At 43.3% G+C, this 57,671-nt stretch carries 48 protein-coding genes and 1 tRNA gene (2 of these 49 cut by a window edge); 40 read left to right on the top strand and 9 right to left on the bottom strand.

Features of this window, described 5'->3' with window-relative positions; translation table 11 throughout:
* The 27 genes from V8Q34_RS09560 to V8Q34_RS09430 form a co-directional block, all read left to right on the top strand.
* Nucleotides 1-633, top strand: the 3' portion of a protein-coding gene (locus V8Q34_RS09560; protein ID WP_033141907.1) for an ABC transporter substrate-binding protein. The gene continues 582 nt to the left of window position 1, outside the view; the window shows 633 of its 1,215 coding nt (coding positions 583-1,215); its start codon lies beyond the left edge, outside the window; its stop codon occupies nucleotides 631-633.
* A 185-nt stretch (nucleotides 634-818) separates the two neighbouring features.
* Nucleotides 819-1,046 carry an HPr family phosphocarrier protein gene (locus tag V8Q34_RS09555; protein ID WP_335835315.1) on the top strand — a complete coding sequence of 76 codons (228 nt, stop codon included), beginning with the start codon at nucleotides 819-821 and terminating at the stop codon, nucleotides 1,044-1,046.
* Between the two features lie 156 nt (nucleotides 1,047-1,202).
* Nucleotides 1,203-3,572: a hypothetical protein gene (locus V8Q34_RS09550; protein WP_335835314.1), complete on the top strand. Its 2,370-nt coding sequence runs from the start codon at nucleotides 1,203-1,205 to the stop codon at nucleotides 3,570-3,572.
* Between the two features lie 4 nt (nucleotides 3,573-3,576).
* Nucleotides 3,577-4,443 carry a helix-turn-helix transcriptional regulator gene (locus tag V8Q34_RS09545; protein WP_033141908.1) on the top strand — a complete coding sequence of 289 codons (867 nt, stop codon included), beginning with the start codon at nucleotides 3,577-3,579 and terminating at the stop codon, nucleotides 4,441-4,443.
* A 1-nt stretch (nucleotide 4,444) separates the two neighbouring features.
* Nucleotides 4,445-5,860, top strand: a complete 1,416-nt coding sequence (locus V8Q34_RS09540; RefSeq protein WP_227211198.1) for an MFS transporter — start codon at nucleotides 4,445-4,447, stop codon at nucleotides 5,858-5,860.
* A gap of 150 nt (nucleotides 5,861-6,010) precedes the next feature.
* Complete coding sequence (locus V8Q34_RS09535) at nucleotides 6,011-6,241, top strand: HPr family phosphocarrier protein (protein WP_335835313.1); 231 nt, start codon at nucleotides 6,011-6,013, stop codon at nucleotides 6,239-6,241.
* Nucleotides 6,242-6,727: 486 nt separating this feature from the next.
* Entirely contained in the window at nucleotides 6,728-8,542 is a 1,815-nt protein-coding gene (locus V8Q34_RS09530; protein ID WP_335835312.1) for a beta-L-arabinofuranosidase domain-containing protein, read from the top strand.
* Nucleotides 8,543-8,718: 176 nt separating this feature from the next.
* The gene (locus tag V8Q34_RS09525) at nucleotides 8,719-10,086 is read left to right on the top strand and encodes an ABC transporter substrate-binding protein (protein WP_335835311.1); all 1,368 of its coding nucleotides are present in this window, start codon (nucleotides 8,719-8,721) and stop codon (nucleotides 10,084-10,086) included.
* Nucleotides 10,087-10,154: 68 nt separating this feature from the next.
* On the top strand, nucleotides 10,155-11,042 hold the full coding sequence (locus V8Q34_RS09520; RefSeq protein ID WP_335835310.1) for a carbohydrate ABC transporter permease: 888 nt from the start codon (nucleotides 10,155-10,157) through the stop codon (nucleotides 11,040-11,042).
* Between the two features lie 21 nt (nucleotides 11,043-11,063).
* A complete protein-coding gene (locus V8Q34_RS09515; protein ID WP_335835309.1) occupies nucleotides 11,064-11,906 on the top strand; it encodes a carbohydrate ABC transporter permease in 843 nt (280 codons plus the stop codon).
* A gap of 54 nt (nucleotides 11,907-11,960) precedes the next feature.
* A complete protein-coding gene (locus V8Q34_RS09510; RefSeq protein WP_335835308.1) occupies nucleotides 11,961-13,808 on the top strand; it encodes a sensor histidine kinase in 1,848 nt (615 codons plus the stop codon).
* Nucleotides 13,774-14,784, top strand: coding sequence for a family 43 glycosylhydrolase (locus tag V8Q34_RS09505; RefSeq protein ID WP_335835307.1), 1,011 nt, complete (start codon nucleotides 13,774-13,776; stop codon nucleotides 14,782-14,784). The genes V8Q34_RS09510 and V8Q34_RS09505 overlap by 35 nt, the downstream gene beginning before the upstream one ends.
* A 40-nt stretch (nucleotides 14,785-14,824) precedes the next feature.
* A complete protein-coding gene (locus tag V8Q34_RS09500) occupies nucleotides 14,825-15,769 on the top strand; it encodes a family 43 glycosylhydrolase (protein ID WP_335835306.1) in 945 nt (314 codons plus the stop codon).
* 72 nt (nucleotides 15,770-15,841) lie between these two features.
* A complete protein-coding gene (locus tag V8Q34_RS09495; protein ID WP_335835305.1) occupies nucleotides 15,842-16,648 on the top strand; it encodes a response regulator transcription factor in 807 nt (268 codons plus the stop codon).
* Nucleotides 16,649-16,657: 9 nt separating this feature from the next.
* The gene (locus V8Q34_RS09490; RefSeq protein WP_335835304.1) at nucleotides 16,658-17,683 is read left to right on the top strand and encodes a hypothetical protein; all 1,026 of its coding nucleotides are present in this window, start codon (nucleotides 16,658-16,660) and stop codon (nucleotides 17,681-17,683) included.
* A 12-nt stretch (nucleotides 17,684-17,695) separates the two neighbouring features.
* A complete protein-coding gene (locus tag V8Q34_RS09485) occupies nucleotides 17,696-18,769 on the top strand; it encodes an alcohol dehydrogenase catalytic domain-containing protein (RefSeq protein ID WP_335835303.1) in 1,074 nt (357 codons plus the stop codon).
* A gap of 274 nt (nucleotides 18,770-19,043) precedes the next feature.
* On the top strand, nucleotides 19,044-20,315 hold the full coding sequence (locus tag V8Q34_RS09480; RefSeq protein ID WP_335835302.1) for a sugar ABC transporter substrate-binding protein: 1,272 nt from the start codon (nucleotides 19,044-19,046) through the stop codon (nucleotides 20,313-20,315).
* 73 nt (nucleotides 20,316-20,388) lie between these two features.
* Entirely contained in the window at nucleotides 20,389-21,294 is a 906-nt protein-coding gene (locus tag V8Q34_RS09475) for a carbohydrate ABC transporter permease (protein ID WP_033141910.1), read from the top strand.
* Nucleotide 21,295: 1 nt separating this feature from the next.
* Entirely contained in the window at nucleotides 21,296-22,126 is an 831-nt protein-coding gene (locus V8Q34_RS09470; protein ID WP_033141911.1) for a carbohydrate ABC transporter permease, read from the top strand.
* A 31-nt stretch (nucleotides 22,127-22,157) separates the two neighbouring features.
* Entirely contained in the window at nucleotides 22,158-24,095 is a 1,938-nt protein-coding gene (locus V8Q34_RS09465) for a glycoside hydrolase family 127 protein (RefSeq protein ID WP_033141912.1), read from the top strand.
* A gap of 35 nt (nucleotides 24,096-24,130) precedes the next feature.
* Nucleotides 24,131-29,278 (top strand): DUF5695 domain-containing protein, encoded by a 5,148-nt coding sequence (locus tag V8Q34_RS09460; protein ID WP_335835301.1) that lies wholly within the window; start codon nucleotides 24,131-24,133, stop codon nucleotides 29,276-29,278.
* 52 nt (nucleotides 29,279-29,330) lie between these two features.
* The gene (locus tag V8Q34_RS09455) at nucleotides 29,331-30,029 is read left to right on the top strand and encodes a hypothetical protein (RefSeq protein ID WP_335835300.1); all 699 of its coding nucleotides are present in this window, start codon (nucleotides 29,331-29,333) and stop codon (nucleotides 30,027-30,029) included.
* Nucleotides 30,030-30,035: 6 nt separating this feature from the next.
* Nucleotides 30,036-31,082, top strand: coding sequence for a LacI family DNA-binding transcriptional regulator (locus V8Q34_RS09450; protein ID WP_103731625.1), 1,047 nt, complete (start codon nucleotides 30,036-30,038; stop codon nucleotides 31,080-31,082).
* A 59-nt stretch (nucleotides 31,083-31,141) separates the two neighbouring features.
* Nucleotides 31,142-32,560: a Na+/H+ antiporter NhaC family protein gene (locus V8Q34_RS09445; protein ID WP_158587263.1), complete on the top strand. Its 1,419-nt coding sequence runs from the start codon at nucleotides 31,142-31,144 to the stop codon at nucleotides 32,558-32,560.
* Between the two features lie 99 nt (nucleotides 32,561-32,659).
* Nucleotides 32,660-33,493: a helix-turn-helix transcriptional regulator gene (locus V8Q34_RS09440; protein ID WP_054352765.1), complete on the top strand. Its 834-nt coding sequence runs from the start codon at nucleotides 32,660-32,662 to the stop codon at nucleotides 33,491-33,493.
* A 41-nt stretch (nucleotides 33,494-33,534) separates the two neighbouring features.
* Nucleotides 33,535-33,987 (top strand): VOC family protein, encoded by a 453-nt coding sequence (locus V8Q34_RS09435; RefSeq protein WP_033141918.1) that lies wholly within the window; start codon nucleotides 33,535-33,537, stop codon nucleotides 33,985-33,987.
* Nucleotides 33,988-34,218: 231 nt separating this feature from the next.
* Nucleotides 34,219-35,922, top strand: a complete 1,704-nt coding sequence (locus V8Q34_RS09430; RefSeq protein WP_335835299.1) for a methyl-accepting chemotaxis protein — start codon at nucleotides 34,219-34,221, stop codon at nucleotides 35,920-35,922.
* A gap of 364 nt (nucleotides 35,923-36,286) precedes the next feature.
* On the opposite strand, the gene V8Q34_RS09425 is transcribed toward V8Q34_RS09430, so the two are convergent.
* From V8Q34_RS09425 to V8Q34_RS09415, 3 genes are all read right to left on the bottom strand, one after another.
* Nucleotides 36,287-36,706: a GNAT family N-acetyltransferase gene (locus V8Q34_RS09425; protein ID WP_227244368.1), complete on the bottom strand. Its 420-nt coding sequence runs from the start codon at nucleotides 36,704-36,706 to the stop codon at nucleotides 36,287-36,289.
* Between the two features lie 197 nt (nucleotides 36,707-36,903).
* Nucleotides 36,904-37,242 (bottom strand): hypothetical protein, encoded by a 339-nt coding sequence (locus V8Q34_RS09420; RefSeq protein WP_054352766.1) that lies wholly within the window; start codon nucleotides 37,240-37,242, stop codon nucleotides 36,904-36,906.
* Entirely contained in the window at nucleotides 37,239-37,436 is a 198-nt protein-coding gene (locus tag V8Q34_RS09415) for a DUF4177 domain-containing protein (RefSeq protein WP_335835298.1), read from the bottom strand. The genes V8Q34_RS09420 and V8Q34_RS09415 overlap by 4 nt, the downstream gene beginning before the upstream one ends.
* Before the next feature lie 167 nt (nucleotides 37,437-37,603).
* Between V8Q34_RS09415 and V8Q34_RS09410 the strand changes: the two genes are divergently transcribed.
* Both V8Q34_RS09410 and V8Q34_RS09405 read left to right on the top strand, forming a co-directional pair.
* Entirely contained in the window at nucleotides 37,604-38,578 is a 975-nt protein-coding gene (locus tag V8Q34_RS09410) for an ABC transporter ATP-binding protein (RefSeq protein ID WP_335835297.1), read from the top strand.
* Complete coding sequence (locus V8Q34_RS09405; RefSeq protein WP_335835296.1) at nucleotides 38,575-39,222, top strand: ABC-2 transporter permease; 648 nt, start codon at nucleotides 38,575-38,577, stop codon at nucleotides 39,220-39,222. Before V8Q34_RS09410 ends, V8Q34_RS09405 begins: the two co-directional genes overlap by 4 nt.
* A gap of 220 nt (nucleotides 39,223-39,442) precedes the next feature.
* On the opposite strand, the gene V8Q34_RS09400 is transcribed toward V8Q34_RS09405, so the two are convergent.
* The 3 genes from V8Q34_RS09400 to V8Q34_RS09390 all read right to left on the bottom strand — a co-directional run bounded on the left by V8Q34_RS09400 (nucleotide 39,443) and on the right by V8Q34_RS09390 (nucleotide 44,017).
* Nucleotides 39,443-39,577 carry a hypothetical protein gene (locus V8Q34_RS09400; RefSeq protein WP_255611272.1) on the bottom strand — a complete coding sequence of 45 codons (135 nt, stop codon included), beginning with the start codon at nucleotides 39,575-39,577 and terminating at the stop codon, nucleotides 39,443-39,445.
* Between the two features lie 2,419 nt (nucleotides 39,578-41,996).
* Nucleotides 41,997-43,301, bottom strand: coding sequence for a GHKL domain-containing protein (locus tag V8Q34_RS09395; protein ID WP_052099529.1), 1,305 nt, complete (start codon nucleotides 43,299-43,301; stop codon nucleotides 41,997-41,999).
* Entirely contained in the window at nucleotides 43,298-44,017 is a 720-nt protein-coding gene (locus tag V8Q34_RS09390; protein ID WP_033141924.1) for a LytR/AlgR family response regulator transcription factor, read from the bottom strand. The genes V8Q34_RS09395 and V8Q34_RS09390 overlap by 4 nt, the downstream gene beginning before the upstream one ends.
* A 614-nt stretch (nucleotides 44,018-44,631) precedes the next feature.
* Here V8Q34_RS09390 and V8Q34_RS09385 point away from each other — a divergent pair.
* The 10 genes from V8Q34_RS09385 (at nucleotide 44,632) to V8Q34_RS09340 (ending at nucleotide 54,035) form a co-directional block, all read left to right on the top strand.
* On the top strand, nucleotides 44,632-45,609 hold the full coding sequence (locus tag V8Q34_RS09385; protein WP_033141925.1) for an NAD(P)-dependent oxidoreductase: 978 nt from the start codon (nucleotides 44,632-44,634) through the stop codon (nucleotides 45,607-45,609).
* A 57-nt stretch (nucleotides 45,610-45,666) separates the two neighbouring features.
* A complete protein-coding gene (locus V8Q34_RS09380) occupies nucleotides 45,667-46,155 on the top strand; it encodes a TRAP transporter small permease subunit (protein ID WP_033141926.1) in 489 nt (162 codons plus the stop codon).
* Entirely contained in the window at nucleotides 46,152-47,444 is a 1,293-nt protein-coding gene (locus V8Q34_RS09375) for a TRAP transporter large permease subunit (RefSeq protein WP_033141927.1), read from the top strand. The genes V8Q34_RS09380 and V8Q34_RS09375 overlap by 4 nt, the downstream gene beginning before the upstream one ends.
* A gap of 47 nt (nucleotides 47,445-47,491) precedes the next feature.
* On the top strand, nucleotides 47,492-48,559 hold the full coding sequence (locus tag V8Q34_RS09370) for a TRAP transporter substrate-binding protein DctP (protein ID WP_033141928.1): 1,068 nt from the start codon (nucleotides 47,492-47,494) through the stop codon (nucleotides 48,557-48,559).
* 144 nt (nucleotides 48,560-48,703) lie between these two features.
* The gene (locus V8Q34_RS09365) at nucleotides 48,704-49,387 is read left to right on the top strand and encodes a GntR family transcriptional regulator (protein WP_052099530.1); all 684 of its coding nucleotides are present in this window, start codon (nucleotides 48,704-48,706) and stop codon (nucleotides 49,385-49,387) included.
* A gap of 29 nt (nucleotides 49,388-49,416) precedes the next feature.
* Nucleotides 49,417-50,802, top strand: coding sequence for an FGGY family carbohydrate kinase (locus V8Q34_RS09360; RefSeq protein WP_033141929.1), 1,386 nt, complete (start codon nucleotides 49,417-49,419; stop codon nucleotides 50,800-50,802).
* A complete protein-coding gene (locus tag V8Q34_RS09355; protein WP_244806129.1) occupies nucleotides 50,803-51,567 on the top strand; it encodes an HpcH/HpaI aldolase family protein in 765 nt (254 codons plus the stop codon).
* Between the two features lie 24 nt (nucleotides 51,568-51,591).
* A complete protein-coding gene (locus V8Q34_RS09350) occupies nucleotides 51,592-52,044 on the top strand; it encodes a YhcH/YjgK/YiaL family protein (RefSeq protein ID WP_244806128.1) in 453 nt (150 codons plus the stop codon).
* Nucleotides 52,045-52,101: 57 nt separating this feature from the next.
* Complete coding sequence (locus tag V8Q34_RS09345) at nucleotides 52,102-52,998, top strand: sugar phosphate isomerase/epimerase family protein (protein WP_033141931.1); 897 nt, start codon at nucleotides 52,102-52,104, stop codon at nucleotides 52,996-52,998.
* A gap of 62 nt (nucleotides 52,999-53,060) precedes the next feature.
* Nucleotides 53,061-54,035 (top strand): D-2-hydroxyacid dehydrogenase, encoded by a 975-nt coding sequence (locus V8Q34_RS09340; protein ID WP_335835295.1) that lies wholly within the window; start codon nucleotides 53,061-53,063, stop codon nucleotides 54,033-54,035.
* 69 nt (nucleotides 54,036-54,104) lie between these two features.
* On the opposite strand, the gene V8Q34_RS09335 is transcribed toward V8Q34_RS09340, so the two are convergent.
* The 3 genes from V8Q34_RS09335 to V8Q34_RS09325 all read right to left on the bottom strand — a co-directional run bounded on the left by V8Q34_RS09335 (nucleotide 54,105) and on the right by V8Q34_RS09325 (nucleotide 56,597).
* A tRNA-Leu gene (locus tag V8Q34_RS09335) sits at nucleotides 54,105-54,186 on the bottom strand.
* A gap of 151 nt (nucleotides 54,187-54,337) precedes the next feature.
* Nucleotides 54,338-55,333 (bottom strand): uroporphyrinogen decarboxylase family protein, encoded by a 996-nt coding sequence (locus V8Q34_RS09330; RefSeq protein WP_227244404.1) that lies wholly within the window; start codon nucleotides 55,331-55,333, stop codon nucleotides 54,338-54,340.
* Nucleotides 55,334-55,370: 37 nt separating this feature from the next.
* Nucleotides 55,371-56,597 (bottom strand): MFS transporter, encoded by a 1,227-nt coding sequence (locus tag V8Q34_RS09325; protein ID WP_033141934.1) that lies wholly within the window; start codon nucleotides 56,595-56,597, stop codon nucleotides 55,371-55,373.
* Nucleotides 56,598-56,878: 281 nt separating this feature from the next.
* Here V8Q34_RS09325 and V8Q34_RS09320 point away from each other — a divergent pair, with 281 nt between their 5' ends.
* Nucleotides 56,879-57,671, top strand: partial view of a helix-turn-helix domain-containing protein gene (locus tag V8Q34_RS09320; RefSeq protein ID WP_335835294.1) — the 5' portion only. 776 nt of this gene lie beyond the right edge of the window; the window shows 793 of its 1,569 coding nt (coding positions 1-793); its start codon is at nucleotides 56,879-56,881; its stop codon lies off the right edge, out of view.

Genomic DNA, 57,671 nt, shown 5'->3' with positions numbered 1-57,671 from the left:
GTCAGCGGGGAGCAGAGTGCTTTCCAGTTTGCTTCTTTTATGCTGTCAGCCGGTGATGAGCTGGACCAGGCAGGCGGGGAAGGGACAAAAAGGGCATTTCAGTTCATACAGAATATGGTGGAACAGGGCATGATGTCCAGGGAATGTGTAAACTGGTCACAGAATGACGTGGCAAGGACCTTTATTGCAGGAGAATGTGCCATGATGGAAAACGGGCCATGGGTATTTCCTGCTCTGGATGATGCTGGCATCAACTACGGCGTTGCAGCATTTCCCGGGGACCAACGATATATGGGTGTCCGTGGAGGAGAGAACATAGCAGTGCTGAAAGGGAAAAACAAAGAGGGAAGCGTTGCGTTTTTAAAATATTACAGCCAGATTGACACAATGCTGAATGCAAATCTGAGAGCGAACTCTCTGCCTCCCAGAAAAGATGTGGCAAAATTGTTTTTAAAAGCTAAGCCGGAATACGGGATCATACTGGAGCAGATGGAAAACTGCATCTCAAGGACCAGTTTTGAAAACTGGTCAGTTCTGTCAGAGCAGTTATCAGAAGGACAGTATGAGATCATTACGGGAGTGAGCACACCGGAGGATGTGTGCAGCAGAATACAGGAAGCGCTGAAACAATAAAGAAATAGATGCAGAACATGGACAGGGTGGAAATTCAGTTGAAGAATTTCCACCCTGTTTAATCTTTTATACTGTAAGACAGAAAGGTTTTTAGTTATATTTTAGATAACAAATAAAGTTGCAGATACAAAAGAATGAAAAAACAAGAACAGAAAACATGCAGATAGTTAAAGGAGAAAATACAAATGATTTTAGAGGTTATGTTAAACTCAGAAAAAGATGCAGTTGACTTTGTTTCAAAAATAACTGCATTTCCGGAACATGTAGACTTAAGCTATGGTCATTATTCAGTTGACGCAAAATCTATACTTGGCGTTCTGGGAATAGGCGTTGGAAAGAAGGTAAGGTTATCTGTTTATTCAGATGATACAAAGACATTGGTAGAAAGTATTAGGGGATATATCGCATCGTGACAGAAGATCAATTATGAGACCTCTCGGGGGAAAGGATTCCTCAGAGAGGTTTTATGCGTAGTGATTCGTGTGAAATTTCTTAAGTTTTGGCTGGATATCCATATTGTTTATGGAAAAAGAAGGTGATAAATTTACATTAAGAAAAGGAGGCGTTCCATGAAACATGATATAAAAATAGAAAATAAAAGTTTGGAAATGATGATATCAGAAAAGGGATACATTTCAAAATTAACCATGAAAGATGACCCGTATAAAATGAACTGGGTCATTGAAGAAGCATATTTATCGCAGGCCGGATATCAGGATGCAGATAAGTTATTTGGATATTTTGATATTACGGCAGATGGTAAACAGCGTAACAGCCGTGAGTTCTCTCCTGTGATTGAAAAGGAAGGTGCAGAAATCACAGTTACATATGATTTTGGAAACATGAAGATCATGATGATTTACGACATGGGAAAGAATGACGGGGAGCTTCACTGGACCATCCATTTAGTAAACCAGGAGAAAAAAGATATCTGGATCTCAGATTTTGGGGTGTGGATCTCATTTGCCTATGTGATGTTCAGGGACAAAGAGGTACTCAGAAATATACATAATTCCGCAGCGGTATTCTCCTCCATATCTGACAATTATACGAAATTAAATGCAGTGCGCCGGGACAACCGGGGAGGAAATCTGGGATTCTATCAGGTTGAAGGCGAAGCCTTATCCATCGGTACTTACTGTGATTATGAAAATTTGTTTTTTGAAAACGTTTCCCCTTCTCTGGATGGAATGTTGTTCCATAAACTATATTTCGCAGGCGGATATCCGGAAGGTTTCCAAAACAAGGATTGGATATATAAAAAAGATGGCTTTATGCTGAAAGCAGAAGAAGACAGGACGTGGAAATATGTCGTAAGTATCAACAGAAATCAGGAAGAGTTTCTGGAAAAGGGCTTGAAACTGAATCATCCTAAAGTGGATTATACGCCGCTTAATATAATCGGTGAGACTGCAAGATTGACCGTTGAAGTTTCGGAATCTCTGAAAATCCTCTCAGCTGAGGCACTTTTTAAAGAAAATGACACAGTAAAGAGTTTGTCCATTGAAGTAAAGTATGAAGGAGAAATGTATCATCTCTCATACAAACCAACAGCATTGGGAGAGCATAAAGCAGTCATTAAGTTTTCAGATGGCACAAAAGATTTTGTGGTAATGAATGTCATGGATAAGCTGGATAGGGTCATAGACGAACGCGTGGCATATATTTGTGATGAACTTTATGAGGGAAAAGAGGGGAATCCGCCCTTTGCTTTTAAGCCGGTATCCAACCAAGGGGAATCTCTTGGAAAACTGAATCTCGTACTGAAGAAAAATCTTTTAGGTTCCCTGGATGTGGATCAGGTCAGGAAGGTAGAAAAAAGCGCAGTGGAATATGTGCGGCCAAAATGGTTTAAGGACGGAGATTTAAAAAAACCCCGTAAATTATACGGAGACTTCTATCGGTGCATGGATTTTGAATACATAGGACATTTGTTCTATCTGCTGTCAGAATTTGATGATCAGATTCTGGAGCTGTATACAGCAGACACGTATCTGGAGTGGGCAGCGGATGTCTTTGAGTTAAGGGTGAATCCGGATTTGCATGAAGATGAACGGGGAAAAGAGGAATCACAGATGCTGGGTGTCTATTTCCTGTATTTTGAGGATCTGCTCATAAAACTCAAAGAAAAAGAGCTGACAGAAAAACTGCAGACAATACAATCCCTGTGGGATAAGATGATGGACAGGGTCCACCGGGGGGCAGATTCTTATGCAGCGGCAATTACAGAGCATTTTTATGATAACGCGGGATTCGGACCTGCTGCCGGCGCTCTGAGCGTAAGCAAAAAGCGGGAGAGTGCGGAAAAATACGGTGAGCTTCTGCTGGCAAATATAGGATACTCCAATGATTTTCGGGCACAGAATCCGGATCGCTGGTGGGAAGCCCTGTCTTATATGACCCACTCCCTGTGGGGTGGCCTGACGGCAGCCGCAGCATATAAAGTCTTCTCCTATTTACAAAATACAGAATTCCTGGAAGGAAGCTACCGGGCCACTGCAGGTGTACTATACTGTTATGATACGCATGCAACGGCTGTAACCCCCTTAAAAAAGGGGATGGCTGTTTCCACCTATGCTGTTGCCGGGCCGCACATCAATCGTCCGGACTTATCCAGAGACCGTTTTGGACAGGCTGCTTTCTATAGGGACGGCGGTATTTTTGCCAGGTTATTCGACAGTGATGACCAGACACCTGACTGGGATATGGGCGAAGAGATGACAGCATATCTTGACAGCTTTGGACAGAAGACATTCATCATAAATAACAAAGGAACCTTACGTGTGATAAATGGCAGTTATGAAGAGACAGAGACAGGATATAAAATTACCAGCTTCGCACCATATAGCAGGGACTTTTATTATATATCAGAAGATGGTATGACTTTGTTAGAGCGCCAGGGAGACGGGAGAAGTGTTGTATTACAGATAAGAAGGTAACTATATGTCAGATGATATTATCTCTATTTCGGTTCCGCCATTTCCCGATTTTATAGAGGGAAACTATCGGATGATGAAAAAAGGCCAGAATCATATAAACAGAAGGAATCTAGGATACTTTGACCTGATTGCGGTGAAGAAGGGGAAGTTATTTCTCTCTGAAGATGACTCTCAATATGTGGTAAAGGAAAATGAACTGTTTATCTTATTACCTGACAGACATCATTTTTCATGGAGACCGTGTCAGGAGGATACGGAATTCTATTGGCTGCATTTTTATACAACGGCGCAGTGGAGGCAGAGCAGAAGAGCGAGCCGGTTTATTTCCAATCTGCCTATACCGGAATTACACTACCATCAATGTTCTTACACGCTTCATCTGCCGAAGCATGCGTTGATCAAAGAGCCGGCCATGCTGTTTGGACTGTTTCATAACCTGCTGGACAGTACAACTTCCGGTAAAGAATATATATGGAAGACGGAAGAGCTGTTTTTGAGATTTTTGAAATTCATTGAAAGTCTGGGTATGTATAAGGATAGAAGTACGGTGCTGGCAGAACAGATCTATATGTATTTAGAGAATAATTTAGGACAGCCTGTATCAAATCAACTTTTATCAGAGGTCTTCCATCTGCACAGTAATTACCTGGCAAAAGTGATGAAGGCGGCTTATGGGAAAACACCAATGGAGGTTTTGATGGAAATGCGGATGGAATATGCGAAACAATATCTGCTTCGTTCCGAATATGGGATAGGGACAATCGCCAAGATGGTTGGTTTCAATTCAGAGATATATTTTTCCAACTGTTTCAAGAAACGTATGGGTATTTCTCCGCAGAATTACAGAAAAAAGTATGAGGAGCACATTTAAAATGAGTAATACAAAAACAAACAGCAACGGCCTGTCTTTAAAAAACAGAATCGCGTACGCGGGTACAGATGCGGCAGGAAACCTATTGTACTGTACTCTGACCAGCTTTATTAATTTTTACCACACAGATGTATTCGGGCTTTCTATCGGAACAGCAGCCATAATCGCTCTGTTTGTCCGGATTCTCAATACCGCTACTGTTCCGCTGTGGGGGCTGGCAATTGATAAAACAAGATCAGTATACGGCAAGAGCCGTCCATGGTTTGCAAGGCTGGCAATACCTTTTGGGGTGTTTATGTGTCTTACTTTCTTTACACCGCATTTGTCGGGAAACTCCAGAGTTGCTTACGCGGCATTCACTTATCTGACCGCAAGCATCCTCTATACCGGTATTTCTACACCTATAACGGCCATTCTGCCCAATTTAAGTAATGAGTCCTATGAGAGGACAAAGCTGAATTCTTTTAGAATGATTGGAGGAAACATAGGATATTTTGTAACGGCGACATTTACCCTGACACTGGTATCCGTGCTGGGCAGAGGCAACAGACAGCAGGGATTCTCACTGACCGTGCTGCTATACACAGCTATTTCGGTATGTATGTTTTTCTATGCATTCAGGAATACGAGAGAAGTAAATGCAAAGACTGCTAAAAGTCTTCCAATCAGAGACAGCTTCAAGGCGCTCAGGTCAAACTGGCCGTGGGTTATCGTGGTGTTGGGAAGTGCTTTTTATTGGCTGGGCAACTCAACCAGAACCTCTTCCCTGATCTATTATTCCCGTTATTATCTGGAAAATGAGAATTATGTTTCTATTCTGAACGCATTGGTGTTGACACAGATGATCGGAGTTGCGGCCATTCCATTTCTGGCACGAAGATTATCAAAAACCTGTATTATGATTCTTGGATTCTTTATCGCTGCTGTAGGTCAGATATCCTTAGGTATTGCAGGAAGAAATTTTACAGTGATCGTGATTGCCTGGGTGATCACAAGTATCGGAACCGGGATTGCGGTGTCCATGCCCTTTGCCATGCTGTCTGACACCGTGGATTACGGTGAATATAAAAACGGAGTGAGAGCCAGCGGCTTTTTGACCGCAGTGGGAAGTGCAGTGGGACTTCAGGTAGGTACCGGATTGGGAGATTTTGTACCGCTGAAGCTGATGCAGCATTTTGGGTATGTTGCAAATCAGAAGCAGTCGGCGACTGCACTGGCAGCGATGAAGACCGGTTTCTCTTACCTGCCGGCTGCATTTTTCATCATAGGTGCGGTCATTATGATATTTTATTACAGATTCGAGAAAAACGAGAGCGTTGTTTTGGAAGAATTGGCTAACAGGAGAGAAAAAATCACAGATACGGATAACAGGCACCGTAATACAGTTCATAAAAATAGACTTGTGCAAGAAGTATGATCTGGTATGGTACTTTTGCTGAGCAGCCAACACAAGAAGCTGGAAGGAAGTGGAATCAACAGAATCTGAGAATCTGATCTACTTGGAGATGGCAGCAAATCTTTTGGAAGATTAGCATGCCGTACAATATACAAAAAGAGGAAAAAACGAATGAAAATTTTAGAAGTTGTATTAAATACAGAAAAGGATGCAGTAGATTTTGTTTCTGAGATGACCAGATGTTCCGAAGATATTGACTTAAGTTATGGTCACTTTGTGGTTGACGCAAAATCAATACTTGGTGTTTTGGGATTGGGGGTCGGAAAGAAGGTGAGATTATCCGTTTATTCAGATGATACAAAAGTATTAGAGGAAAATATTAAGAGATATATAGTATCATGAATAGCGTTAAATTCTATAGGATAATGTTTTAGTGTCTATTTTATTATCCTAATATTCTATACTGCTTTATGAAGAGCAGAAAATGTCACATCTCTGAAATTCTTTCACATGATAAAAGATAACAAGAAAAAAGGTACAGCATAACGTAAAGTTCTGTTGTGCCTTTTTAATTATTTAAACACTTAAAAAATTTTTATGTAATAATCAATACGGCAAAGGATTTTACAATCTACAGGCAATTCTTTGGTTTTTTATGGCTTGAAAACTAAATGCATTGACTCATATGGATTATATTTATTTGTTAAAGAATGAAAATAAAATAAAAAATATAGTAATAAAATAGACAGTTATGTAACAAAATGCAAATTGAGTTGACATATCTTAAACTTGCAGGTTAGAGTGAATACAAGGTTAGCGTTTGAATGAAAATAATAGTTTCTGCCTTTTAGAGTTTGTGAATTATTAAAAAACAGGAGGGTTTTAGTTATGAAACAGAGTGTATTACAACGGTATGAAAATGTAAAGTTATTATCCGCAACTCCTTTTTACACAAAAAGCCAGTTGGATATGGAGTATCTGTTGAGCTTAAAAGTAGAATATCTGTTACAGAACCATTTGCATGAAGCAGGGATACTAGGTGAAGAGGACACTGATATTCCGTACATGTGGGGGCTGTGGGACAAAACGGATTACCATAAAGGCTGGGAGGACCCTACCAGTCAGCTAAGGGGACATTTTCTGGGGCATTGGTTGTCAGCAGCGGCTTATATGTACAAGTTAAAAGAGGAGCCGAGACTGAAAGGGAAAATTGAATATATCATAGGAAAATTGGCTGAATGTCAGGAACGTAATGGGAACGGGTGGGCAGCGGGGATTCCGGAAAAATACCTGCAATGGGTTGCAGAAGGAAAAACGGTTTGGGCACCCCATTATAACATTCACAAGACTTTCATGGGTCTTATTGACGTTGCGCGAATAATGGATAATAAACAGGCGTATGAGATTGCTGCAAATTTTGCCGAATGGTTCTATAAGTGGAGCGGGCAGTTTAGCGAAGAAAAAATGCAGGACATATTAGAATGCGAAACCGGAGGCATGATGGAGGCTTTTGCAGACCTTTATAGTTTAAGCAAAGATCCAAAACACTTAGAACTTATGAAACGTTATGAAAGAAGCCGTTTGTTCGATCGCATGATGGCCGATGAGGATATTTTGACTAATACTCACGCAAATACAACAATTCCTGAAATACACGGTCTTTGCAGAGCCTTTGAGGTGACTGGTGACAAGCGTTATTATGACCGGATGGAAAAATATTGGATGCTGGCAGTAGAAAAGCGTGGTGTATTAGCAACTGGCGGACAGACTCTGGGAGAAATCTGGATGCCTGAGAACATGGGAGCTCGGTATGGATACAAAAACCAGGAGCATTGCACTGTTTATAACATGATAAGACTTGCAGATTATTTGTATCGGGCTACAGGAGATGTGAAATATCAGGATTATATTGAAGTTAATCTCTATAATGGGACAATGGCCCAGTGCTTTTACAAAGGTTATAATAGCGATTACGGGCATCATTTAAGTTATGGAGCAGGATATAAAAAGACGGTTGTGACATATTTTCTTCCTCTTGGACCAGGTGCTAAGAAGCCGTGGGCTTCCGAGAAAAATGATTTCTTTTGTTGTCATGGCTCCGCAGTACAGGCATGTGCAACTTTTCAAAATTATATTTTTTATAAAAGGGATAAAGGGATTATTATCAACCAGTATATAGATGCTATTTGGGAAGAAAATGAAAAGACAGTGATTTTAAAACGTGACCATTTGGAAGAAGAAATACATAGGCCAAAATTTTGGCGTTTCCATATAACAGCAGATGGAGGCTGTTATCCAATCACATTACGAGTGCCATATTGGGCGAAAGGAATGAAGTGTTCAATAGATGGTAGAAAAGTAGAGAATAGGGCAGAAAATGGGTATGTGACACTGATTGAGGAATGGCACGGCCAGAAGATTACTTTTGATATCAGTTTTGCAATAGAGGCAGTGAGATTGAAGGGCAGCGAATTATATGCCTTTCGGGAAGGACCGATTCTTTTAGCGGGGTTAACGGACAAGGAAGTAACAATTCATAGCGGGCAGATTCGGCCAGATGAATTATTAGTACCTTTTGCTGAAAGGGAGTGGGGGTTCTGGAGAAATAGTTTTATTACAAAAGGCCAGAAGGAGAATATCGTGTTTAAGTATCTTTATGAAATATGCGAAGAACAGTATACAGTTTATTTTCCTGTCATATGAGAATTGTGTGCATTATATTTGCATGTTTTCCTGGTTTTTACTATTTATTACCCTGGGATTGCCTTATATAATAAATATAACAAACAAATTATTAGACAGAATAAATGTTCAAAGCGGCCGCAGCGCAAACCTTGGTTCCCGTTGATTATGTATTGTGATTGTAGGAGGAAATGAATTTGAAAAAAAGAATCATTAAAAAGTCCTTGGTGATACAAACAGCTATAGTTATATCATTGACTATATTTGGGTGTAGCGGTAATGATAGTTTATCAAAAAACAGCGATTCTGTAAAGAATACTGATGATAAAGTAACGGTACGGATGATTACACAGCATACCAGAAGTGATTCCGGAAAAGCAGGAGTTTATGAGGCGATAGAAAATTATGCAGCTTCCGTATCAGACAAATATATCTTAGAACATGAAGCAATTCAGGGAGACGATATAAAAGCTAAGATAAAGATAGATTTAGCTGCTGGCAATCTACCGGATATTTTCTATTACTGGAATGGAGCTTCTGATTTAAGCTCCATGATTGAAGCGGATGTGCTGCTACCTATGAGTGAACTATTGTCGCATCCTAATTGCAAACTCTCTTGGGACCAATTTGTTGATACATCTATTTTTGAAGTAAAAGGAGAGCGGTATGGATTCGCAATGGAGAATTGGGCTGGCGGCTGGCTGGCCAATAAAGAACTCTTTGAACAATATAATCTGGAGTATCCGAAGACCTATGATGATTTGGTTGAATTGGCAGGAGTTTTCAAAGAACATGGTATTGCCACAGTGGCCACAGGGTCAAAAGGGGGAAATCCAGGGCACTGGCTGATTGATGATATGTATTATCAGCTTGAAGGGGCAGAAGAGGAAATGGAAGAAATTCCCGAAACAGGTAAAATTTCAACAGATACCTATTTACAGGCATTAAAGTATTTTGAAAAACTTAGAGAGGCGGGGTGTTTTCCGGCAGACATGATTTCCAATGGTGACTGGGCGCCGAATTTCTCTCTTTATAATGAAGGCAAAGCGGCGCTTATTCCGGTATATGGCTGGCAGTTATCTGCTATGAGCGATGAATGTTATGAGAGAACAGAGATTATCATGCCATTAAAGATGACCGGAGAAAATGTCAGGGATACGACCGGACACCTTTTATATCAGAATGGTCATGGTTCTATGTTTATCAGCAAGGCAAGCTGGAATGAGAGTGAGGAAAAAAGGGCAGCGATTGTAGATGCATATAACTTTTACTTCAGTGATGACATGTTTCAAACCCGTTATCTGGAAGCTGGACATGGACCAACCAAAAAGATAGAAAATTTTGATTATTCTGTTGGACTTCCAATTGTAGCGGATCTTATGAAATTTAACGAAGAACACGGTCTGACAAAAGGAAATCAAATGCATATGTTTACCATACCTAATTCTACTGTGTGGGCAGATTTTGAAAGCACCATGGATGAATTCTTTTCAGGAGCGATTTCCGCAGAGCAGTATTTGGAAAAGATACAGGAGTCAATGGACAACAATTATATAAGTCAATAGTCTTAGTCGAGCAGGCTGGGAGCAGGCATTGATACGTCTCCCAGCCTTCAGAACAGGAAGGTGAGAAATTGAATCAAAGAAAAAAGAAAAAGATGTCAGATGTGAGGTTTTCTATCCTGTTTTCTTTGCCATCAACTGTAATTTATACTTGCTTTATGATTGTTCCTCTAATTGGTGTTGTTTATTACAGTCTGACACAATGGTCGGGGGCAGGCGAACCTAAATATATAGGATTCAATAATTTTTTGTTTCTTTTTCACAGCAGTGATTTCTGGATCATTATAAAAAATACCGGAATCCTGATTTTCCTGCATATGCTGATTCAGATTCCAGCGGCAATATTTTTGGCATATGTGCTTTTAAGAACTAAAAGGGGGTTTCGATTTTACCGGGGTATTTTCTTTTTGCCAACGATTATTTCTGCAACGGTTATTGGGTTAATGTTTTCATTGATTCTTAATGCGGATGTGGGTTCTCTCAATGCTATATTACGGGGCATTGGCCTTGAGTCTCTTGCAAAAAACTGGTTGTCGGATCCAAAGATCGTTGTGTTTGCTGTATCATTGACATTGGTGTGGCAATATATTGGCTATCACATGTCAGTTATATTGGCAGGTATGCAGTCTCTTTCAGAAGAGATAGTGGAGAGTGCGGTTATAGATGGGGCAAATAATTTCAAACTTTGCACCTGTATTATTCTGCCGCAGATAAAGGGGGTAATACAGGTTAGTGTAATGTTCTGCTTTACAGGCTGCTTAAAGGCATTTGAGCATTCATTTATTATGACCTGGGGAGGACCGGGGGTGCGGTCGACATTTTTGGCAGTGCATATGTATAAATTGGCATATTTTAGCTCAGAATTAGGTAAAGGGTGTGCAGTGGCCGTAATCATAGTAATATCAGCCTTGCTGTTAACTAAGATTTCAAATCTTGTTTTTGATGAAGAGGAGAATTAGCACCAGGAAAGGATGAAAAATATGCATACTAAACGTAACGCATTTTATAAGAAAAAAGTCGGTTTGACGGTAAAACATATCTTACTGTTGATTTTTGCACTGTCTACCTTGTTTCCGTTTTTCTGGGTTGCTATATCGTCATTTAAGTCAACTGCCGAAATATATGGCAAGCCATTAGCATGGCCGGACAGATTATCGCTGGATAACTATAAACAGGCATGGTATGGGGCGTTCATAGGTGATTCTCTGATCAACAGCGTTCTTTATACAGTTACGGCTGTTGTAATTATATTAGTTATTGCATCCATGGTTTCTTACATAATAGCACGTTCTAAAAATGGTAAATATCTCTACAGATATTTCTCTTTCGGAATTATGGTGCCGTTACATACAGTAATTATCCCTTTAAATATCCTGTATAAGAAATTAGGGATAGGGAATACACAGTTTGGTCTGGTATTGGCATTTGTGGTGGCAAATCTCTCATTTTGCATTTTTATTATTGCGGCGTTTATGCGGCAGATGCCAAAGGATATAGAAGAGGCTGCAGTTATTGATGGCTGTAACAGAGTGCAAGTGTTTGCAAAAGTAGTGTTGCCTATTTGCCGCTCTGCTTTAGCTACAGCTGCGACATTAGTGTTCATTAACTGCTGGAATGACCTTCTTCTGAGCATGACGATTATATCAAAGCCAACCTTGAATACTTTAAACTATTCGGTATATAACCTTAAAGGGCAGTATGTTACGGACTATGGTATAATTACAGCCGGTGTGGTAATCTTGGTTATACCTGCGTTAATTGCATATCTTTTGTTTCAGGAACAGATTATAAAAGGAATGACAAGCGGATCGGTTAAAGGTTAGTTAAAGGATTAAAAAAAGATGACGGTGTGTTCTTTTTGAAAGGGGACCTGGGCTATGAAACTTTGTAAGCGTAGATTGAGTGTATGCAGGGCATCTTCATTTCAGCGGCAGTTGTTATTAGCTTTTATGGGATTTCTGACGGCAATGATATTGATAATACTGATTACAGTTGTTAATTTTTATTATTTTCTTAATAACCATATTATGAAATATGGGGAAGAAATTGTTAAGCAGGCAGGCGTACAGATTGATAATACGCTGCATAAGCTGGAGGTTTCACAAAATCAGGCATTTGGTAATATGATTGAATCTCCCCTTTATAGTAATCCAAAACAGAGCAGTGCTACAGTCTATGCAACAAAGGATTTAATTGATTCTTTAAACACGGTATACCGCAATAATGATGATATAGAGAACATTTATGCCTATTTTTTATTTCATGATATGTTTTATTCAGCAATATCTACGGCAGAGCGCGCTTCCATTAGAGAAAAGATGTTCAGGGAAGTATCACAAGACGACAGTGATAATCATTATGAAGTAATAATAGATGATAATACTGATATGATCAATAGTATTGAATTCTATAAGATTGGGCATCTTGTTACAAAAAAGCGTGAAAAGGCAGTATGTATGGATATAATTTTGAAAGGCACACCCATTAATACAGCCCTTTCCTCTATTGAATTGGGCAAAGGGCAGGCAATTTATTTGGTGAATGCTGAAAACCAAATTGTTTATGATCGTCAGGGTAAATATATTGGAAAATCATTGGATGTAATCAAGGAATTTGAGAATATTAGTTATAATGCCCGGAAAACCAGCATGCAAATAAATAGAAATAAGCTGGTCATGAGTTATTGTATTGATACATTAAACTGGAATTTACTGGTCACAGTAGATTATCTGCCTCTTTTTTTACAGACAGCAGGAGACGCTTTTGTAAGTATGGCTCTGATTTCAATTACAATAATTTTATTATTTACATACTTGGCAGTCAGAAAGTCAAATAGACTTGCAGCTCCAATTAATAAGTTTGTTGAGCATATTCAGAGATATCCAAATGACATAAGCTTTATCCCGGAAATTAAAAATGTAAACAGCGATATAAAATTAGTAGTGAATAGTTACAACCATCTCATTGCAAAAATTGAAGCGCTGCATGAACAGAATCTAAAAGAAGAGAAAGAATGGCTGGATGCTGAACATAAAGCCTTATTGGCTCAAATTAACTCACATTTTCTTTTCAATTCTTTGGAAAGTTTGCGTGGGGCTGCCTTACGGGCTAAAGTACCTGAGTTGTCTAAGACCATTAACGCACTTTCTCTGATGCTGAGATACAGCTTGGATGAACCTGGAAAAAAGGTAACATTGAAAAAAGAAATACAGAATTTAGAACAGTATCTGATTGTGATACAAAGCCGGAAATCATTTGCAATTACAGTAAATTATGATGTATCGGAAGAAGCTTTAGAGTGTAGTGTAATCCGTTATATGATTCAGCCTATAATAGAGAATTCTATTCATTATGGTTTTGAAAATAGAGATAGTGAGGCAGATAATATTATCTGGGTTAAAGCAGAAAAAATAGGGGATGAACTGCGTATCCGAATTCAAGATAATGGTGTTGGCTGTAACAGCGAAATTACGAGTGAACTTAATAAAACGCTGCAAAAAGGTGAAGAGTATAATAATTCTTCATTTATTAAAGGGACAGGTATAGGTCTTTCTAATATTATAAAACGGTTACGCTATAGATTTGGAGATGAGGCACAGTTAGTCATTTCTAGTAATCAGGGTGAAGGAATGCTTGTTCAGATCGTTGTGCCTATAAAAAATTACGACTACGATTTACGGAGGTATAAGAATGAAGAAACAAAGAAAACGAAGAATGTGGATTGATCAGGCACCACTGGCATCGGTTACTGAGCCGTCCGAAAATTACAGTCCATATAAAGTGGGATGTTATGAAGGGTGGGAACGTCATACGGATAATCCTATTCTGCATCAGAATTATGAGAATGGTCAGGATCCCTGTGTAATAAAAAAAGACGGTATATATTATTTATATTTTACATGGAGCACAATGAATCGTATATCACTGATGCAGAGTACAGATTTAAAGTTATGGAGAGGACCATTAATTAATTTTCTGCCACAGTTAGATATTCCCTGGGAGGAAAAGGTATCCGAGCCTTGTATTATTTATAAAGATGGAAGGTTTGAAATGTGGTATACAGCACGTACAATTGAACGTGATACTTTCCAGCCGGGAGAAGGCCGGATTGCTCATGCAGTCAGTGAAGATGGTATCAACTGGCTCAGAGAAATGGAACCTGTTTTTAAACCTGAGTTATTGTGGGAGGAATATTGCGTTTCAAACCCTAGTGTCTTATATGATCAAAAGGAAGAAAAATATCGTATGTGGTATGCGGCCGGTTCCTATCGGCTGCCCCATTTGATTGGTTACGCGGAAAGTAAAGATGGACTGAACTGGAGGAGAATATCAGATTTACCGGTACTGAAAAGTAGTCCGGGGAATCAGTGGGAGCGGATTGCAGTATCTAAGCCTTCCGTTGTCAGGGAAGGAGAATACTTTCATATGATATATTGTGGTTTTGAACATTTGACAAATTCCCGCCTATGTTATGCTCGTTCTAAGGACGGAATCAATTGGCAGAGGCATCCAAATAATCCAATCATAACAGGGGGAAAACAGAGTTGGTGGGATAGTGATTATACGGGCAGTGCTTCGATAATATGCGAGGACGATGGAACCTGGAGGCTGTTTTACACAGGAGGTTTTCATAATATGACCAATATCGGTATAATGACAAATGAGAATAAGATGCCATTTCGTTATGAACAGGGCATATAGCTATGGGATTAAGGACGAAGGTAAACCAGGAGGAAGGAACATGTTTAAAATTGATAAAACCAGGACAGGGGTAAACGGCGGTTGGGAACGTTACGAGAGTAATCCGGTACTTCCCATGGAGCTGGGTGAAACTTTTGATGCAGTTGTAATGATTCATGATAATAAATACCGGATGTATTTCGGTTGGCGGACAGTACGAGCCATCGCTATGTCCGAAAGCAGGGATGGTATACATTGGACACGCCCTGTGGTCTGCTTAGCTCCAAACCCGTCTGTGGAATGGCTGCAGGAAGTAAACCGCCCTATTGTATTATACCATGAAGGAAAGTTTCATATGTGGTTTAACGGGCAGAAACTGGGGGATTTGATCGGGGGTACTTCAGGGAAAACCTATCTATGCTATGCTGTCAGCGAGGATGGAATTAAATGGAATATTCATCCGGAGACAATTATGGAAGCTGATCGGTCTTGGGAAGGCTATACAATTATGTGCCCTCATGTCATATGGGATGAAATGTCAGGTGATTATAAGATGTGGTATTCAGCAGGAGAGTTTATAGAGCCTTATGCCATCGGGTATGCAACAAGTAAAGATGGAATCCATTGGAACAAATATCCAGGAAATCCCATTTTTGAAGCAGATAATACACAGCTCTGCGAACGAGAACGAGTAGGAGCCTGTACTGTGTTTAAACAGGAAGGTTGGTATTATATGATATATATTGGTTATGAAGACGTACATAAGGCAAAGACCTGCATGGCACGTTCGAAAGATGGTATTACAAATTGGCAGAGGCATCCGGAAAATCCAATACTTTCAACCGGATATTCAGGCGAATGGGATTGTGAAGCTGTTTATAAAGGCTGTATGGTCTACGATGAAGTGAATGATAGATGGATGATGTATTATAATGCAGGAACAAGAAGTGTCGAGTTTGTCGGCCTGGCGATAAAGAGCGGAAAAGATTTAGGGTTTGAAAAGTGAAAATTGGGTCCTCTATAGGAAAGCGTCTGTAGTAAAGATGCGGAACAAGATATGACTGGAGTTGAGGTGTGAATGGGAAATAGTGCAAAAACCAGTATTCTGATTGCAGATGATGAGCCAATGATTCGTTATTTGATAAGAGATATCCTGCAGGGACTTAACCTGCCGGTTAAGATTGTCGATGAAGCGATTGATGGTGCAGAATGCCTGGAATCTTTTAAGAAGTATAAACCAGAGATTATAATTACAGATATTGTAATGCCAAACACAAATGGGCTGGATTTGCTAAAAGAAATCAAACAACGCGCCCCGGATACTATTATTATTATGTTGAGTGCTTATCAGAATTTTGAATATGCACAGAAAGCGCTTCGTGATTGCGCATTCGATTATCTTCTGAAGCCTGTACAAGAAGAGGATATGGGAAATGTATTGAAAAGAGCTTTAGAAAAGATTAAGCAGGAGAAAAGCAAGAAGGCACAAATAGCAGATATTCGGAAAAAAGTGTTGAAATTTACTTCTGCACCGGCAGATGAAGAAGAGCAATATATAGATCCAGTAGAAAAAGCAGTATATTATGTGAATCAAAATTATAATCAGGATATATCATTAAAAAGTGTTTCCGCTGATTCATACTTCTCTCCTGCATATTTTTCGGATTTATTTAAGGATAAGACGGGGAAGGGGTTTAATGATTATCTTAATGACTTAAGAATAGACAAAGCAAAAAATTTATTGACCAGACCAGAGCTTAAGGTTACAGAAATTTCAGAGTTAGTCGGATATAGCAACTGCAGTTATTTTATAAGGCTTTTTAAACAAAAGACAGGGATGACACCAAACGAATTCAGGAAGCACAAAAATATAAAAAACATGTGAGGAAAAGAAATGGAAAATGATAAATTTACAGAACTTTCAACAAAGGTAATGACACCGCATAAATATGGGAAATTAGTGCTTAGTGCTAGTAAACGGGATAACGATTGGGAGTGCGAAGTTGACTGTCCTTTTGTATTTGCGTATGAAGGAAAATACGGTATGACATATGTTGGTTTTGACGGTATTGGATATCAAACAGGTCTTGCTTTTTCTGATGATCTTATTCATTGGAGAAAGAAAGGGGTAGTAATCAATAGGATATTAGATATGCCTTATTTAGAAAATAGCATAGCGCTTACTTGGATCCTACGGGAAAATGATTTATATTCTAAAGGAGAATTAAAAAAAGTTAATGGAAAGTATATTGGTGTTTATTTTGCTATGCCGGAAAAAGGTTATGAGGCAGGGCCAGGAGTGATAGGAGTTTGCAGAAGCAGTGATTTATTACATTGGGATATAGAAGCACCTTTTCTGTACCCGGAAGAAGGGAAAGAGTGGGAACAGGGTGGCCTTTATAAAGCTTGCCTGATAGAAGAAGAGGGAACATATTATTTATTTTACAATGCTAAAAATAAAACGGAAAGTGAATCGGCAGAGACAACAGCGCAAGCATTTCAAAAAGTGTTTACCTGGAAAGAACAAATAGGTATTGTTTTTTCAAAGGATCTTAAAAACTGGAAGCGGTATGAAGGAAATCCTATTTTGAAAAATGGAGGAGACTGGTCAGCTGACGAAAGGGTTATAGGCGATGCCTGTGTTTTGAAAGATGATGAACGGTGGTATCTTTTTAATTATTGCATTGACAGAGCGGGAGGAACTTGTGACAGAGTAGCCGTAGGGGAAGATTTGTTTCATTTTCATAAATGCCCGGAACAGTTGATTTCACAAGGAAAATCAGGTGAATTTGATGATGTGATGGCCTGTAAGCCATCGGTTATCAGTAAGGAGGGTGTGCTGTATCATTTCTATACGGCAACAAGTTCAAATGGCGGAAATGGGATTACTTTTGCAACATCTAAAAGGATTGATGATTAAGGGGGATTTACAATGGGGATACCAAAAACAATGAAAGCTTTAGTAGCATATGGTAAAGATGACTATAAATTAGAACTGGAATATCCGACTCCACAGTGTGGACAAAATGATATCATTATTAAAACAGAAGGGTGCGGTATTTGTGCAGGAGACTTGAAATGTATGCATGGGGCATCTATGTTTTGGGGGGATGAAATGCAACCGGCCTGGGTAAAAACTCCTTTTATTCCGGGACATGAATTTTTGGGCGAAATTGTTGAGATGGGAAGCAATGTCAAAAAGTTTGCACTGGGAGACCGTGTGGTGCCGGAACAGATTGTACCTTGCGGAGAATGCCGCTTTTGTAAAAGCGGAAGATATTGGATGTGTGAAGTACATAATATTTTCGGTTTCCAAAGTGAAAATAATGGTGGAATGGCGGAATATGTCCGTCTACCTGATACAGCTGTTATACATAGTATACCAAAGGCGATGAAATTAGAGGAAGCTCTTCTTGTAGAACCATATGGATGTTCTAAACATGCGGTTGACCGTGGTAATATTCAATGTGATGATATACTTGTAATATCCGGTGCAGGGACACTTGGATTAGGGATGGTTACATACGCAAAAATGAAGAATCCGGCAAAGTTGATTGTATTGGATTTGATGGATGAACGTTTAAAACGCGCCCAGGAATTCGGAGCAGATATTATTTTGAACCCTAATAAGGAAGATATTGTTGCTAAGATAATGGAAATCACAGATGGGTATGGATGCGATGTTTATATAGAGGCAACAGGAGCCCCCGCATCAGTAGTACAAGGAATGAAAATAATCCGAAAACTTGGGCGCTTTGTTGAGTTCTCAGTATTTGGAAAAGAAACTACTCTGGATTGGTCCGTTATTGGTGACAGAAAAGAATTGGATATTTTAGGATCACATCTGTCACCATATGCTTTCCCATTTGTAATAGAGAATATAAGGAATGGTAATCTTAAAACAGAGGATATTGTCTCCAGAACATTTCCGATTGAAGAGTGGGAGAAAGCTTTTGAGTATGCTGCCGGTAAATATGGTGATTTTAAGGTTGCTATCACATTGTAAAGAAATAGTCAATAAAAAGATAAGAGTTGATATACTTAATTAAATGTATCAACTGTATATTTTGAAATAAATATCTGTCAGAGTATCATCGGGTTGTTAAGAAAGGTGTTTAGAAAATGGAAGGTATTGAGGTAATGTAAAATTAAACAGGGTGGAAATTCAGTTGAAGAATTTCCACCCTGTTTAATTTTTTAGACTATAAGACAGGTCGGTATTCTCTTATACTTTAGATATCAAATAAATCACCAGAAACGAACGAAAGGGAGGAAACAAAATGAGGAAAAAAGTAGTGAGCGCTATGCTCTGTATGGCTATGGCAGCTACAATGTTGGCAGGATGCGGAGGAAACGCAGGAACAGCTTCCGCGGGAACGGACAGCAGCAAGAAGACTGCCGGAGGAAAGGAAGAGGTGGTCATCTGGGATTACTTCGAGACGGATGCTCAGAAGAATATGATGCAGGACATCATTGACGGCTTCAATGAATCACAGGAGGAATACGAGGCATCCCATGTGTATGTACCCTTTGCAGACTATGAAAAACAGCTGACACTGGGCATGGCATCCGGGGAACTCCCGGACCTGGTCATCCTGGACGGCTGCAGCATGGCATCCTTCATTCAGATGGACCTGTTCGGGGATGTATCAGATGCGGATATCAAATGGGATGAATACCTGGAAGGCCCTATGGAATCCACTATGGCGGACGGAAAACATTACGGTATTCCCTTTGCCACCAACTGTACGGCATTGTTCTACAACAAGGATATCTTCGATGCGGCAGGTATGGAGTATCCCAATGAAAACACCACATGGGAAGATTTCCATGAGATGGCAAAAGCGCTGACGAAAGACGGTGTGGTTGGCTTCGGCAATGCTGCTACAGGAACAGATGAGGGAACCTTCCAGTGTCTGCAGTGGTTATACACAGCAGGCGGGGACTACCAGAATGTGAAAGGCGGTACGGATGCCTACAATCTTATGCAGGAGATGGTAGCTGACGGTTCCTGGTCAAGGGACTGCGTGAACTGGACACAGTCAGACGTAAATAACAACTTCGTGGCAGGTAACCTGGCTATGCAGCAGAACGGACCATGGCAGATCCCGGGAATCGAGAAGGACGCTCCTGATCTGAACTACGGTGTGACGGTACTCCCCAAAAAAGACGCGGATTCTGACCAGGCAACCTCCATTCTGGGCGGTGAGAATATGGGAGCTGTAAAACAGGATGACATGGGCGGAGCCACTGCATTCATGGAATACTATGACAAGACAGAGGTGATGGTAGACGCTATGAAACAGTACGGTTCCTTCCCGCCGAAAACAGAGGCGGCTCAGGACTCCTACTGGACAGATGACCCGATCCAGAAAGAATTTATCACACAGCTTCAGACATCCATCCCAAGAGGCCCAAGTGCTTCCTGGCCGGAATATTCCGATGCACTGCAGACAGGATTCCAGGAGGTTATGACCTCAGCAAAGACTCCTGAAAAAGCAGCAGAAGATACACAGGCAGCCGTGGATAAGGTGAAGGCATCAGAAAAATAAACAGCCGGAAAGGGACAGGACCCTCCTGTCCCTTTTTAACCCCATAACTGCTCATAGGAAAGGATGAAAGATAATGAAAAAAGGGAAAACTCTCGGACCAAAGGTTGGTTTTTTGTTTGCACTTCCAGCCGCCATCTACATGCTGATATTTGTGGGATACCCCATGATACAGAACTTTATCCTCAGTTTCAAGAATGTGGATGTATATTCCTTTGCAGATGCATCCAAGCAGGCGTTTGTAGGATTTGAGAACTATAAGGAACTGTTTTCAGGCGGTGAGGCGATACTGACCACAGCTATTAAAAATACACTGATCTTTACGGTGGCATCAATTTTCTTCCAGTTTTTTATCGGATTCGGCCTTGCGCTTCTGTTCAGCAAAAAATTCAAGGGAAGCTCCTTCTTCCGAGGTGTGACCATGATCTCCTGGCTGCTTCCGGTCACGGTTGCGGGTCTGCTGTTCAAATTCATGTTTGCCAGCAAAGGCGGTATCATCAACCAGCTTTTCATGTCCCTGCATCTGATCAACGCACCGCTGGAATGGCTGCTGGACCCCAAACTGGCTATGATAGCCATTGTAGTGGCAAATATCTGGATTGGTATCCCCTTTAACATGATGCTTCTGATCACAGGACTCACCACCATTCCGGAGGAGATCTATGAAAGCTCACGTCTGGACGGGGCAAATAAATTCCAGACACTGTTCCAGATCACGATCCCCATGATAAAGCCGGCTATCATGTCTGTGCTGACGCTGGGGTTTGTATATACATTCAAAGTGTTCGACCTGGTATGGGTCATGACAAAGGGCGGGCCGGTCAATGCCACAGAGCTGGTTTCAACTTATGCTTACAAGCTGTCCTTTGACCAGTTCCAGTTCAGTAAGGGCGCGGCGGCAGCCAATATTCTGTTCCTGATACTGTTCGTGGTTGGTATTTTCTATATTAAACTGATCAATGATGAAGACGAGGTGATGTGAGATGAAGAACGAGAAAGGAAACCTGAAATTTTTTATCATCGGAGCCATAGTATTTGTGATCTTCATTTTCCCGTTATACTGGATGGTGGTCACAGCGCTGAAAACACAGGTAGAGATTTTTCAGATTCCCACGCCTCTCTGGCCGAAGAATCTGACTCTGGACGCATTCGCGGATCAGCTCTCTGCATCCAGTGATACTTTGAGGGGCTTTAAAAACAGTATGATCATTGCAGCGGGCGCCACAGTGATCTCCACTATCTTGTCCATTCCCGCCGCATACGGGCTGGCCAGGTTTAAATTCAGCGGCAGAAAAGTCCTGATCTTATATTTCCTTATGACACAGATGCTTCCGTCAACCCTGATCCTGACATCCCTGTATATTATGTTCTCCAAGATGGGCCTGCTGAATTCTTATCTGGCTCCCATCCTGGCAGACGCTACCCTTGGAATCCCGTTCAGTATTATTATCCTGAGGACCTATTTCCTCTCCATACCGAAGGAACTGGATGAGGCGGCAAAAATCGACGGCTGCAACAGCATCACATCCTTTACGAAGATCATGCTCCCCATAGCAAAACCGGGCGTTATTGTAGCTGCCGTATTCTCTTTTGTATATGCATGGGGCGATCTGATCTATGGAATCACTTTTATGACAGACCCTATGAGAAGGCCCATTACCTCCAGCATTTACAACTATGTGCAGCAGTATCAGACATTGTGGAACGCCACCATGGCCTTTGGTATTATCGCGATCCTGCCGGTGGTTCTTATCTTCATTTTCATGCAGAAATATATTGTCAGCGGTCTGACCAACGGTGCAGTCAAGGCATAGGCCGGATATAAGGCAAATCAGGAGGAATAAAATGAGATTACAACCTATTGATCTTCAAAAAATAAAAATACAGGATCCTTTTTGGACAAAGCACGTGAAGCTGGTGGGAGAAGCAATCATCCCCTACCAGTGGGATGCCATGAATGACCGTATCCCGGATGCGGAGCCGTCCCACTGCCTGGAGAATTTCGCTGTTGCGGCAGGAAGAAAAAAAGGAGAATTTTACGGCGCGGTATTCCAGGATACCGATATAGCCAAATGGCTGGAGGCAGTGGGATTCTCTCTGGCAGCAGAGAAAAATCCTGAGCTGGAGAAGACCGCAGATGAGGTCATAGATCTCATTGCGGAGGCACAGCAGGAGGATGGGTATCTGGATACCTATTTTATTATAAAAGAGCCGGATAAAAGGTGGAAGAACCTGCGGGAAGGCCATGAACTATATACTGCAGGGCATATGATGGAGGCAGCCACAGCCTATTACCAGGGAACTGGAAAGAAAAAATTCCTGGGCGTGGTGGAGAAACTGGCGGATCTGCTCTGTGATACATTCGGCAGTGAGGATGGGAAAATCCATGGGTATCCGGGACATCAGGAAGTGGAAATCGGTTTGATCAAACTATTCCAGGTGACCGGAAAACGGAAATATCTGGATCTGGCAAAGTATTTTATTGATGCGCGTGGAACAGGAGAGAACTATTTTCTTCAGGAAATCAGCAGAGGCGACAGCGGAAATATCTTTCCGGAGCTTTCCGATTACCGTCCCGAGTATTCCCAGTCTGACAGACCGGTACGGGAGCAGGAAGCAGCAGAGGGGCACGCTGTAAGGGCAGTCTATATGTACAGCGCTATGGCGGACCTGGCATATGAATATCAGGACGAGGAGCTGATGGCAGCCTGTAAAAGACTCTGGAATAACATAGTACAGAGACAGATGTATATCACGGGAGGTATTGGCGCATCCGGAATTCTGGAGCGTTTCACAGTGGATTATGATTTGCCCAATGACTGTAACTATGCGGAGTCCTGCGCCTCCATCGGACTGGCTATGTTCGGCATCAGGATGGCGAATATAACAAAAGACGCTTCCTACATAGATACTGTGGAGCGGGCTCTGTATAATACGGTTCTGGCGGGGATCGCTCTGGATGGAAAAAGCTTCTTCTATGTAAATCCTCTGGAGGTGTGGCCTGATAATTGTATGGAACGCACCTCAAAAGAACATGTAAAGCCCACCCGTCAGAAATGGTTCGGTGTTGCCTGCTGTCCACCTAATATAGCCAGAACCCTGGCTTCCATGGGGCAGTACATATATTCTGTTGGTGAGACCGCTCTGTATGTCCATCTCTTTATTTCAAATGAGGTATGCATAGAAATGGAGACAGGGGAAGTCAAGGTTTCCCTGGAGACGAAATTTCCTTTTGAGAATCTGGTGAGGATAAAAGTCAGCCATGTGCCGGACGGAGGAATGACACTGGCAGTAAGGATTCCGGAATACGCCGGAATGTACCAAATGACCGCAAAAGGACAGCTTCTGGAATATAAAGAAGAAAAAGGATATGCATATCTTGCACTTGCGCAAGATGCAGATATCAGTATTTCTTTTGAAGCGCCGGCAAAATTTGTCCGTGCCAATCCCAAGGTACGTGCTGACTGCGGCAAAACGGCAGTGGTAAAAGGCCCCCTTGTATATTGTCTGGAGGAAATTGACAACGGGAAAAATCTGGCAGAGCTGTATGTGGATACAGAGAAGGAAATACAGGAGGTACCGTCTGAGCTGTTCGGGGGTATCACGGAGCTGGTGCTGCAGGGTAAAAGGATGGAAGAAAGTGCCTGGGATGAAAAAGTGCTGTATGGAGAACATCCGGTGAAGTTATCAGATGTAACATTGAAAGCGATCCCCTACGCCTATTGGAACAACAGAGGTATGGGAGAGATGGCTGTGTGGGTGAAGGAACTGATCTCAGGGTGAAAGAATGAACGGGAAAGGAAAAGGTTAAAGACTATATGAAGAAAAGAGGATGGAAGTTATGTTCTTTGGTGCTGAGTACAGCAATGGCTGCCACCTGTCTGCCGGCAGGAACCATCAAGGTAAGAGCCGCTGAAGAGGAGGGGGCCGCAGCCGGTGAGGAGAATGGAATCGTGAAGACAACAGAGGCTGTGATCCAGGATGATTTTACAGGGGATCTTGATCCTGCCTGGTTTGATATGGCAGGAAACGTGGAGTATACGGAGGGGGCACTGACCCTGAATAACGACGGCGGACCTGTGTCTTCTATAAAAAGAAATGTGGGAAACGGCGATTTTACCGTTGAGACTAAATGGAGCAGCTATTCTGCCGATACCCAGGGAAACAATTCCGTAGTCATCTTCCGTGTCTCCGATGGAACAGAGAATAATCTGGTGGAGATCCAGCGTTTCAGCAACGGGGAGCTGAAGCTGCTTTTGATCAACGATAAGGTGCAGACCTCTTATACCACGAAAACGGATTTCGCAGACACAGAAGGCTGGTTCCAGATTGGATATAACAGTGATGACGGGACAGTGATCGCTGTGTACAGGACAGGGGATGAGGATGAGTACATTCCCCTGGAGGGAAATGGTGAGGCCATGTCCAATTTCGGAGGAAAGCATGTAGCTGAACTCAGAGCACAGAAATGGGGCGGTTCAGCTCCTGTATCTGTTGATTTCTTACAGTTCAACAGCACTTTTGTGAAGGAGGCCCAGTATAGCACAGCAGAAAACACAGATTTTACCGGGCCTGTTCTGACAGATGACTGGTATGGGCAGGACGGTGATGTTAGATATGAAGACGGACATCTGGCTCTTGTAAATGCAGGGGACGGAATCAGTACGGTAAAGAGGAATGCAGGCGACCAGGATTATTCCATAGAAGCCAAATGGAGCGGTTTTTCATCAGATGAGACAGGAGGGGCCATACTGCGGACATCTCTGGATTCATCTGAGGAGAATTTTGCCCAGATGATGCGCATGGGAGACGGGACACTCCGTTTTACTGTGGTAAATCAGGGGGAGACAACGGAGAAGATCATCCCCTATGAAGAGTCACAGGGCTGGTTCCGTATTGACTATGACAGCCAGGCACAGACCATAGATGCCTACTATAAAGTAAATGATGAGGACATGTATGTGCTGGCACCGGGCAGCGGTATGCCGGTGAGTGATTTTACGGGTATCCACACAGCAGAACTGATCGCGGATGACTGGGATGCCCAGGGAGAGACCAGTATCGTTTTTGACGAAGTGGATTTTGCGTATAATGAAGAGGTGAATCTGAAGCTGCAGTCAGATTACTTTACCGTAGATATTGACGAGAAGACCGGCGGTATTTTTAAGCTTTCAAATCCGGGGGATGAGTACGGGACCAATTATGTGATGAACCCCACCATAAAGCCGGAGTTTGACGTGGATGATTCCCGCTGGACAGGCGATGTGAAATTAACTGTAAAAAAAGGTGATTCTGATTATTATCCGGCGCTTACCTCTTGGTCTGATGATACCAGAAAGGTGTCCAGAAGAGATGACGCGGTCACAGTTTCCTATGAATCGCCATCTGCCGGGAAATACGGCATCAAGGATTTTGCGCTGCGTGAGACTTACCGGTTAAATGAGGAGGGGAACCAGCTCAACTGGTCCATCAATATACAGAATACAGCAGATGAAACGATTGAGATTGCGGATCTGGGCCTGCCTCTTCTTATGAATTCCTGGTGGAATACCAGCCAGGAGGGAATCTATGAACAGAATGTGGCCCGTCATTCTTATGTGGCAGAGGACGGTTCTTACATTTACTGGCAGCGGCCAAACGGGGATGGTTCCTTTTTAGTTATGGTGCCTGATGACGGGACTTCGCTGGAGTTTAAAGATAAGGCCAGATTTAAGGAAGGGCCGTTTGCGGAAAAGGATCCGAGCTGGGAAGGTCTGGTTGAGTATTATATCCATTCCAAAGAGATATCCAAAGACCGTCCGGGAGGCTATCTGCCGGTAACATCCCTGAGCCTTGAGCCGGAAGCGGAACAGACGTATGGATTTACATTTTACTGGGCATCAGATTATTCGGACCTCCGGGACATCCTCTATGAAGCCGGGATCGTGGATGCGGTTTCCCTTCCGGGAATGGTGATCCCCCAGGATATGAAGGCAACGCTGGCAGTGAGATGCAAGGAACAGATCAACAGTGTGACTGCTGATTCAGACAGCACAGAGATAACAAAAAAGGAAGACAGAAATGGCTATGAGATCTATGAGATCGCTTTCTCTGACCTGGGAGAGAACTATGTGACAGTAAATTATGGGGAAGATAAGAAAAGTGTGCTGCAGTATTATGCTACGGAACCCATAGAGACTTTGATCCAGAGCAACACGGATTTTCTTGTGGACAAGCAGCAGGCAAAGACGGAAAAAGGGTACAACGGAGCATACCTGCAGTGGGATATGTCCACCGGAAAACAGATATCCTGGGATGATTATCCGGGAGGAGGATGGAAAGAATGGATGGCAGGGGGTTCTGATGACCTTGGATTATCCCCGGCAGTCTATCTTTCTGAAAAGAATATCACTGCCCCCCAGCAGGACCAGATCGATTCCCTGGAGTATTATATGGAAAACTTTATCTGGGGATATATGCAGCAGCATGATACCTATAAGGTCTACCGCTGGTATGACGGCAAGGATGGCACGCCAAAGGACCAGGGCACCTGGAGATCCTATAATTATGTGCATGTGGCCAATACCTATTACAATATGTACCAGATCGCACAGCGCTACCCTGATATGACTCATTATCTCAGTGCAGATGATTATCTGCTGAGATGCTATAACACACTGAAGGCATACTTTACATATGGAATGTTTGACGGACATAATTACGAAAACGGAGGAAGAGGCGCCTATATTTTCGGAAATATGGGAGAGATGAACCTGCCTAACATACTGAATGCCCTGGAACAGAACGGACATAGTGAGGAGCAGGCGTGGCTGGCCGGCAAAGTGGAGGAAAAAGCAGATATCTTATTTGCTGAGGCATATCCCTTTGCTTCGGAGATGAGCATTGACACCACAGGATTCGAGGCATGCTATACGCTTGCGAAGATGTACGGCAATGGGGCGCTGACAGACAAAGTCACACTTGCCTCTCTGGCATGCCGCGGCATGCAGCCGCTCTGGTATTATTACGGATCCGACAACAGGCATATGGGGGAATCCTGGTGGAATCTGGGATATGAGACCCAGCTTGGGGCATGGCAGCAGCAGGACTATCTGTATACCTATGCGGATACATCGGATCAGGAATTTGACGATATTATGAGGGGCACCTATGGCGCTTATCTGGCAGGGTGGGCCAACATCAACTCGGGTCAGATCAGTGACAGTGATGTAAACTATGGTGCAGCGTCCTGGCAGTATCAGAGTGAAAAAGGAACTAACGGATACAATTATATCCCGAGTCTTGACGGCTGGTGGGCATGGTCAGGCGAGGCATCCCTGGGATTCTGGGGCGGTTTGAAGACAGCATCTGCCAATATTGTGGATGATGACATTGTAGGACTGTACGGATATGGCTGTGACCTGGATTACGCGGACGGAATATATTCCATTGTTCCAAAAGACGGTGTGCGCACGCGTCTGACTCTGTATAACAAAGACAAGTTCGCTGTACAGCTTGATAAGACAAGATATACAAAAGCCGGTATTGCAGATGATCTGAGCAGTATTGCACTCACACTTGAGAATGTAACAGAGAAGGAATATGCCCCTGAGATAACCATCAGCAGGCTGCCGGCCGGAGAGTATGAGGTTGTGGCAGATAAAAAAGTGATACAGAGTTTTTCCAGTGATGGCACAGAAGCCGTATTTACACTGGAGCTGTCAGCGGATAAAGAGCAGGATATCCTCATTCAGACAAAACAGTCCGCAGAACCTGCCGATAAGACAAACCTGGAGACAGCAGTGAATCTTGCAAAAGAGACGGCTGCCCAGACAGAAAAGTATACAGAGAAGAGTCTGGCTGATCTTAACAACGCGATCCGGGAGGCAGAGGCTGTACTCAGTGCAGACAGTGCCGATCAAAAGGAAGTGGACCAGGCAGCCCAGAAACTGGCAGCAGCCATGGATGCCCTGGTAAATGTTGAGATTCTGAGAAATTGTGTAACCAGGATGGAGAATCTGTCAGAGGAGGATTACACCAAAGAGAGCTTTAAAACATTCTCCGAAGCAAGAAAAGCGGCAGCGGATGTCCTGGAAAAAGCCGACGCTTCCCAGGAGGAAGTGGATCAGTCCTACGAAGCGCTTGTAAAAGCGTGGGGAAAACTGGAGCATGGTGTGAATACGGCTGCTGCGAAGGTAGCTGCCAGAGAAGCACAGGCTATTTTGGACCAGGATGTATCTGTCTACCGCCCGGCAGGGATAAAGAAACTGAAAGAAGCACTCAGGCTTTTAAATGGGGTGCTGTCTGATGAGACATCCACCCAGGAGGATGTGAACCGGGCCACAGAGACCCTGATCACAGCCCTCACAGAACTGAAAGACATGGTGGATGCCTCAAGGCTTCAGAATATAACGGACCTTGCCAGGGAACTGATGCAGGAGGCAGACAAATATACAGAAGCTTCACAGACAGCACTTCAGACAGCTATTGACACAGCAGCGGCAGTGCTGGAAAATGAAGACCGTACCAAGGCTCAGGTCTCCCAGGCTTATGAGGCTGTGGCAGAGGCTATCGGAAACATGCAGGTGCGCGGAAACAAAGCAGCACTGGAATCGGCTGTCCAGATGGCAGAAGATATCCTGAAAAACGCAGGCAGCTATACAGATACTTCCCTTGCAGGCCTGCAGGAAGCACTGGACAGCGCAAGGCAGGTGCTTGATAATGGGGATGCACTGCAGCAGGAGATCAATGACGCTGCGGCTATGCTCACGGAAAGTCTGACAAAGGTGCGGCTGTTGGGTGATGTGAACCATGATGGCAAGATCAATACCAGTGATGCAGCCTCTGTACTGAGAGCAAGTGCGGAACTGACAGAGATAGCAGAGGAAGACTTAAAAGCAGCAGATGTCAATAAAGACCAGGCCGTTAATACGGCAGATGCCGCACTGATCGAAAAATATGCGGCAGAACTGATCACGTCATTTTAAAGAATGCAGGGAGGGGCTTCAGGTCCCTCCCTGAGAAAGGATACAGAAGCCTATGAAGAGAATAATGAAATGGAGTCTTTTGTCATTGATGCTATCCATGTTTCTGTGTGTGTCAGTTAGGGCCGCATCCAAAGGGATCGTAGACATTGAGGTGCCGGAAATAGAGACAGAGGATAAAGAGATAACAGCAGAATGTAAAATAAGCGGTGCAGGTGAAGTGACCAACGGAAAAATCCGTATTACTTATGACCGGGAAAAACTGAAATTAAAGGAATCCGGCCAGGGGGACAGTCTGGCAGATACCATGGTGGAGATCAATGACCCGATTACGGGAAATAAAAATGAGGGTGAGATCGTATTTGTCTTCGCTTCTGCCCGCCCGGTGTCTATAGACGGGACTCTTCTGCAGATGAAATTCGACAATGCGGGACTGAAGTCAGGAGAAAAAACAGAGATCAAAGTTGCAGTTGAGGAACTTGCCGCAGAATCAGAGGAGCTGACAGAGACGGCAGAGTGTAAAAACGGCACGGTCTTTATAGGTAAAGCGGCTGATAACACTGACGATACACCAAAAAAGACCGGCAAAACCACAGCCGGGAAGAATTCCGCGGCCGGCAGCACGTCAAAATCGGGAAAAGTCAAGACAGGTGACACACTGAAGATGAAAGAAGCACTGGCAGCAGCAGGGATTTCTCTGGCGGTTGTCATATCAGGAGCCGTGTCATTGAGGAAAAAGAAAAGGAAACAGTGATGAGACATGACAACAATTCGTGAGATCGCAGCAGCCTGTAATGTATCCATAGCCACAGTCTCCAATATTTTAAATGGAAACGGAAAGCGGAAAGCCAGTGAGAGGACACAGAAGCTGGTTCTGGAAAAGGCCAGGGAATTAAACTACACTCCCAATCTGGTTGCCAAGAATTTAAGACTCCAACGGACCAAAACATTGGGGATCCTGATAGAGGATATGACTGTTTTTCATGTGCCGTATGTGGTCGACGGAATAACAGAATACTGTGAAAATACAGGATACGGCCAGACGCATGTGGATTTGAGGCTGTGCAGTAAACTGGGAAACGATTATTTCCGCAAGAAGGAGTTTGCACAGTCCGTACAGAATGCGATTTCAGAACTTGCCGCTAAACAGGTAGACGGCCTGCTCTATATCACTTCCCATGAGCGGGTTCTGAAATGCATTCCGGAGGATTTGGGGATTCCGGCGGTGATGGTTTACGGCTACACGCATTCCAGCAGATATCCCTCCTTTGTGATCAATGACAGAAAAGGGGCCTGTGATGCAGTGACGGCTGCCATCAAAAAAGGGCACAGGAAGATTGGTGTTATCACAGGAGAGAAGGACAGCATCCACACCAGGCTCCGCCTGGAAGGATACCGTGAAGCGCTGGAGGATGCGGCAATTTCTGTCCGTGAGGAATATATTGTTTACGGCAGCTGGTCCAGAGAGGCAGGGTGCCGTTGTGCGGAAATCCTTTGCGGACAGGGCGTGACAGCGATCTTCTGCATGAGTGATGTCATTGCAGGGGGTGTCTATGATTATTTCCACAGCCATGATATCTGTCCGGGAAAAGATATTTCCATAGTGGGATACGATGACAGAGAATTTGCCTCTTATCTTTATCCTGCTCTGACAAGCATCAGAATGCCTCTGCGGGAGCTGGGAATGAAAGCCTGTCAGATTCTCATAAATGAAATCCGGGAGCGAAAGGAAGAAAAAATGGTCAGGGTTTATGAAGCAAACCCTCTTTTGATTGAGAGAGATTCCGTGGAAACTGTGTCGGAATAAGTGAATAAAGCTGCATGGAACGTTGGATACTATACCTTAAAGTAAAAATGAGGTGCAGTATGAAAAACAACGGGAAAAATCCACGCAGGCCAACCAAAACAGAAGCCCTTTCCTGTCTTGCCGTGATGATTGCAGTGATGCTCACCGGCACAGTGAAGGGCTTTGATATATCTATCTCTCTTTTTATCACAGCTGCGTATGTGGGAGTGATCGGGCTTCGCTGCGGGTTTACGCTCCATGAGCTTCTGGAGGCAATGTATCAGAAGGCGGGAGAGCTTACAGATTTGTTTTTCCTGCTGTGCGGGATCGGTTTTTTGACCGCCTCATTCATATTTGCAGGCACTATACCTGCGCTGATCACGTATCTGCTTGCATTTGTGACGCCGGGTCTGTGTATATTGTTTGGATTTCTGTTTACGGCGGTGACTGCCTTTTTCATCGGAACCAGCTTCGGTACCTGCGGTACCATTGGGGTTGCCATGATGGGCCTTGCCATTGTCATGGATGTGAATCTTGCGGCAATGGCCGGTGCTGTGGTGTCCGGGTCCCATGTGGGTCTGTTTTTTTCTCCCATGGCAGATAATTTTAATCTGGTGGTATCAGTTACAAAAACAGATTCTTTAACTGTAATGAAACGGGCGGCTTATATTGGCATTCCCACTTTTGCTGCCTGTATTATTTTTTATAGTGTTCTGGGGGTTCTCTCCGGGTCAGCTAATTCTGCCTTTGATCACAGTATGCTTTCAGAGGGGCTGGCTTCCGTTTTTCATATCAGTCCTATTGCCCTGATCCCCATAATCGTGGTGGTTGCAGGCAGTTTCTTACACCTGCCCTCTGTGGTCTCTTTATTCGGAGGAGGTTTGATCGGAATCCTGATCGGCACACTGCTGAATGGATTTTCCATCTGGAAAGGGCTGGCTGCCGGGTATCATGGGTTTGACCTTACTGCAGTGACAGGAATCTCTGCAGATGCAGTTCTGCCGGAGATTGTCACTCTGTGCAACCGGGGCGGAATGCTCTCCATGTCTTCTCTTTTTGTGATCCTTTTTGCAGCGGTGGGGGCTGCCGGTATTATGATCAGGATAAAAGCTGTTGAAGTCATTGTGGAGACACTGTTTGGGAGAATACGCTCTGTCTTCGGCCTGGCTGTCAGCAGTTGGTGTATCGGCACCATAACAGGGGGAATCACCAACAGCTCCGCGCTTTCCATTCTTATGCCTGTGGAAATGCTGGAAGAGAAATACAGGGAATTCGGATACTCCTCCCTGGACTGCGCAGTGGTAGCGAACACTGCGGCAAGTCCCATGCTCAGTATCATCCCCTGGACAGATGTGGCTCTTTACATGTCCGGTGTGGTGGGCGTCCAGGCCGCGGTCTATGCGCCTTACAGTATGTGGAGCTGGGGGCTGGGGGTGATGAGTATCATCTGCAGTATTTTGAAAGCCGGTTATCACAAGGACAGGGCGCATGAGGTTTGACATTTCTGCAGGCAGACCTTAGAATAAAAGAAAAACCATTTGCACACCCTGCAAACGGGACGGCGGAGGCTGTGCGAAAAAGAAAGTGGAAAACAGACTATGATAACGAAAGATGAGATACTGTTATACCACGGGTCAGGCCGCATTCTGCTTTCCGGTGAGGATTTTATTTATCTTCTGCCTCATCCGGCGCTGCGTGCGTGGATCTCCAATTATACGATCACGTTTCCGTGTGAGAATGCAATGCCGGATCATTATACTGTGATACCTCACGGGAGTGCCACCCTTACCTTTTGTGCGGATGAAAAGGGCATCTGCAGTAATCTGTTCGGCCCGGCATCCCTGTCCTGTAGGGTGGGAGAGCAGGCAAACCGGTTTGGTATGCTGTTCATTATTGAATTTCAGCCGGCCGGTTTGTCTGCGCTTACAGGGGGAGGACAGAAGGAGCTTTTGGATAAGACCTTTTCCTTTGCACTGATGGATCAGGGGTTAAACAAATCCATGACGGAAATATTGGAAAGTTCTGTCAGCATACAGGAATTGGCTGACCGCGCTGACAGACTGTTTTTGTCAAAGCTGATTCATGTGTGTCCGCCCCAGATCCACGCGGCTGTGCGGTCCATTATTGAAAATGCGGGGAATATTACTTTAAAGGAACTGTCTGCTTCTGTATTTTACAGTGAACGGCATTTGAACCGGGTGTTTGACCGGTATCTGGGCATGGGCGTTAAAACATTTTCCCGCCTGGTCCGTATCAACAGAGCGGTTCGGCTGCTGCAGAACCCCGGAAATCATGTGATTGATGTCTGTACTTTATCGGGCTTTTACGATCTTCCCCATTTCATACATGATTTCAAATCCGTGTGCGGACTTACGCCCGGGGAGTACCGGATGAGGATGTCCGATTTTTACAATGAAATTGCGAAATTTTAAGATACAATAGAGAAAATCATACCAATAAGGAGACTGTAAATATGAAATATGGCGGTACTTTGATTTCTGTATCTGATATGGAACGGGCGAAGGATTTTTATGAAAGGGTAATGGAGCAGAAGGTGGAAATGGACCTGGGCACGCATGTGTCTTTTGAAGGCGGCATTTCCCTGCAGTCCGATTATGAGGCGCTTGTGGGCGTAAAACTGGAGGCACGGGAGAGGCCGAATAATTTCCAGCTTTATTTTGAGGTGGAGGATTTGGAACACTGGGAGAAGAAGCTGAAATCCACGGAGGGGATAGAATTTATCCATGGAAGCAAGGAATACCCCTGGGGACAGCGTGTCATGCGTTTTTATGATCCCGATAAGTATATTGTAGAAGTTTCGGAGAGTATGGAGAGTGTGGCAAAACGTTTTCTGGCACAGGGACTTTCCGTGGAGGAGACCGCGGAACGGATCATGTATCCCGTAGAATTTGTAAAACAGCTATAAGAATCAATCCTGTCATTGCAGGCCGCTCATGTGTTGGGCGGCCTGTAGTCGTATAATGGCTGTGAAGCGGCAGGCCCGATTCATTTCCTGCCGGTATTGCGGTTGAAATCTGTAAAATCTTTCAGTTTCCATATCTTTATTACCGGTTTTATGCTATAATTTCCAATAAGTCAACACTGCTCATGTATATTTTAGGGCAAAAGGAAAAGAATGTAGCGGAGGCAGCAGAAAATGAAAAATTTAAAGTTATCACGAAAACTATTTATCTCCTACGCTTTGATACTCACAATGCTCATTTTGGGATGCGCCGTGAGTGTGGTGGATTTACTAAATATGGGAGAACAGACAGAGACTTTCTATGAAGGTCCGTTTATGGTCAATGGAAGTGCCAATATTATCAATTCCAATTTTGAGAGAATGCAGAAGGCTGTTTACAGGTCCATATCCAATTCCGATCCGGTGATCATAAAGGATGCTATTGCCGATGCGGGGGAATCCGCCGCGATTATCCAGGAACAGCTTCCTGTGATTCGGGAACATTTTCTGGGAGACCCGCAGATCATTGAACGATTGGAGGATGCACTTACCAGGCTGGCACCCATGAGAGAAAAGGTCCTCCAGCTTGCCGGAGAAAATAAGAATGCCGAAGCTGCTGCGTATATGGAGAACAACAATATATTTGTGATTCAGGAAGCACAGGAAGAACTGGAGAGTCTTGTGGAGAACGGAAACAGGAAAGGCGAAGAACTGGTTGCGGGGCTGAAAGAGAAACAGGAGAAGGCAATCGTGACGCTGCTGATGCTGGGCAGTATCAGTGTAGTCATCAGCATTGTTTTTGGGGTCTATATCACCCGCGGGATCACCAGGCCGGTAGACGAGCTGGAGAAGGCAGCCCGCAGCATGGCAAAAGGAGAACTCTCGGATGTGAAGATCCGCTATGAGTCCAGGGATGAGATGGGGAATCTTGCAGAAAATATACGCACAATGACTGCAAATTTAGTCTGTGTCATTCAGGATGAAACAAAGCTTTTAAACCAGATGGCAGAGGGTAACTTTAATGTGCAGTGTGAGAACGAGGATTGTTATGTGGGGGAATTCCGACAGCTTCTGGAGTCCATGAAGGATATCAATACCAGTCTGAGTGATACCCTGCTTCAGATCAGTCAGTCGGCAGACGAAGTTGCCTCCGGTTCGGAACAGGTATCCTCCGGTGCACAGGTTCTGGCACGGGGAGCCACAGAGCAGGCATCCTCCATAGAGGAACTGACAGGCACGATCGGTGAGATATCTGATCAGGTCAGCCAAAATGCGGAAAGTGCACAGGAGGCCAGTGCCAGAGCTGAAAAAGTCATGGGCCAGGCAAAGAAAAGCAGCCGTTGTATGCAGGAGATGCTGGGGGCAATGTCAGAGATCAGCAAGGGTTCCCATGAGATCAGCACGATCATGAAAACCATTGAGGATATTGCCTTTCAGACCAATATTCTTGCTCTGAATGCGGCCGTGGAAGCAGCGCGCGCGGGGGAACATGGAAAAGGCTTTTCCGTGGTGGCCAAAGAGGTGCGCAACCTGGCAAATAAATCGGCATCCGCGTCCAAAAGTACAGCCGCGCTGATAGAAAAGTCCCTCCGCACCGTTGAACATGGAAAAAGGACAGCCAATGAGACTGACCAGGTGCTCAGGGAAGTGGTAGAGGGGGTTGACAGTGTGGCGGAGGCTCTGAACCATATTACGGAAGCATCCGTAAAACAGTCCGATGCGATCCGCCATATCACAGACAGCCTTACCATGATATCCGGCGTAGTGCAGACAAATTCAGCCACAGCGGAAGAAAGCGCTGCGGCCAGTGAAGAACTGTCTTCCCAGGCCCAGCTATTAAGCCGTTTGGTAGAGAATTTTATATTGAAAGATTTTGGTGAAAGTTATACGAAATGCTGAATGTGCATTGATGCAGGAGAGGGGGCCGAAGGGATTTCGGAAGGATGGCCGCAGGTTATGTGCCTGCGGCCATTATTTTGTCGGATTAAGTGGGCATATATTTCCTCAAGTCCCAGATTGGCCAGCCCTATATATTGATAGCCGCATTTTTATTTCCTCATATGTCGGTTTTTCATAGCACTACTTTTCAACAGATGGTTTTGTACTGTCGGGCACCATTTGGGCACCACAAGCCTTTCTTTCCAGCTGGTAAAAGGACACATATGCGGAATGTTAGAAATCTGTTTTTTGAGGGTACAGGTACGTTACTTGCACATCTTATATCAAGAAGGCGCATTTAATCAGCCCGACAAACCGGAAGTTGTCAAATTGCTTTGATTAAAAACATCTCCATTGGCTGCTCATATTTTGGAATATCTACAACAAAGCCACCACAATCTTTATAGCCCAATTTTCTATAAAAATGTTGTGCTTCTTCATCAACCTGTGTAGAAGTCAATAGCATACCATATCCTTGAGATTTCATATCAGACTCCCAATATTCCATAAGTTTTTTTCCAAAACCTTTTCCTTGATAATTCCAATCAACGAATAACATTGTGCAAAATGGTGTGTTATCCCAAAAAAGATTAAATCTTAATAGTCCTATTGGCTTGTTATCTTCCAATAAAATATATCCTTGCTTGTCACGCACTTTTTTTTCAAATTCTTTATTTGATAAATGCTTATCAAGTCCATACCAAAATTCTTTGTCCTCTAATTGTACATATCTAATTTCAGTCATTTTATCTCATCACCTAATTCTTATTTGTTAAGTACGCCTTATCCGCCTAATGCTTACAAACCCATAACAACCCTTTTTTAATATGACCGCATGGAAATGTCAAACAGCTCATATTTACTATTTTTTATATAACCGGGCAGCCGGAAGATTTTCCTCATAGGTGTCCAGACGGATCGCCTGAATGCTCTGTTTTTTTATCAGTCACTTTTTCTTCTTAAGAACTCAACAAACGCAAAAATGATAGAAATAACAGTAAGAACAGATACGATTAATTCTGCCATATTGTTGGCGTAATCGGTCTGCTCCGGGATCATTGCGCCCAGAACCAGGAAATACACACACCAGACAAGTCCAATGATAAGAAGCAAAAATGTAAAATATTTTAATACGGCGGAAAACCTGTTGATCATCCTCCGGGCATGAGCTTTTTCTTCTTCTGTATAATTTTTTCTGAATATCTGTTTCAATCCGGCACATACAAAGCCTGCGATAAGGCCGGTTGTCAATCCGATACAAATTTCAAAGAACAGTTTCATAATGATTCATCTTTCACAAAAATCAGGTCCATTTTTCTAATGCAGCCGTTTGCACTGATTTCTGTTGGTATCATGCCGACATAGGTATATCCCTGATTGGCGTAGCGGTCAATGATTCCCCGGTGTTCGGAAACAGATGCCATTACCATATCTTTCATTTTGTATTCTACATTTACATATTCGTATTTTTTCATTTGCCTGCTCCTTTTTCAATTGATGATGATATTATACCGTTATTTTCGGGCATTAGCAATGAAATAACGGTAATTCTTCTGCGGCGGTTTGGCGGAGTATTACGGTGCAAATATCATCTGAAGTGTTTGTTTCATCGACAGTGAAACGTTATGGGGAAGTGCCGGGGATGAGCAGAAATGAAGGACGGATGATGGACATTGAGGTGCAGATTGCGGACATTTTGTGTACTATGCATATTTCTGCGGTAAACTTCTGTTATCAGAAAGAAACGGAGGAATGGATTATGACAGACGCTTTGCATGTGGAAGGGCTGACCAAAAGATTTCCGGATTTTACTTTAGAGAATATCAGCTTTTCCGTTCCGACAGGTTCCATAATGGGGCTGATCGGGCCGAATGGTTCCGGAAAAACAACTACGATCAAGCTGATACTGAATCTGCTGAAGAAGCAGTCCGGTTCGATCACGGTATTGGGATTTGACCATATAAAGGAAGAGCAGATATTTAAAGAAAGAATCGGGGTAGTGTTCGACTCACATTTTTTTGTGGATGAATGGAAAATGCCGGACGTGGAGAAGGCTATGGGCATGTTTTATGAAAATTGGGACACAGAAGTTTATTACAGGTATCTGGAGAAGTTTCAGATAAACAGAGAGAAACGTGTCAAGGAGCTTTCAAAGGGCATGCAGATGAAGCTGATGCTGGCCTGTTCTTTTTCACACAGAGCAGAACTGTTGATTCTTGATGAGCCTACCAGCGGATTGGACCCTGTATCCAGGGATGAGCTGCTGGATATTCTTTTAGAATATACGAAGGACAAGAGGCATAGTGTCCTTTTTTCTACACATATTACACCGGATCTGAATAAAATTGCCGACAGCATCACCTTTATCAATCGCGGAAAGCTGCTTTATTCCGGGGAAAAGGAGAAGCTTACAGAGAGTTATTGTATCGTTTCCGGAAGCAGCAGACAATTGACACCGGAACGTAAGGCGGCAATGCCTAATATTAAGATATATCCGGATTCTTTTGAGGCGCTGGTCAGCAGGGAAGAGCTGTCCGGTCTTGCCGGTCTGCAGACCAGGCCGGCGGTTATGGATGATATTATTGTATTTGTCAGTAAAGGAGATGTTTTGTTATGAAAATATGGAAGGCTGCCAAGCTGGATTTTAATCTTTTGAAGTATTATTATAAGTCCATTTGTTTTACGCTTCTTATTCCCCTGGCTTTTATTCTGCTTTACCGTACGCTTGCAGTGGGAATTTCCTTTGCAATGTTTATGATGGCAATGTCGTCTATCTATACATTTTCAGTGGCAGATAAAAATGATATGCAGAGGCTTTACCGCATTCTGCCTGTTTCAGTGAAGGCACTGGTCTGCGGGAAATATCTGCATGCGTTTTTGATGGGAATTTTGGCTGTGTCAGTGTCTGGTATTTTGCAGCCCATGATTCTGGGGATGCTTGGGGTCAATGTTTCAGGTAAGGAAGTTATGACGGCAGTATTGGCTGGTATGGTACTTTATATTACATATGTCTGCTTTCAGATTCCGGCGTATTATAAATTTGGGCCGATCAAAGGGAGAGTTTTTATGTATGTGCCGGTGGTGGGGATCTTGCTGACCATGTTTGTGGTGGAAAAAGCGGATATCCGTACCGGTGTTCTGTTCCGGATGATCAGTGAAAACAGATATCTGGGGCCGTGTCTGCTTGTGCTTTATCTTGCGGCTGTTGTATGTATTTCGATTGGTATATCTGTACGGATTTCAAAGAATAAAGAATGGTAGGCTGATAGGATAGGAACCTTTATTTTGATTGGGGCATTTATCCTATTTGCTGCAATTTCCAGTCGGAGGAGGTACAGGAAAAGAAGAGAGGACAGAGATAAATATATAGATAAACAGAATATATAGCTGCAGGGGCTGACATGTTGTTTTGCACGTGTCAGCCCCGTCTTTTTATAGGTACAGTGAAATGGTTGGGTCGTTTCGAGGAAAGTGGCTGTTGTTAGTCGTACAAATCCAGTGAGTTGATGGTGATATGGGCATTTACCGCACTTTCGGTCGTATTGGTAAACAATGTGACCGGATTGGAGCTGCTGATTCCCAGAAAAATGGTATCTCCAGCTGAATAAGTGCTCATGAACGTGCCGTTTACTTCCCGGTTGCCGGTCAGCAGAGGGCGTATGGAGGCAGCGGCAGCAGGAGCCGGTGTACCGTGTTTGGATTCATATATGCCTATTGAGGCATCAGGTCCTGCAGCGGATGTGGCGATAATACCGTAGCTGATGTGGTATAAACCGGTGCGCAGAAATGTGATGGTGATTCCGTCTTCCTCGAGGCGTATATCGTTTAAAATGTCGGAGGTTATGGAAACGGGGGCGGCGTTAGGCGCGGCCGCAGGAATCGTTTGGGACTGGGTGCTGTGAAAGGCAGCATAAGCCGGTCTGGGGGCAGGTTTTCCGGCAGGACCAGCGGGACCGGCAGGGCCGTTTAAACCGGTTGGTCCGGTAGGGCCGGTTAAGCCGGTTGGTCCAGTAGGGCCGGCAGGGCCGGTTAAGCCAGTTGGTCCAGTGGGGCCGGCAGGGCCGGTTAAGCCGGTTGGTCCAGTGGGGCCGGCAGGGCCGATTAAGCCGGTTGGTCCAGTGGGGCCGGCAGGGCCGGTTAAGCCGGTTGGTCCAGTGGGGCCGGCAGGGCCGGTTAAGCCGGCCGGTCTGGTTGAGTCGGCTATACTGCAATAATTCTTATTGGCCTCCGTAGACGTTTCCTGTAAATTTTGATCGTATTCCATACAGTCATCGTGACTGCGTTTACTACGAAAATTAGAAAAAATCATAATATCTCCTTTAACTCGTTGAGGGTTTAAAGACCCTGATTTTAAATGAATACAGAAAATGCATGATGAGTGTGAAAATCCGATATAGTGATGCGAAACGGTATTATAAGTGAAATGATATAACGGACAACGGGGATTTGAAGTTGTTTTTTAAATTGAGAAAAAAATGAAAGTATGAATCTGCATTCAGGAATTCCGCCTTAATTTTACAATAGTCAGGGATATTTCTCCTTCAATGACAGATACAGGGCTGTTAAAAGTGAAATTTAATCTTGTCTGCGCAGGGGTGTAAAGAATGAAATAAGTTGAACCTGTAGCGCTTGAAGAGTCAGAACCAGTTTTGAAATAAATTCCTTGATCAAGGTGCGCAGCGCTGTTGTAAAAAGGTGTAATCTGCATATATCCTTCGGTCCGCAGGATTGCTGAAACACCGTAAGATATTAAGTAATAACCTGGTCCTAGGATAACAGTGGCCGGGCTTTCATAGGAAATTTGACCGGTGGAATCGGAAATCTGAGGGAGGAGGGGAATCAGCGTGCCGTCAATAAGCTGCAGTGCATAGTTGGAAAAGGAGGCAAACGTATCATCCGGGATTATACCGGTGGGTCCGGTAGGTCCGGTGGCACCTGTGCTTCCGGTGGGGCCGTCGGGCCCGGTAGGTCCGGTGGCGCCTGTATTTCCAATGGGTCCGTCGGGCCCGGTAGGTCCGGTGGCGCCTGTGTTTCCGATGGGTCCGTCGGGCCCGGTAGGTCCGGTGACGCCTGTGTTTCCGGTGGGTCCGTCGGGCCCCGTAGGTCCGGTGGCACCTGTACTTCCGGTGGGCCCGGTGGGACCAATAGATCCAGCTAAACCGGTAGGTCCGATTGGACCAATAGAACCAGTAGGTCCAATGGAACCCGTTGGGCCAGTAGGACCAGTGGAACCCGTTAAGCCCGTAGGCCCGATGGGGCCGATTAAGCCAGTAGGCCCGGCAGGTCCAGTGGAACCGGTTAAGCCCGTAGGCCCGGTAGGACCAGTGGAACCGGTTAAGCCCGTAGGCCCGGTAGGACCAGTGGAACCCGTTAAGCCAGTAGGCCCGATGGGGCCAGATAAACCAGTAGGTCCAGTGGCTCCAGTAGAACCGGTTAAGCCAGTAGGACCGGTAGGTCCAATGGAGCCAGTTATACCAGCAGGTCCGGTGGGGCCCATAGGTCCAGTCATACCGGTGGGGCCGGTAGGCCCGATTGAGCCAGTTATACCGGCGGGACCGGTCGGTCCAGTAGAGCCGGTTATGCCAGTGGGACCGGTCGGTCCAATCGAGCCGGTCATGCCGGCAGGACCATCAGGTCCCATTGGCCCCGTGGGTCCCGGAGGACCGGCAGGCCCGGTAGGACCGCGTTTGCAGCAGCAATTCGGACAGCAGCAGGTGTTTTTTCTGCAGCAGGGAGGTATGTATTCCATGGATTCTTTCTGTATATCATGTTCTGACTCAGATGAATTCCTTTGAACTGAGTCATCATGGCAGTTTGAATGCATACGATTATCGCCTCTTTTCCGGCACAAAAGTCAGTCTTTACTATTATATGTAAGTTATAGTGGGATTGTGAGAAATGAGTTATGAACTATGGATACCGGCGCCAGAAGCCGTACACGGGAAGACGCCTTATAAGTCGGATGGGGAAAGGAGCCCGCAAGGATTCCGTGAGGCTCCGGACAGCACGGGAGGGCGTCACAGCCCTCCGGAAATTCAGGATTCGGGAGAGTCCATTTCTATGCCTTCAAAGCACATAGTAATGGTGGTCTGAAAGATATGGTCAGCATAGGCAGTCTGGAGAATACCATCATATTTTTGTACGGCTGCTTCAATATTTTTCATACCCCAGCCGTGCAGCATCGGTTCATTTTCCTTTTTTACGGTGACGAGTTCTCCGTCAGATGTATACTTCGGTTCCGGGCTGCTGTTTTCCAGTTTGATGACAAGAATATTCTGAATGCGCCGAATCGTAAGGTTTATGCTGCATGTGTCAGGGGATGTTTTCCTGCTTTGTATAGCTGCGGCTTCCAGCGCATTGTCCAGAAGGTTTGAGAGAATCGTACACAGATCATTGGATTTAATATTGGTATTATAAGGATATTCTATGTTCATTTCCATACGGATACCGGCATTTTTTGCTTTTTCGTATCTGCTGTTGATGATATAATCAACTGTCTGGCTGCCGGTCCATACCATGGAAGAAATGTTCTGTACAGGACTTATAATGGAATCAATATATTGAGAGAGCTCCGGAGCATGATATCTGTCCGCCATTTGGTGTATGACCTCTAAATGCCGATGGAAGTCATGAAACAGTTTGGCATTTTGAGAGTAGGCCTTGTTGACTGCAGCGTAATTCTGTTCCAGCAGCTCTTTTTGCATTTCAATCGTGTCCAGCAGTTCTTTCTCACGCTGGTATTTTATGTGGCTGTATGCAAGAACGATTCGGAGAAAAAGAGCAGAGAGCATAACTATAGTGACTATGGTCAATGTGTCTAAAGGCCGTCCCGCAAAAGCCATATGCAGCAAAATGGATATTCCGCAAAATGCCACTGCAGGAGTTCCGTATATGGATGTATAGTAATTACTGAAATTACTGATGCATTCCTGAAAGCGGTGTGATGCGAACAGAGCGAAATAAAATGGTACCCGGCAGAGAAGCAAAAATACAAGCCAATAAACCAAAGGTACGGAAAAATATCTGCATAGTATCAGATAAGAAAGAACATCCGTTAACAGGAGTACGCTCAGATAAGAACAGCCACAGCATAAAAGCAGTTTCCAGTCCAAATGATACAGAAACTTAGAAATCACAAGGATCACAGCCAGAAGAGCAGCCGCAGTGACAGCCGCACTTTTGCCGCTGTTGTTAAAAAAGCAGAGCAGTCCTGCAAACCCGGCAGCAGCAGCCCAGGCCGCACATTTTTCACTGCTTTCATCCTGCAGTCTGCCGATACTGAGAACGCCGCAGCATATCCCGGAAAATAAAAGCAAAAACTCAAGTACATAAATCATCATATATGTTTCCCCCAATAAGTATTGACTGCCATTTTTACACTCTGGAGATGGGAGCGGCTGATTGGCAGGACCGTGCCGTCTTTTAAGCAGACACTGCTGTTTTTTATTTGGGTAATCTGTATCAGGTTGATGATGCATCCCCGTTCAATGAATATAAATTCTTCTGCCCCCAATTCTTCGTAAACCGTCAGCAGGCTTTTCCTGACTTTGATAATCCCGTGACAGGTATGGAGCGCGGCGTTCTTACCGTCGCGAAGAATATAAAGGATATCACGGAAGCCCACCTTTTCCATCCGGTTTGCCGTCAGCACAGTATAATTCTTGTCATCTTCCAGCATGATGAGCTTTAACGCATCCGTAACCGCATAGGTCAGTCTCTTTTCCAGGTCATTCTTGGGCACATACCGGAATATGGCTAATTCAAAACTGTCAATGGCGTATTTTACATGGGATGTAATGAAAATGACTTTTACGTTGGGCAGCTCCGGTTTTATGGCCTGAACAATTTCCATACCGCTGATACCTGGCATTTCAATATCCAGAAGGAGAAGGTCAAAATAGCTGTGATCTTCCAAAATGTCACTTAACAGCATCCGGCCATTATTATAGGTCTGTATTTCAGCTACCGCTTTTTGCAGGCTGAGGCAGTTTTTTAATATCGTCTGGTTATTGATAATTGAATCTGTGTCATCGTCGCACACAGCAATACGGATCATAGTTACCTCCTGGTTGAGCTGTAAGCTGTAACAGCAGGAATGTCTTACAGCGTGAATAGTACAAAGTTTCTTATGTTGTCACTATAACATATTGTTAATTACAGATACAACCGGAAAAGTTAAGGAGGGAATATGTCAGAATGCGAATAAGAGGAACAGAAGCGAACTTACATGATAAATTCCCCTTGTAGTGATTTGGATTAAATCCTTAAAAATATTTTGGTACAGGCGTATAGTACACGGAAAAGAATATTGGAAGCTGAGAATGTCAGAGGAGGAAATGGCTGGAGCAAGAATGACATGCTTTTATTGGAAATTTCAAATGTGTCTTTACTAAGTCAGAGTAGATGGGTTGGTACTATCATAGTTACTGAATTATCTAATGTTTAGGTTTCCACATCTTTTCAATTTCTTCTGTAAAAATAATTGTCGACAATATATGTGAAAAGTCTACAAGGGAGATGCGATGGAATTGGATGAATTCCACAAAGATTATAATATATATAAAAAACTATTGATTATTTTGATTTATTATTGTATTCTTAAAACACAATAAATGTCGACAATTATAATTAATAGTAGACAAAATAAAGAACGATTGGAGGAAAAGTAAAATGAGTAGAAAGGTATTAATGGCACAAGATATGGATCCGGCGGGAAAAAATCTGTTAGTAGAGAATGGGTTTGAATTGGTCATGGCTCCTGTTGAAGAGGAAGAAGTGATGAAAAGCTTAATTACTGATTGTGAAGCGGTTTTTTCAAAGACTTATTTTTTGAATGAGGAAATTCTAAAAGCAGGTACAAAATTGAAGGTTGTGGCAAAACATGGTGTTGGCATTGATAATGTAGTGGATCTTGAAACTGCAACAAGGTTAGGTCTTTATGTTGTAAATACTCCACAGGCAAACTCAGACTCTGTGGCAGAACATACGATTGCTGGTATGCTTGCTATTTCTCAAAAGACAGTAAAAATGCATCTGGCTACTCAGAAGGCGGATTTTGCGGCACAGGACTGTGGAGGAATGCACGAAATCGGAGGTAAAACTGTAGGGATTATCGGACTAGGGAATATAGGACGCCGGGTTGCAAAAATTGCAGCAAATGGATTTGATATGAAAGTCCTTGGATACGATCCATATACAGACAAGAAAAATCTTCCGGATTACATTGAATATAAAGAAAATATAGAAGATATATATATGAATGCTGATTTCGTAACATTACATCTGGGTGCAACTCCATCTACCATAGGTATGGTTGGCAGAAAACAGTTTGACATGATGAAAAAGACAGCAATTTTTATGAACCTGGCTCGTGGTGCCCTGATGATTGAAGAAGATCTGACAGATGCATTACAAACTGGTAATATCGCTGGAGCAGTATTAGATGTATTTGCAACAGAGCCTGTAGAGGCGGGGAATCCCCTGTTGAAAATGGATAATGTACTTCTCTCTCCACATTGCTCTGCGTTGACAGATGAATCCCTTGCAAGAATGAGTTATGATGGAGCGCGTGGTATTGTTGAAATTTTGACAGGCAGGAAACCTGCCTGGTGTCTGAACTACGATGCAGTGAATGCAAAGAATAATTGATTGTGCAGGCAGACTTTCTGTTAATTAAGCAGATTACTATATAAAGGGGGAACACTTATGAATTTTTTAAAATGGCTGGATCGAAATTTTGAACTGATCATCATGGGGGCGGCCATAGTCACGATTACAGTTATTGTGTTTGCTGATGTAGTAGGACGTTCGTTTTTTGGGACCGGGATCACCTGTGCACAAGAGCTTTCCAGAACTTGTGAAATTATTATTGCGGCAATGGGAATCTCTTATGGAGTACAGACTGACAAGCATATCCGGGTGGATCTGATACAGACATTCTGGCCGAAAACTAAAAAGCCATTGGCAGTATTTGGTGACATAGTTGTTTTTGCGTTCTGTATATTTATGTCATGTAATGGATTGACAAAATTAAAATCAGCTTTAATTTCTCAGGCAACCACAGCGGTTTTGGAGATTCCTATGTTTTATATTTATCTGATGATGGAACTGGGGCTGGTGTTTGCTGCACTGAGAATGGTTGAGAAGTATGTAAAGCGTTTATATGCGGCGAAAAAAGGGGGTGAAACTGCATGAGTATTGTATTAATTTCTTTGGCCGTATTTTTTATTCTTCTGTTTCTCGGTGTGCCGATTGTAGTATCTATTGGAGTATCCTGTATTATGATTTGGCTTCAGGATCCATCCATTGTGACAACTCCGGCCTATACATTTCAGGCTATGACTGCATCTTTGGATTCATTTGTCTTAGTTGCAGTTCCTTTGTTCATTCTATCCGGTCAGATTATGGCAAAGGGAGGAATTGCAGCAAAACTGTTTAATTTCTTTTCTTATTTTATTGGTAAGTTCCGTGCAGGACTTCCCATAACTGTTATCGTAACCTGCCTTTTTTATGGTGCTATCTCAGGGTCCGGTCCGGCAACGGCCGCAGCTGTTGGTGCAATGACGATTCCTGTACTGACTGGTATGGGGTACAGCCTGTCTTTCGCCGCCGCCATTGTGGCTGTGGCAGGGGGATTGGGGGTAATTATACCACCTAGTATTCCGATGATCATGTATGGTTCAGCAACAGGCGCTTCTGTAGGTGACTTGTTTATTGCAGGCGTTGTTCCCGGCATACTGATTGCTCTTTGCATGATTATATACAGTATATTTTATTGCAGAAAAAATCCTCCGGATATGAAAAAGCTGGAAGATAATTACAAGGAATTACATAGTAAGAGCTTTGGAAATCTGTTTTTTAAAAGTTTTCTGGCGCTATTGGCTCCTGTTATTATATTGGGTGGGATTTACAGCGGTATTTTCACGCCGACAGAAGCGGCAACAATCTCGGTTGTTTATGCACTGGTCATAAGTTTGTTTGTATATCGAACTTTAAAAATCACAGAGTTACCGATGATCATAAAGGAATCACTGGGCTCGATTGCACCTGTATTAATTATAGTAGGGGTCAGTTCAGTCTTTGGACGTGCGTTGGCATTGCTTCAGGTAACAGATGCGATTTCGGGATTTATTTTAACTACATTCCCGGGTAAGGTTGCAGTACTTTTATTTATAAATTTACTTCTTTTGTTTATTGGATGTGTTATGGATACTACACCTGCAATATTGATCTTTGCTCCTATTTTATGGCCGATTTGTGAAGCGATGGGTATGAGTACGATTCATTTCGGAATAATCATGGTATGCAATTTGGCAATAGGATTCGTGACACCGCCTGTCGGTATTAACCTGTTCGTTACTTCAGGTATCACGGGAGTTCCGGTTATGAAATTGAGTAAACATGCATTGCCTTTTATTCTGGCATTTGCAGTTGCATTGTTAGTTATTACATTTGTTCCGGCCATCAGCCTTTGTCTGCTGTGAGGAACAGGGGGAAGCTTAAACGAAGCTTTATAAAGAGGAGGATAATAATGAATTATTTAAAAAAATCAATGGTTTTAGTAATAAGTGCAGCTATGGTATTTTCCCTTGCATCATGCGGCAATTCTACATCTGATACAACGACAGGCAGTAAATCAGCTTCAGAAGAAAGTAAAACAAATGCATCTTCAAAAGCTACAACTTTTATTGCAGCACATGCCAGTACAGAAGAATCTACATTGGGTCAGTTTTTTTTATCCATACAGGATTATCTGGAAAAAAATACAGATGATTTGAAAATGGAAGTCTATCCTGCAGGACAGTTGGGAAGTGATACAGAGCTGGCAGAAAGTATTGTTGACAACAGTGTACAAATGATTGCCGGTTCGACTGGAAGTTATGTGAATGTAGTGGGTGATTTCTGTCTCTTTGACTTACCCTTTGCATATGACAGTTACTGGCAGATGAGAAAAGTCTGCGCAGATGAAGAACTAGAAGCTGCGATGGATAAAGTCTTGGAGGAGAAAAACCTGAAGCTGGGATGCCTGAGAGCTGAAGGGTTCCGTACTTTATTTACAAAAAAACCAGTTACCTGTTACGAAGATATCAAAGGACTGCAGCTGCGGGTTATGGATAATAAATATCATATAAGCTTATGGAATTCTCTGGGGGCGAATACTACAACGGTTGCGTTTACAGAGTTATATACCGCACTGCAGCAAGGTGTAGTAGAAGCACAGGAAAATACGGTAACATCAACACTGGCTAATTATAACCTGCAGGAAGTCACCAATTATGCAACGCTTAGTAAGCATGAGCCAACAGTCCATCCGTTTTTGATTAATCTGGAATTTTATAATGGACTTACGGAACAGCAGCAGGAAGAATTGATTGCAGCATGTAAATACGCCCAGGAGAATGAGGCGGACCGTGAAAAAGATGATCAGAAGAGTTTGGAAACTCTGAAATCTGATTATGGTTATGAGGTTTATGAATTTACGGAAGATGATTTGGGAAAATGCCGTGAAGCTACAAAGGCTACTTGGGATGATATCCAAAATACAGTAAATCCAACCCTATATAAAGCATTGGAAGCTGCTATTGAAAAAAATAAATAGGGCAATAAGCCATATGGAAAAAATATACATTTCTCGAAAGTTATAGTACAATAACTTTTGAGAAGGCATTATATAGGGCAGACTGCACCCGCGGCGGGTTGCCCTATGCCGTTTTCAACAATATATAAGGTAGGAGTGAAAGATATGTTGGATATTAGTGTCAGCAGACAAGCAACTGTGGCTACCGTGCTTACAGGCATGCGCCATGATATTCTGTTGGGTAAATACGAGAATATGAAACAAATCAGTGAATTGGAAGTAGCGCAGAAATATCAGGTGTCACGCAGTTCTGTTCGTTCTGCATTCCAGATTCTCGAACGCGATGGACTTTTGGAGGCACAGCCCAATGGAAGAAAGGTCTTGAAGAAAATCGATCAGAAATATATTAAAGATTTATGTAAAACGAGAAGTATTCTGGAATGCGAGGCTGTGCAGCTGATTCTTCAACAAGAAAAAAATGACTTTTCACAGCTTTTGCATATTGTTGGACAGTTTTATTCTGTAAAACAGATTGATGATAAAGAAGAGCAGAGGAACAGAGTCGTACAGTTAAATGATGATTTTCATGACAGACTTTTTGAAATGGCAGGTAATTGTGCCTTATCTCAATGTCATTATACATTGAAGCCCATGGTATCCAGTATTATGGGGATTAATGCAACCTTGGATCTGAACATGAATGAACATGATTATTATGACTCACACCATAGGATAACAGAACTTTTGATGGCAAAAGATGAAAGTGTTATCGAATATATTCGCTATCATACAGCAGTTGCAACGATGAAAGATGCATTGATAGCTCTGAATACGTTGCGTAACCAATAAACAATGAAAGAGAAAATAAGGCGATATCTATGAAATACATTGGAATTGATGTGGGAAGCAGTTTTCTAAAGGCAGTTCTTTTGGATTTAGAGAAGGATTGTATGATTGATAACAGAAGTTTCCCAACTCCGAAAAAAATCCCAAAACAAAATCCGTTTTTGTTTGAGATACCGGCGCTGCAGATTTGTAATAAGATCAGAAAACTAGTTGATGGATATACATCACAGTTTAACGATATTGAGGGAGTGATTCTCTCTACACAAATGCATGGCTTTGTTTATAGTGTGGCTGGAAGAGACGATACATATATATCCTGGCAGGATATGCGGTGTATAGAAAATATGCCGAATAGTGGAAAGACATATCTTGAGTATTTGAAGAGAGAGTTGCCGCCATGTGATATGAGAAATTGTGGTGTCTATATAAAACCATCACTTGGTTTATGTAATTTGTATACGTTGATACACGGGAGTGATATTCCCCAAAATGGGACTTTGTATACATTGGGGTCTTATGTGATTGCTCAATTGACAGGAAACAATATTTGCCATATAAGTAATGCTGCTCCAATGGGTATGGCTGATGTCAGACATCATTGTTGGAACAATGAACTGCTTCAGAGGCTTGGACTGGGAAAAATCCAATTACCTAAGATTGCAGAGCATGACTTCGAGGTCTGTGGTATTTACAGAAGCAATTCATGTAATCTGAAGATCTATCCAGATTACGGGGATATGCAGGTAGCAGTATTAGGAAGCAGAATACAGGAAGGCGAGGTTGCAGTTAATGTTGCAACGGCTTCGCAGGTTATACGTTATGCCCAGAAATTTGAACCGGGTGAGTACGAAATACGGCCATATTTTGAAGGCGGCTATTTAAATACGATTTCTAATATGCCGGCCGGTAGAAATCTGGATGTACTTGTGTCATTTTTTCAGGAAAGTGTTAATACTTTGACTGGAATGTCTGTAGAAAAGCAGGAAATCTGGAGATATATTCACCAGCATGCAGGACAAGTACGGGATGGGCTGAGAGTGCAGACAAGTTTTTATAATAATCCTTATTTTTCTGATGGGGGTTCGATTGTTGGTATCACTCAGAATAATCTGAATATTAGTAATATATTTGCAGCTGCATTTAAGGATATGGCACAGACTTATTGGTATTATATTCAGCGATTAGGGACAGATGCGGAAAATATAAATGGTGTTATTTGTATAGGTGGTGTTTGCTGGAAAACACCGGAATTATGTGAAGCAATAGCTGAAGTGACTGGGAAGAACATCAGACTTTCACCTATGCAAGACGAAGCTTTAGAGGGCATGTTTCGTTTAAGCCGGGTTGCTTGCGGTATGTGTAAAGGTCTGAAGGAACAGTCAAAGACAATAGCTGCCCAGGCAGAGGAGGAGATGTAAATGTTAAAACAGAAAATGGAGAATCGGGAAGATGTACTCAGCACTATGATTTCAGAAATCAGTAATGTGAATCTTCCGAGAATGTTGAAATTAGGCGGTTTTGATTTTGTTATTATTGATTGCGAACATGGACCATTTGATTTTTCTCAGCTTGCAGCTATGGTGGCAGTTTGCAATAGCATAGATTTGCAAGTACTTGTCAGAATTCCCCAAATTACAAGAGAATGGATTACCAAGATTCTGGATATGGGGGCAGATGGATTTTTAGTACCCATGGTCAACACAAAAGATGATGCAGAGAATATAGTTAGACTCGCGAAGTATTCTCCATTGGGACAGAGGGGATTGTCTACTATGCGTGCCCATACGGGCTATGTTCCCCCAAGGCTTGAGGATTATATGAAGGCAGCTAATAAAAAGACTATTTTGCTTGCTCAGATTGAAACATGTCAGGGAGTTGCTAATGCAGAGGCGATAGCGGCTGTCGAAGGTATTGACGCATTGGTAGTTGGTCCGTCTGATCTTTCTTCTGATCTGGGTCACCCAGGAGAATCTGGTTGTGCCGAGATGAGAACAGCTGTTGCAAAAATATGTGAAGCAGCTAAAAAGGCAGGAAAGAGCTGCGGTACAGTATCTACAAATATCGAATATCTTTCCTATTGCAGACAGCAGGGTATGAATTTGTTTAACATGGGAAGTGAGCTTGGTATGATTATAAATGGTGCGAAAGAGACGGTTAGGACACTTCGAGAGCAGGTTTTATAGGTTCTTATCAACGGGAGAAGAATAATGATTATTTGTAGATATGAAGATTTGGGTAAATATATGCCATTATTAAAATGTCTGGATAGTGCATTGGAATGTGTAGAACAATTACGAAAATGTCAATTTCCTTCAGGGTGCTATGATTATGAAGGAGGCTTCCTCTTTGTGCAGAGAGGTGAGACGAAAGAATATGAAAAAAATAAATTTGAAGCACATCGAAAATATATTGATGTTCAGTATATGATTGAGGGTGGAGAGGAAGTTGTTTATTCACCTCTTCAGCATTTAAAATCGATTGTTCCATATAATGAGAACGATGATATTGAATTTTTTGAAAGCAAGGAAGGACAGCCGGTATTTATAAATATTAATAGTGGAATGTGTTATGTGGCTTTTCCTGAGGATGGACATATGCCGTGCAGATATAAAGAATTCCGGCAGAGTTATGTGAAAATTGTTATGAAATTACCTGTATAAAAAATATGCCGTGTAATCTTACAAAATGTGAAATATATGGATTAGGAGTTAATAACGATGAAAGAATCAATTCATAAATATTTTCAGATTGGCACGCTTCGATGGATGTCTTTTCCTAAAATGGATGTTCTGGAATCTGTCAGAAAAATTGCTGCAGATGATTTTTTTGATGTGGTTGAGATTTCCGGTTGTAAAGGCAGTGAAGAAAGAGAAGCCGTTAAGCGCCTGCTGGAACAATCTCATATGAAAGTTTTTTATGGTGCACAGCCAAGTCTGCTCAGTGGAAAGCTGAATCCAAATGATATTGATGAAAAAGGGAGAATGGCGGCGGAAACTGCCCTATATTATGCAATTGATGAAGCAGAGTATCTTGGCGCAAAAGGAGTTGTCTTTTTGGCAGGAAAATGGGAACATGAAACTAAAGATCTGGCATATGCACAGCTTTTAAAAACTACTAGAAATATATGTGAATATGCGGCTGCCAAGAATATGATGATAGAACTGGAAGTATTTGATTTCGATATGGATAAAGCAGCTCTGATTGGTCCGGCCCCGTATGCGGCTAAATTCGCAGCAGATGTGAGAACGGACAACAGCAATTTCGGGTTACTGATTGATCTGTCTCATATTCCGACTACCTATGAGTCTCCAAAATTTGTAATTCAGACGTTAAGACCCTACATTACACATCTTCATTTTGGTAATGCTGTAGTCAAAAAGGGATGTACGGCTTATGGAGACAAACATCCCAGATTTGGTTTTCCTGACAGTGTAAACGATACTGCAGAGCTTACGGAATATCTGACAGTTTTGAAACAGGAAGGTTTCTTTAATGCAAAAGATCCTATGGTGTTATCCATGGAGGTTACGCTTGTGGGAGACGAAGAAGAGGAAATTGTTTTGGCTAATACAAAGAGGGTATTAAATAGGGCATGGTCTCTAATTGAAGATTAAGTGTGACTTTTCAGTAAACGGAACAGTTAGGATTAAGATAAAAGACATAGGAGAGCAAAATTATGAAGATTGTAGTATTGGATGGTTATACTGAAAATCCCGGCGATTTAAGTTGGGGAGAATTGGAGATGCTTGGCAATGTTACGATATATGACAGAACTTCTTATGAAGAAAATCCGATTATTGCAGAAAGAATCGGTGATGCTGAGATTGTTATTACAAATAAAACACCGATTAGCAGATATACTATTGATAACTGTCCGAATTTAAAGCTGATTGCGTTTTTGGCAACAGGTTATAATGTGGCAGATTATGAATATGCAAGGGAGAAAGGTATTCCGGTAGTGAATGTACCTACATATGGTACTCAAATAGTAGGACAGTATGCAGTGGGTCTGCTTTTAGAAATCTGCTCACATTATGGTCATCATGCACAAACTGTTAAAGCGGGAAGATGGGAGAATAATCCGGATTGGTGTTATTGGGATTATCCGATGATCGAGTTATATGGTAAGACCGCTGGTATAATAGGTTTGGGACGTATTGGCCAGGCAACAGCAAAGATTTTGAATGGGATGGATATGAAAGTCCTGGCTTATGATGCATTTGAAAGCGAAGCGGGCAGGGAAGTTGCTGAATATGTAACGATTGATACGCTGTTTGCGAATTCAGATGTGATTTTTTTACATTGTCCCTTGTTTCCAAGTACAGAGGGAATTATCAATAAAGAAAATATTGCAAAGATGAAAGATGGAGTTATCATCATAAATAACAGCAGAGGACAGCTGGTGGTTGAAAAGGATCTGGCAGAGGCTTTGATTAGTGGTAAGGTATATGCTGCCGGCCTGGATGTTGTTTCAACAGAGCCGATTAAAGAAGACAATCCACTGTTACACGTGGAAAACTGTCTTATTACACCGCATATTTCATGGGCGGCACAGGCATCTCGTCAGAGAATCATGGATATTACAGTTGCAAATATAAAAGCATTTATTGAGGGCAATCCGATAAATGTCGTGAATCCATTTGTTAGTTGAAATAGTTAAAGTTGTTGTCTCTGTACAAAAAATAAAACCCTTTTTGGATAAATCCAAAAAGGGTTTTGCTGCCGCTGGCCGGACTCGAACCGGCACGGTGTTACCCGCTTGATTTTGAGTCAAGTGCGTCTGCCAATTCCGCCACAGCGGCTCGTTCTCACGAACCGAAAATAATATTACCATATAATTTTCCATCATGCAAGTGTTTTTACCTATTTTTATATAAAACTTTACAAATGATTATTGAATGGACCGGCATTCCAGAGGAGTTGGAATGCCGGCCATTTTCAAATAACGGAATATTAAAAGACTTCTTTGCTGTAAGCATCAATCTCTTCGCTCAGTGTCTCATACACCCCCGGGAAGGTACTGATATCAAGTCCCTGGGAAGCACACGGAATGAAATAGAGTTTGCCGTTCTCGTCACAGGCGCGGCGCACTTCTTTTTTGATCACATCTCTGGTCCAGCCCGGATAATCCACTTTGGCGCTGTCGATGCCGCCCATGAAGGAAATCTGTCCGCCGTATTTTTTGATCAGTTCCGGTACGTTGTTTGTGGTCATGACACCCTGCCAGATATCCACACCCATCTCTATCATATAGGGCACCAGTGTGGCTGCGTAGGAATCCGAGTGATGCACAATGAGCTCCACGCCGTTGTCACGGTATCTCTTGTAGATCTTCTTGTATGCGGGAAGGAAGAATTCCTCAAACATAGCCGGAGAGATGAAGGTGGAGGTCTGGGTACCCCAGTCGTCGTGATGGAAAAGGGCATCAGGCTTTAAGTATCTGCAGACCTTATCCGCATATTCCAGCTCCCAGTCAGTGAGATAGTCGATCAGCTCATGCATGGCCTCCGGTTCCTCAATAAAGTTCATCATAGTCTCAGGAATATCCATCAGATGATGGCACTGTTCAAAAAGTCCCGGGAACATGACAGAAGTTACGAAATATTCATTTCTGTCCACGGATTCCGCCTCTTTGATGTAAGGTTCCCATTCAGAATCCGGGTAATCCAGACTTGGCGCATGAACGTATTTCCGCCATTCCGTAACATCCTTGAGTACCAGATGCTCCTCATCGTGGACCGGGAAGTCGCCGGGGGTTCCTTTTGGCCATGAGAATGTGATGCCCCAGCCATTGACTGCATTTATGACACCTTCCTCCAGAATGGGGCCGTTGTGCAGGTCAAAGAACGGGCTGCCGTAAATAATGTGCATAAATTCATATTGGTTTACAAAGCGGTCGGGATGTCCGCCTCTGATGGTTTCCAGTAAATTCTGTCTTTTTGTCAGCATATCAAAAATCTCCTTTCATGAGTTCCGTTTTAACATATTACATATTTTCATTTTCCCGGACTTCCTGCATGGACAGGTCGCTGGGATTTTTCTTATCCATTACAGTGCAGATAATAGACAGTACAGCACCGATTCCGGAAGCGGCAATGGCTACGGGAAGCAGTTTTAAAATGCCTGTGGTGCCCAGAAGCTTCTGCAGCATGGTGCAGGCATAGGTGGAGAGGAACATTCCAAAACCTCCGATGGCTGTTGTCATGGAGATAGAGGAGGATACCCGCTCCTTGGGTACGACGACCGTGCATCTCAGGAAGAAGTAAGAGAAACCGTATCCATAGGAAGCACCGCACAGCGTACATGCAATTCCGGCCATGACCGGTCCGGATGCCAGGTAAAGCAGCAGATAGGAGAGACAGAGTCCCACATATCCGAAAATGATGGTTGCCCTTTTCAGCTTGGAGTACAGGGCTCCGAACAGGATACAGAGGATGCAGCTTCCCACGGTACCCAGTGTGGAGAGCAGTGCGGCAACGCTTTCATTTCCATACCCCTGTTCTGCCACCAGGACAGATACCTGATAATAGATGACCGCGTAGATCAGATTATAGGCAAAGCAGGAGACCATCAGCATAAACTGCCTCGACAGATATGGATTTCTTCCCTGTACTTTCGCCTGGTTTTCCTCTGAGGGACTGCCCTCCGCCGGCGTTGTGGGAAGGAAGAAAATCATCATGACGATCACCGGCACGGCTATCCAGTAGACCTTAAAAACTTCGTTCCAGGAACGTACTGCAAATACACCTGCGATCAGACTGATGACAGCACCGGTACCTGCCATAGTGGCATTGAAGATACCCATGATGGTTCCGCGCTTGTCTTCATCCACATAGACCTCAGCGATCAGAGCCATGGCAGCGGCATTTACAAAGCCCATGGAAATGCCCACCAGTATACGCATAACCAGTACATAATACACATTTGCCACAGCTCCGCCTAAAATGGCAGATACGGCAAACAGGATCATAGCCCCAATTAAAATTTTCTTTTTGCTCAGATACTGCATGAGTTTTCCGCACAGCATGGCTGAGAAAAGCATGATAAAGGATGGTCCCGACAGGATAAAATTCACGGCGGCGTCATTTTGGAAGGTCTCATACAGCCCGTTTCCGGCCGGAATGATAACCATATCTGCCATAACTGCCACGTTTGTCAGAAAAAGAGAGATTAAAAACAGAAGAGCACGCCCTCTGGTCATTTCTTTGTCCATCTTACACCTCCATAAAATATTTGCGATCCGGATCTTATGTACCCATTATATCTTATTTAAATTCTCTTACCATCCTTTGAAATTCCTGTATTTTCGTGACCTGACCGTCTAAAACTTTTGAAAAAACGCAGAGGCATCCTGTTTTTCGTCCGTTTTTGTGAATTTGGAGATGAAAAAACGTCAAAACGGAGGAAAGGATAATCTGGTAAAACAAAGAGAAGGGATTTATAATGGAACTATAGAAGCCGAAACAGGAAACGGAAGGTATAGGGAGGTACAGAATGGAATTAAATATACATATTCTGATGAATGAACTGGAGCATGTGTCCGGGTACCGGGGAGAACAGGATTATCTGGATAGAAAGCTGTCCTTCTACACCTTGTATCAGCCGGGCTGTGTGCTGCGCAGGGACACACTGTATCTGATGGAATCTGCAGACCAGGCACTGGATATTCCGGAGCTGGAATCAGGAACCGCACTGCTGTTTTTAGCGGGGACAGAACCACTGGCGGGAGATTTCCCGTATGGCTGCTCCTGGATCTGTATGGACGGCAGTCTGACAGCGGACGCGCTGCTGTCCCGGCTGGAAGAAATTTTTGAGAAATACAACAGATGGGAGCAGGGGCTTTCCGCTGTCCTCTCCGGGGAGCGGAGCATTGAGGCACTCTGCCGCCTCAGCCTGCCCATTTTCAACAGCCCTGTCATGGTGCACAACAGGGAATATGAGCTTATGGGGTATGCGGAAGCGGGAAATGCCAGTTTTTCCTACAGCCTTTTACAGGAGGGGACCAATTATCTGGACCGGAATATTACGGATGAGCTGTTTTTTCGCTCGGATTACCTAACCACCCTGGAATTTGTAACACCCCAGTATTGGAGCAACGAGGGGGAAAAGTTCATAAGTATATACAGCAACATATTCGACGAGAACGGGGAATACTGGGGAAGGATTGTCATAGACGGGGTGAATATCACTCTGACAGACGGACATCTGGCACTGCTCTCTGTGTTTACCGAGACGGTGCGGGCGCTTGCTGTGCGTCATTCCGGTTCCAGATTCAATGCTCTGGAGG

It is taken from the genome of Blautia sp. JLR.GB0024, from assembly GCF_037000545.1.
Taxonomy (GTDB): Bacteria; Bacillota; Clostridia; order Lachnospirales; family Lachnospiraceae; genus Blautia; species Blautia celeris.
The sequence above is the reverse complement of the archived record's forward strand: the minus strand, read 5'-3'. Positions and strand labels throughout refer to the sequence as shown.

Coding starts and splice junctions, on each gene's coding strand:
- V8Q34_RS09350 (WP_244806128.1), top strand. CDS start 51,592: ATGATTATTTGTAGATATGAAGATTTGGGTAAATATATGCCATTATTA.
- V8Q34_RS09355 (WP_244806129.1), top strand. CDS start 50,803: ATGTTAAAACAGAAAATGGAGAATCGGGAAGATGTACTCAGCACTATG.
- V8Q34_RS09460 (WP_335835301.1), top strand. CDS start 24,131: ATGAAGAAAAGAGGATGGAAGTTATGTTCTTTGGTGCTGAGTACAGCA.
- V8Q34_RS09440 (WP_054352765.1), top strand. CDS start 32,660: ATGATAACGAAAGATGAGATACTGTTATACCACGGGTCAGGCCGCATT.
- V8Q34_RS09435 (WP_033141918.1), top strand. CDS start 33,535: ATGAAATATGGCGGTACTTTGATTTCTGTATCTGATATGGAACGGGCG.
- V8Q34_RS09340 (WP_335835295.1), top strand. CDS start 53,061: ATGAAGATTGTAGTATTGGATGGTTATACTGAAAATCCCGGCGATTTA.
- V8Q34_RS09410 (WP_335835297.1), top strand. CDS start 37,604: ATGAGCAGAAATGAAGGACGGATGATGGACATTGAGGTGCAGATTGCG.
- V8Q34_RS09480 (WP_335835302.1), top strand. CDS start 19,044: ATGAGGAAAAAAGTAGTGAGCGCTATGCTCTGTATGGCTATGGCAGCT.
- V8Q34_RS09385 (WP_033141925.1), top strand. CDS start 44,632: ATGAGTAGAAAGGTATTAATGGCACAAGATATGGATCCGGCGGGAAAA.
- V8Q34_RS09505 (WP_335835307.1), top strand. CDS start 13,774: ATGAAGAAACAAAGAAAACGAAGAATGTGGATTGATCAGGCACCACTG.
- V8Q34_RS09510 (WP_335835308.1), top strand. CDS start 11,961: ATGAAACTTTGTAAGCGTAGATTGAGTGTATGCAGGGCATCTTCATTT.
- V8Q34_RS09370 (WP_033141928.1), top strand. CDS start 47,492: ATGAATTATTTAAAAAAATCAATGGTTTTAGTAATAAGTGCAGCTATG.
- V8Q34_RS09545 (WP_033141908.1), top strand. CDS start 3,577: ATGTCAGATGATATTATCTCTATTTCGGTTCCGCCATTTCCCGATTTT.
- V8Q34_RS09475 (WP_033141910.1), top strand. CDS start 20,389: ATGAAAAAAGGGAAAACTCTCGGACCAAAGGTTGGTTTTTTGTTTGCA.
- V8Q34_RS09360 (WP_033141929.1), top strand. CDS start 49,417: ATGAAATACATTGGAATTGATGTGGGAAGCAGTTTTCTAAAGGCAGTT.
- V8Q34_RS09445 (WP_158587263.1), top strand. CDS start 31,142: ATGAAAAACAACGGGAAAAATCCACGCAGGCCAACCAAAACAGAAGCC.
- V8Q34_RS09365 (WP_052099530.1), top strand. CDS start 48,704: ATGTTGGATATTAGTGTCAGCAGACAAGCAACTGTGGCTACCGTGCTT.
- V8Q34_RS09470 (WP_033141911.1), top strand. CDS start 21,296: ATGAAGAACGAGAAAGGAAACCTGAAATTTTTTATCATCGGAGCCATA.
- V8Q34_RS09400 (WP_255611272.1), bottom strand. CDS start 39,577: ATGAGCACTTATTCAGCTGGAGATACCATTTTTCTGGGAATCAGCAGC.
- V8Q34_RS09390 (WP_033141924.1), bottom strand. CDS start 44,017: ATGATCCGTATTGCTGTGTGCGACGATGACACAGATTCAATTATCAAT.
- V8Q34_RS09405 (WP_335835296.1), top strand. CDS start 38,575: ATGAAAATATGGAAGGCTGCCAAGCTGGATTTTAATCTTTTGAAGTAT.
- V8Q34_RS09540 (WP_227211198.1), top strand. CDS start 4,445: ATGAGTAATACAAAAACAAACAGCAACGGCCTGTCTTTAAAAAACAGA.
- V8Q34_RS09345 (WP_033141931.1), top strand. CDS start 52,102: ATGAAAGAATCAATTCATAAATATTTTCAGATTGGCACGCTTCGATGG.
- V8Q34_RS09420 (WP_054352766.1), bottom strand. CDS start 37,242: ATGAAACTGTTCTTTGAAATTTGTATCGGATTGACAACCGGCCTTATC.
- V8Q34_RS09430 (WP_335835299.1), top strand. CDS start 34,219: ATGAAAAATTTAAAGTTATCACGAAAACTATTTATCTCCTACGCTTTG.
- V8Q34_RS09380 (WP_033141926.1), top strand. CDS start 45,667: ATGAATTTTTTAAAATGGCTGGATCGAAATTTTGAACTGATCATCATG.
- V8Q34_RS09425 (WP_227244368.1), bottom strand. CDS start 36,706: ATGACTGAAATTAGATATGTACAATTAGAGGACAAAGAATTTTGGTAT.
- V8Q34_RS09530 (WP_335835312.1), top strand. CDS start 6,728: ATGAAACAGAGTGTATTACAACGGTATGAAAATGTAAAGTTATTATCC.
- V8Q34_RS09535 (WP_335835313.1), top strand. CDS start 6,011: ATGAAAATTTTAGAAGTTGTATTAAATACAGAAAAGGATGCAGTAGAT.
- V8Q34_RS09375 (WP_033141927.1), top strand. CDS start 46,152: ATGAGTATTGTATTAATTTCTTTGGCCGTATTTTTTATTCTTCTGTTT.
- V8Q34_RS09395 (WP_052099529.1), bottom strand. CDS start 43,301: ATGATGATTTATGTACTTGAGTTTTTGCTTTTATTTTCCGGGATATGC.
- V8Q34_RS09330 (WP_227244404.1), bottom strand. CDS start 55,333: ATGCTGACAAAAAGACAGAATTTACTGGAAACCATCAGAGGCGGACAT.
- V8Q34_RS09455 (WP_335835300.1), top strand. CDS start 29,331: ATGAAGAGAATAATGAAATGGAGTCTTTTGTCATTGATGCTATCCATG.
- V8Q34_RS09485 (WP_335835303.1), top strand. CDS start 17,696: ATGGGGATACCAAAAACAATGAAAGCTTTAGTAGCATATGGTAAAGAT.
- V8Q34_RS09490 (WP_335835304.1), top strand. CDS start 16,658: ATGGAAAATGATAAATTTACAGAACTTTCAACAAAGGTAATGACACCG.
- V8Q34_RS09495 (WP_335835305.1), top strand. CDS start 15,842: ATGGGAAATAGTGCAAAAACCAGTATTCTGATTGCAGATGATGAGCCA.
- V8Q34_RS09515 (WP_335835309.1), top strand. CDS start 11,064: ATGCATACTAAACGTAACGCATTTTATAAGAAAAAAGTCGGTTTGACG.
- V8Q34_RS09415 (WP_335835298.1), bottom strand. CDS start 37,436: ATGAAAAAATACGAATATGTAAATGTAGAATACAAAATGAAAGATATG.
- V8Q34_RS09500 (WP_335835306.1), top strand. CDS start 14,825: ATGTTTAAAATTGATAAAACCAGGACAGGGGTAAACGGCGGTTGGGAA.
- V8Q34_RS09550 (WP_335835314.1), top strand. CDS start 1,203: ATGAAACATGATATAAAAATAGAAAATAAAAGTTTGGAAATGATGATA.
- V8Q34_RS09450 (WP_103731625.1), top strand. CDS start 30,036: ATGACAACAATTCGTGAGATCGCAGCAGCCTGTAATGTATCCATAGCC.
- V8Q34_RS09465 (WP_033141912.1), top strand. CDS start 22,158: ATGAGATTACAACCTATTGATCTTCAAAAAATAAAAATACAGGATCCT.
- V8Q34_RS09325 (WP_033141934.1), bottom strand. CDS start 56,597: ATGGACAAAGAAATGACCAGAGGGCGTGCTCTTCTGTTTTTAATCTCT.
- V8Q34_RS09555 (WP_335835315.1), top strand. CDS start 819: ATGATTTTAGAGGTTATGTTAAACTCAGAAAAAGATGCAGTTGACTTT.